The following is a 57,671-nucleotide window of genomic DNA, read 5'->3' as shown; positions in this document are numbered from 1 at the left end:
CCCGTAGCTTTCAGCGTCAGGTACGTCATAGTATCCATAGGGTTAGAAACCACTACTATTATAGCGTTTGGCGAATGTTGTAATACATTATCTGCTACTGATTTTACAATTCCTGCATTGATACCTATAAGTTCCTCCCTTGTCATTCCCGGTTTTCTTGGTATCCCCGATGTAATAACAACTACATCACTGCCCGCTGTTTTAGTATAATCGTTAGTACTGCCCGAAACTCTTGTGTTAAAACCTGTAGTAGTAGCACATTGCATGATATCCATAGCTTTACCTTCAGCAAAACCTTCTTTAATGTCCAATAAAACTACTTCACTTGCAATACCTCTGTATGATATTACGTCAGCACAGGTGGCTCCTACGTTACCGGCTCCTACAATTGTAACTTTCATATTAAAATGTCTTTTTAAGATTGGTTAATTTTTTAAAATAAATACTGTAAAGAAATATTTGTGTTTACAAATTTACCAAAAGCAAGTATAGATTGTATAGAAAAATTATTAAATTTATAAGAAACAGATGCTTCGCCTATATAATTTACCCTTGTTTTATATATTTCTTTCAGTCGGGTGTTAAGTACGCTCTGCAATGGCAGTATTTCCTCTATACTCCCCTTCTCTCCTCCCACTTTATATTTTACATCGCTGGTGTTGATTATAAAACCACCCATTACTTCAAACTTACCGAGTTCTTTAGAACCGTTTACCTGAAACTGCCAGGTATCTACCAGCCCGTTTATCTCGCTTATGCCCAGTGTACCATAATCAGTTTCTATATCCAGAAAATTAAATGAAACATCTTCTTTAGAATAAGCAGCCAATACGGCTAAATGTACTTTTTTGGCTTCCAGACTTTTAAAATACCGGCTGATATTGTGCTTGAGCCCAAAGCCATATACCTGATAATTGCTTTTTTTAAGTTTTACTTTTGTAGAATATTTTACCACTACTTCAGTACCATACCACAAAGCAACCGAACCCTGCAAATAAGGATAAGCCACGGTTTGCATATTAATACCCTGCGGTGTTTCGAGGCGCACTTCGCTATCGCCAAGTTGACCTGATAAGTACACTTGGTCTTTATTGCCCAAGGCGGTAGGCACAACAGCCGATGTACCTTCTTCTAACTGAAAAAAGGTAAAATCGCTGTTATAAATAGTAAACTCCCTGTCACGCTGTGGCGTAACAAATATATTGGTATGCAGCCCTATGGAAACATCCCACAACTCACGTTTTTGAGGCGAGGTTATCCAGCCGGATGATGACTGATATACTGCGGCATCTGTAGCTGGTGTTACATATTTATCGGAAAAAAAAAGGGCATCGTCAATAAGATGCCCCATTTGTTCTATAACCATTATATCAGATTGTGCAGTAACCTTGCCCGTGACAACGAACAAGCTTACAACAAGTAACCCTTTAAATAACGACTTATGCGTCAATATTCGCATAAGCTGCATTTTTCTCTATAAATTCTCTTCTTGGTGGTACTTCGTCACCCATGAGCATCGAAAATATTCTGTCAGCTTCTGCAAGACTGTCTATATTAACCTGACGCAGGGTTCTGTACTCAGGATCCATGGTAGTATCCCATAACTGCTCGGCATTCATCTCTCCAAGACCTTTATAGCGCTGTATGCCTGCACCGCCACCCATTCTTTCATTTATCATATCGCGCTGGTTATCTGTCCAGGCATACTCCTTTTTGTTTCCTTTCTTAACAAGGTATAAGGGAGGTGTGGCAATATATACGTGACCGCCCTCTATAAGCTCTTTCATAAAGCGGAAGAAGAATGTAAGTATAAGGGTAGAGATGTGGCTGCCATCAACATCGGCATCACACATAATAACTACTTTATGATAGCGCAGTTTTTCGAGATTAAGTGCCTTACTATCCTCAGCAGTACCTACAGTTACACCAAGTGCCGTAAATATATTACGTATCTCTTCGTTTTCAAAAACTTTATGGTGCATAGCTTTCTCCACATTAAGAATTTTACCTCTCAATGGCAGTATTGCCTGAAACGCCCTGTCACGCCCCTGCTTTGCCGTACCACCTGCCGAATCTCCCTCTACAAGGAATATTTCGCATTTTGCAGGGTCTTGTTCAGAACAATCCGATAGTTTACCGGGAAGTCCGCCGCCACCCATAACGGTTTTACGCTGCACCATTTCGCGTGCTTTTTTAGCAGCATGGCGCGCCTGTGCGGCAAGGATAACTTTTTGTACTATTATCTTGGCATCATTCGGGTTTTCTTCCAAATAATTCTCGAGCATTTCTGACACTGCCTGACTTACGGGGGCTACCACCTCACGGTTACCCAGCTTGGTTTTGGTTTGCCCTTCAAACTGTGGCTCCTGTACCTTAACTGATATAATAGCGGTAAGTCCTTCACGGAAATCATCGCCCGATATTTCAAACTTCAGTTTATCAAGTAAGCCTGAACTATCGGCATATTTTTTAAGGGTATTGGTAAGCCCTCTCCTGAATCCGGAAAGGTGCGTACCGCCCTCATGGGTATTAATATTATTTACATACGAAAAAATATTCTCGGTATAGCTTGTATTGTATATCAATGCCACCTCAACAGGTACATCGCCTTTATCAGTCTCCATGCTTATTACATGAGAGATGATAGGCTCTCGATTACCATCCAGAAAACGTACAAATTCTTTTAATCCTTCATCTGAATGGAATACTTCCGACAGGAATTCGCCTTTATCGTTTTTCTCTCTTTTATCGGTAAGCGTTATGGTGATACCTTTGTTAAGGAACGACAGCTCGCGCATACGGGCAGCCAGTGTATCGTATGAAAAATCGGTAGTTTGGGTAAATATCGAATTATCAGGATAAAACGTTTGTATAGTACCCCTTTTATCGGTAGTACCTATTTGTTTTACAGGATATAACGATTTTCCTTTTTCATATTCCTGCTCATATATTTTACCATCTCTGAAAACGGTAGAGCGCATGTGGTTGGACAGTGCATTTACTACTGATACCCCCACACCGTGCAAACCTCCTGATACTTTATAGGAATCTTTATCAAACTTACCTCCGGCACCTATCTTGGTCATTACAACCTCCAGTGCCGATACGCCTTCTTTTTTATGTAAATCTACCGGAATACCTCGACCGTTATCTTCAACGGTTACGGATCCATCTTCGTTTATGGCAACACCAATGGTATCGCAATAACCACCCATGGCTTCGTCAATAGAGTTATCTACAACTTCATACACTAAATGGTGCAAACCACGTACACCCACATCGCCAATGTACATAGAGGGACGCATCCTTACGTGCTCCATCCCTTCGAGGGCCTGAATACTGTCTGCCGAATAATTGTTCTTCTTTATTTCTTCACTTTCACTCATAAAAAACGGATCTTATCGAAATTTTAAGTTTAACGAACAAATATAAGAAAACACGAAAAATTATCAGGTACAAAGCCTCACTTTAGCACCTAAGTTATTAACAATTTATTAAAAATTGCTAAATGTTGAGGATTATCTAAAAGCGTATTAATTAACTTTATAAAAAACGCCCTGCTGATGCAGAGCGTTTTTTCAAACAAACAAATAAACAAACTAAATTCTAAAAAAATTTAAAGTTATACTTCGGCTTTTATAACATCAGCGGTTACTGCAATATCTGCTTTTATATGGGCTTCATTCGCTCTGCCGCTTGGGTCGGTATTAGCCTGCCATTTCGGTATCCATTTCCTTACGGTTTGTGCCGCGCTTAATTGCGGGAAATGTTTTGCAAATACCGACCTGTAAAAATAAGCCTCCTTTGTGGCAGGGGTATTGTACGGAAAACGTTCTTCGGCACTTTCAAACTCTGCATCACTAACCTGCTGCTCGCAATATGCAATAAGAGCGTCTATCCATTTATAGCCTACTCCATCAGAAAATTGTTCTTTTTGCCTCCACAAAACGTTCTCCGGCAGGTAAGGTTGCTCCGGTGTATCAAAAGCTTTTCGCAAAATATACTTTTCTATACCATTATAGCTTTTGGGTTGTTTTTCTTCGGGTTGTATGGTTATGGCAAGTTCTAAAAAGGCTTTATCTAAAAAAGGTACTCTTGCCTCCAGCCCATGTGCCATTGTTGATTTATCTGCCCTGAGCAAATCGGCAGTAAACAGTTTTTGAACCCTTTCAATGGTTTCTTTCTGAAAATCGGCAGGTGTTGGTGCATTACGGAAGTAGAGGTAACCCCCAAATATTTCATCTGCTCCCTCGCCCGACAGTACTACTTTGACGCCCTCTTCAGCTATTGCCTGCGATAAAAAATACATGGGTGTACTTGCTCGTATAGAAGTGACATCGTAGGTTTCTAAATGCCATATCAGTTTATCGAGTATTTCCACTCCTTCTTGTATGGTAAAAAATACTTCGTGATGTTCTGTTCCTAAAAATTCGGCTACATTGCGGGCAGCCACTACATCAGGTGCTTGGGCATCGAGCCCTATGGAAAACGAATGCAGTTGCTCTCCCTTCTCTTTCATGAGCTTTGCAGCGATAGATGTTATTAAGGAAGAGTCTAACCCGCCGGACAGTAATACTCCCAGTGGTACATCGCTCATCAGCCTTTTTGCTACAGCATCAGTAAGCACTTGCCTTATAGCTGTATAATCAACTTCTTCAACGGCTTTAGAGGCATCTTCCCACTGAGGGCGATAATACTTTACAAAACCCGTTTTAGGGGTATAGTAATGACCCGGAGGAAAGGTAGAGAAGGTTTGGCACTGGTCGGCAATAACTTTCATTTCTGATGCGAAATAAATCCTGCCTCTTTCATCCAGTCCATAATATAATGGTTTTACGCCAAGCGGATCGCGACCTGCTATATAATCATCGCCATTAATAACCACAAAGGCAAACATACCGTCGAGCTTATTGCAAAAATCGTAACCAAACTCTTCATACAAGTGTACAATAACCTCAGAGTCGGAATTTGTCCTGAACGTATGGTTTTTTAAAACGGTTTCGCGTAGCTGTTGGTGGTTGTATATCTCGCCGTTGTGTACCATCCAAACCTGCTTTGTGCCTTGTATGGGTTGCTTACCGCCATCAATATCAATAATAGATAAACGCTCGTGGCTCAGTATATGCCCTTTCTCTGTTATATGTAAATCACTTTCGTCAGGACCGCGATGCGACATCCTTTTAGAAAGTTGTTTTACTAATGCTTCATCTTTTCCTTTACCTATTATTGCTAAAATTCCACACATGCCTTTTATGCTTTTAGTTAATCTCGAAAACCTTTTGTTGTTTTCGATAAAGCAAAGATGGATATGAAGTTTCAATTTTAAAACATAAACACTATTTTAACTTACACTTTGAAGTTAAAATACACCATTATACTATTTTTAACAAATAACAAAAAGATTATTTATGTATTTGATTACAAATTATAATAATGAAAAGTAGATATTTATATTTACCTCCGAAATGGAATAAACACTATGAAGTCAAAAATACTGATATCGATAAAATTTGCGCTTTATATAGGAGGAATAATTGCTATATTTTTTATCATTGACCCATTATATAACGCTTACCATGATCTACAGAAAGAAAACGAAAGGTTAAAAGAATTAAACAGCTTTTATAAAAAATTAGACGAACCGGAATTCAGCGACTCTAAAAATCAATCTGCAATTCGTGAAAATATTGTCATATATGAATCTTTCAAAACTAATATTGAAAATGATATAGATTATTCAGACCGTATCCCTATTTTAATTTTGTTTTTAGCATTTTGGTATGGTATCCTTAATACCTTAGATTCCAAAATAGAAAAACTAAAAACAGTAACAAACGACAAGGGAGAGTTGCTCTAAGCGATGTATTCAATTACATACTGTGTTCCGTTTATTTCGAATGAATATCCTACTTCTACACCTATAATTTTAGCACCTAATGGCGATTGAGGCGATAGTGCAATTATGGTATGTCCGTCAATTGTTATTTTTGGTAAGGCAAGGCTCACAAACAAATACATCTCGTTAGCCTTTACTAAACTGCCTACGGCTATTTTTTTATGTGTGGTATCAGCGTCCTGTTTACTGAGAAAAGCCTTTTGAGTAAGTATCTCACTAAGCTTGGTATTCAGTTTTTCCTGTTCTAAGTGCATCATTGAGAGGGCTGTTTCGTGCTTATCGCCTGCCGAACCTTTGGCATCATTAGCGGCATCTTCGGTAAGGGCGGCTATCATATCGCGAAAAGCATCTTCCTTGTCCTGTACTTGTTGTTTATAATAGCTGATTATTTTTTGTTTTAGCTCCTGCATTGTGTAACTCTTATTTATATAAAAACCTACAAGATCAGGAAGACCTTGCAGGTTTTACTTTTTTAACAGTATTTGTGTGTTACTAAAAATTAAATTTATAGGATGCTCCCAACATAAACTGGAAGCCTTGCACGGGGTAGCTCGACCACTTTTCGTAATCTTGGCTGGCAATGTTATTCAGTTTCAAGAAACCTGTAAGGCGTTCGTTATACCTGTAACCTACATTAGTATTAATGTCAAAATAACTGTCTAATGTTATCACCTGAGTGTTATCTACTGTAGGATCAATATCCATCAATGAGATAAAATCTTTCCTTTCGCCTACAAAAAACAGGTTTGCGCCTGCATACCATTTTTCGGTAATATCTACATCAATATTAGCCGACACTTTCATATCCGGTAAGTTCCAAGCCTCCTCCATATCGGTATCATAGCTATAGTAGGTGGCGTTAATGCCTGCGCTCACTTTCTTAGAAAAATCAGCTTTCAGTTCTCCAAAAAAGCTAATGGTTTTTAATTTATTATAAATAACACCGAATGAATTTCCGTACTGATAGCCTTCAAGGTCATCTCCCGCAAAAGCAGATGTGCCATTGTTAATAAAGAAAGCCCTGTCATCCTCATTCATATACGAACCACGAACGTTATAGGCTACATTACTCGCCAGCTTTCCTTTTAAACCAACATATATATCATACTGCTGATCGGTTGGTGCCATAGCAAGCGTAGGCGAAACAAAAGGGTTTTGTGATACAAACTCTTCATACGAATTTTGTTTAAGTGTTCCCTCTGCTCCGGCATAGGCTATCATCAGGTCGCCCACTACTTTATAGGATGCCTTTACCTGCGGATATACAAAAAACTTACTCTCGCTCTCCTCGTTTACTTTACCCATACTGTAAAACAGCCCCGCACCTAAATTGACCGAAAAATCATCTCTTTGGAATAGTATGCTTGGTTGTGCGCCTATGTTAAAGTAGTTATACTTTTGCTCCTCAGCCACAATATTATTTTCAGCGAAAGTTGTACCTACATAGTCAACCACAAAATCCAGCTTTATTTTTTCACTAAGTACACTCACGTCAAATGAAGGTTTCAGGATAAACCTGTTTTCTGCCGAGTCGAAAGCATCCCAAAATCGTTTGTACTGTAATGACGCATCTTTAAAAATACTTTGCTCCATACTTACATTACCACCCACTTTCAGGGTATGATAGGTTTGCTGTTCATCAATACCGGTAATAACATCTTCAGTGAATGTTGTGTATTCTAACGGAAGCCCATACCAGTTATATACCTGGTTTTGATAACCCAAATCGGCATTCCAGCTATATGCTTGTTGCCTGTTGCCATACGTAAGGTCTATACCTGTATTATAATACTGGTCGTCGAGTACCACGCCGTCTATACCGCCCTGCGAAGAAAGGTGGCGCAGCATACCGCCCACATATTCATTACGGTTCAGGTTTTCGGTAACAAAAAGCTCTGCGTTTATCGTACCATAGTTACCTATGCCAAGTGTTGCATAATTGTTAAAGAGTTTTTCACGTTTAGGAGGCTCTACGCCTGCTGCTCTACCTTTTGAGGGGGTAAATGTTGACGCTACGGGAAAAGAAAATATGTTGTATTCTATATTTTCTTTTTGCGTGTTCTCCTCATCTTCTATAACGGGGGTTTCTTTTACCTTAAAAGCATCTGATATGGTAGGGGTATATGGTTTTACTACATTTACCACTTCCGTACCTATATTCTTGTCCTCCTTTTGTGCAAATGCGCCCTGAAAAGCACCCAATGCAACAATTACGGCTATTTTATATTCAAATTTTATCTTCATAGTCAATACTGTAAGATGGCTTGATTAAAATTAATTTTGGATAGATGAATTACGTTTTGCCTCTTCGGCTTTAATGGTGTCAAGCTCTTTTTGTGCTTCTTCTATCACATCAGGATAATCGGTAAAGTTTTTAATGATACTCTCCAGTATATAGGTAGCTTGAAAGCTGTCTTTCAAACCATAAAAATTCTTTGCCATTACGATAAGCCCCTTAGCTCCGAAATATTTGTATCCCGAATAGTCTTTAGACAGTTTTTGTACCGCCTCGTTTGAAGCCTCATACTTACCTTCTTTATTTTTAAAATAAGCATCATAATATAATGCCTCTGCTGCGAGTTCGCCTTTAGCTATTGTGAGCAACTTGGCATAAGCCGCTTTTGCTTTTGCCTCATCGTTGGTTTTAATTGCAGAGCGCGCAATGATAATTTGCGCATCGCTTTTTATCCTGTCCTCTATCTTACTATTTGCCATTACTTTATCGGCATATATTACAGCATTTGAGTAATCTTTCTGGTCGTAATAGCTCTTCATAAGGTTGGACTGTGCAAAGGTTACATTTTGCGGGAACTCTGCTTCTGTTTCCAGCCTTTTCAGTACCGGGATAGCTTTTGCATAATCGTTCTTTTTCAAATGTATTTGCGACAGCCTTGCCAATGCCTGCTCGATAAACTCGTTACGTGCTTTGGCTATCACAAACTCATAATGCGGTATCGAGTTATTTTCAAGCCCATCACTAAAATATGCCTGTGCCAAATAGAAATGCGCTTTTAATGACGATATTCCGTTCGGGAACTTGGCAATATAGCTGTTCAACGATGATATTGCCTGCTTGGTGTTATTTTGTAAATATTGCTTTTCGGCAGCCTCAAATGCGGTATTATCAAGGTCGGCATCACTTATATCTACAAAGTTGAGTGTTTTTACCCATGTTGCATATTCGTCGGTACGTCCGCTATCTACATAAATAAGCCTTGCTGTAGATACGGCTTCCATAGCCTCCGGCGTGTTCGGGAAATCGGCAACTACCTTTTTAAACTTGGCAAGCGCTTTATTGTCATCTTCTGCATTATAGTATATCAGTGCCTGACGCATTAAGGCTTTCGACACATACGAACTGGTTTTGTAGTCGCTTACCAATTTATCATACGTTTGCAGTGCTTTTGCTGTATTATTTTCAGTTACATAGGTATTACCCAACTCATACAACGCATCATCGGCATATTTAGACTGTGGGTAGGATTGCGTAAACCTGATAAGGTCTTCTATCTTCTTTTCATTTCTTGCTACAAAACCATAACTTATTGCTTTTTGGAACAGGGCATAATCAGCATCAATGCCTTTCATATCTATTGCCTTGTTGTAGGCTTCCATAGCCGGCCAGTATTTTCCTGACACAAACTGACTGTCGCCCAAACGCAGGTAGGCATCATTGAGCCTTACTTTGTCGTCCTTAGAAGAATCAATATACGACTGGAAATAGTTTGCTGCCTGCTCATATTCTTTTAATTTGAAATACGTATAAGCGAGGTTGTAGTTTATGTTTTTATACTCAGGTGTCGATTTTGCTTCGGCAAATTGTGCAAATTGTTTAAAGCTCAATAACGCTTCGCTAAACTGGTCGAGTACATACTCGGTTTCTCCTTTCCAAAATGTGGCACGTGCCGTAAAACGGGCATCACGCTGCTCGGCAATCGATTTTTTAAACAGAGCGTATGCTTCCTGATAATTACCATCGGTATAGAGTTCCATACCCCTGTAAAAGGCTACTTTTTGATAAGCAAGCCTGTTCTCCGGCGACTTGTTGTTTTCTAACAGCGTTAGGGCTTCCTTATAATTTTTTGAAGTGATGTATGAACTGATAAGCAGGTTTTGTACTTCCTGCTTAAATGGTGTTTGCGGATATTTACCCAAAAAGCTGTTTAGTACTTCCGGTACACTTTGGTACGGGTTACCTATCTCGTAGCTTAACTTGGCATAGTTAAGGTAAGCATCCTCCTGTATCTTGGCATCAAACTCCATTTCGGATGCATTTTTAAAAGCATTAAGTGCCTGTTGCTTTTTACCTGTTTTAAGGTAGCTTTCGCCTAAATGGTAGTAGGCATTTTGTGCTACGGCATCGTTACCGCTTACTATTTTGTTAAACTCGGCTATGGCATTTTCATAATCGCCTTGTTTATAATAAGCATATCCTAACTGGTAAAAATCGGTATTGTTCCACTTGCCTTTTTTGCCTTTATATTCTTTTAAATACGGTATGGCTTTGTCATACTCTTTTAAGTTAAAATAACTCTCCCCTATTATTTTATTAAGTTCCGATTTTTCGGCAGGGCTTGACTTTGCCAGTTGTGGCTCGCCAAGGGCTATTGCTTTTTTAAAATCGCCCAGCTTAAAGTTCATATCTGCCTGAAAATAGGACATTTTTTCTTTATACTGCTCTTGGTCTTCTACCTGCCCGAAGTATTGGTTGGCATCTTTATAGTTATCATTTTCGTAGGCTATAAAACCTAAGTAATACTTAGCCTGCGAGCCATATTCTTTAGAGTTGATAACTTTATTGAAGTATTTATCTGCCTGTTTTTTATCGCCTGCGTTAAAATAGCCATATCCTTTCTGGAAGTTATAACGCTCCCTGTCGGCATTACTCATATCGGCTTCGTTAACCTTATCAAACCATTTTAATGCCTGTGCATATTTGCCTTGGTCAAAATAATAACCGGCAACCTCTATATAGGCTTGGTTTTGCTTAGTACTGGTAGGATAATCTTCAACAAAATCTTCCATAAGCACATCGGCATTCAACTGATTAAGGCGAATGGCACAATTAGCTATATAGTAAGCACAGTCTGCCTGCACCTCCATATCTTTATTTTCTTTTTTCGTTTTCTCAAAAAGTATTTGTGCTGCCTGATACTGCTTGTCGTTGTATAGGCTAACCCCTCTCTCAAAGTCTTTAAGCTCGTGGGTATAAATGGTAGATTGTTGTGCCGATAGGTTGAAACTGTAAAGCGACACGGCAACCAGTAGTAGCCTGTTTAGTTTACGCATATTTCTTATTTTATTAGGATAGCCAAATATATCAATTCTTATTTGTATTTAACGGATGTTTTGCGGGTTTTAGTATTGCTTTAATAATTTAGGCTAAGAGATATTACCCTTATTGTAGGCTGTAAAATAAAATTTTGAATACAGCCGTTATCTTACTACTTTTACCAAACTAAATTAACCATACCTATGTCGCAGCCCGTACTATCGTTACAAGATGTTACCATATATCAGGATAATAATGCCATACTTACCAATGTAAGCCTTGAGGTAAATCACGGTGAGTTTATATACATTATCGGGAAAACCGGTACCGGGAAAAGCAGCTTTATGAAAACCTTGTATGGCGACCTTCCGTTAAAACAAGGGAAAGGTACTTTTGTAGATTATGATCTTGCCAAGCTAAGACAGCGTGATATACCCTACTTGCGCAGAAAAATAGGTATTGTGTTTCAGGATTTTAAACTACTGCCGGACAGGAATGTATTTGACAATTTACTTTTTGTACTGAAAGCTACCGGATGGAGCGAAAAGCGCGAAATGGAAGTAAAGATAAATGAGGTGCTGGATAAAGTGGGTATGAAAAATGCCGTACACAAAATGCCGCATCAGGTATCGGGTGGTGAGCAACAAAGGATAGCTGTAGCCCGAGCTTTGCTTAATGACCCTGAAGTTATACTTGCAGATGAACCCACGGGTAACCTTGACCCGCAAACCAGTGTGGAGGTAATGCAACTGCTAAGGGAAATAAACCAGAACGGTAAAACCATTATTATGGCTACGCATGATTATGCTTTGCTTATGAAATTCCCCTCTAAAACCCTGAAATGTGATAGTGGTACGCTATTCGAAGTAGTGCAGCGCACAGTGTAAGTTATACCCATATATGTTTAAAAACATCAGAGCATACATTACAGATAATCCTATCGGCACTATAATCCTGTTTGGTATTATTATAAGATTACTTTTGATAGCTTTATACTGGAATGTAACTATTTTTCCGGATTCGGATGAATATATACTACTTGCAAACCATCTTGTTGCGTTTGACATTACAGGATACAATGGTGTACGTACACCCGGCTATCCGCTTTTTTTATTTCTTGTTCATAATTATCTTCCTGCTGTAGTAATTTTACAGTTTGTAATCGGGATAATTACTTCTATATATGTTTATAAAACAATGGTGTTGCTCCATTTCAGGAGAGGTCCGGCATTAATTATAACACTTATATTAAGCAGTTTAATACACTCTCTCTTTTATGAAACGAGTATTCTTACAGAAACACTTACATTGTTTTTTATTACCGTTATATTTTATGTAACTATTAAACTATTTTTTCATGACAGGAAAAGTTGGAAACATATGTCAATACTGGGTTTACTGCTTGGTTATATTACATTTATAAAGCCTTTTTATATATTTCTTCCTTTCTTAATTTATGGTCTATACACTATAGTCAACTTCAAGTTTAGCAGCATTATAAATCGTATGGCTGTTATATTTATATTACCCGTAACCGCTGTTGCAATTTGTTTGTATATTAATTATATCAACGTAGGAAAATTTGTTACCACCTCGATATATGGTTTTTGTACTGCTCAAAATTGTGTTTATTATGCCGAAAAATCACCGGAAGAATATAGTACTATAAGTACCATTTATGTAAAACATCGTGAAGAAGCCATTAAAAACAATCAGGATGTAGCAATGACTATATGGTATGCTAAGGATGAAATGCATGAAAAAACAGGGCTTAACCTTATTGAGTTATCAGAGAGGCTAAATGATTACGGCAAGACTACAATCAAGCAAAATCCATTAGATTATGCCAAGCAGGTTTTGCTTTCATGGCGTGGATTTTGGGGTACTGCCATCTATTGGAATTATGATGACTTTAATTTTAAGTATGCCAACAAGGTATGTTTTGTGGTGTGGTATTTAGAAAGTTTTATAGTACAAATACTAAAAATACTTTTTGTATTGATTATTCCTTATCATTTACTGCTGTTTATAAAAAACAGAAAAATAACTGCCGAATTGATTATTGTTGTGCTTGTATTTGCAACCTCTGTAATGCAGGCTATGGTAACTTTCGGTACAAATTCACGTTTTAGTTATCCTTTTGAGTTTTTAATGGTAATTGGTTTATTGCTTACTTTTAGACCTGTTTTGGAAAAAATCATAAAAACATCATTAGTAAAAACATAGAGTAATGCTATCTATTCTTATACCTACTTATAATTATAATGTCTTGCCTCTGGTTACAGAACTGCACAGGCAAGCTGATAGTTTAGATATAGTATATGAAATAGTAGTAGTTGATGATTATTCCGAACAAAAATTCACAGAGGGTAACAGTACCATTGCTTCTTTAAACAACTGCCGATTTATAGAAAACGAAACAAATTTAGGGCGTACGCTTTCTCGAAAAAAGCTTGCCGATGAGGCAAAATACGCCATGCTTTTATTTTTGGATGCTGATGTTATTCCTGTAAATGCTGATTTTATAGAAAACTATATTCCATACATCAAGCAAAAATCGCCTGTAGTATTTGGGGGTTATAAATACATTAAGCAGGTTATTGAAAGGGATAAGGAATTACGATATAAATATGGTATTTGCAGAGAAGAGAAAACAGCAAATGAAAGAAGCAAAAACCCTTACGGCACTATTTTTTCCGGAAATTTACTCATAGAAAAAATGGTGTTTATAAACAGTAACTTTTCAGGGGGTAATAATCTTTACGGAATGGACATCTATTTTTGCTACCGACTCTATAAACATCAAGTTCCGGTAATACATATTGATAACCCTATTTACCATTTAGGGCTTGAAATAAATGATGTTTTCTTTAAAAAAACTATAGAGGCTGTAAAAAACAGAAAAGTTTTGTTTTCAGATATTGAAGATGCTAAAAATATAAACTCGCTGTTAAAGCACTACCAAAATTTGCAGAAATATCATTTAACAAAAATTGTGAAGTTCGGTTTTGCTATAATTGAGCCTCTGTTAAAAAAGATGATTCTAAAAAGAAATCCTAATCTTTTTTGTTTGGACATATACAGGTTAGGTTATATATGCAGCCTGAAATAAGCTTAACTCGGTTCGGGTAATTTTATTTACTATTTACAAGAGATTTAAATAGTTCATCCCATCTTTCCATAATAGGCTCTAATGCAAAAGTTTTTGCTTTCAGCTTTGCATTCTTACCCATCTCGACTCTAAGCTCCTCATCCTCAATCAGCTTTTCTACTGCCATTACAAAGGCTTTAATATCATTGTCTTCTATTAAAAAACCATCTTTCCCGTTGTTTATAATTCCTCTTGGCCCCACAGGGCAATCGAAAGCAACAGAAGGCACTCCACAAGCTGCTGACTCTATAAGCACCAAACCAAACCCCTCGTAACGCGAAGTCAATAAATTTATAGATGCTTCTGAGTAGGCAGTTTCAATATCTTTCTGGGGACTGCAAAATTTTACTGTTTCGGTTATATTAAGCCTTTCTGATAGCAACTTTAAGTCACACTCTCTATTAGTTTCTCCATATATTTTCAGTATCCAATCAGGATGTTTATCCGATATTAGCTTCCATGCTTCCAACATCCTGTCATATCCCTTCTCGTAAACGTGCCTACCTACCGCTATAGCTATTTTATTGCTTGCAGTACTAAAAGCATTAGGATTAAACCAGAGTGAATTGGGTATAACCTCTATATTATTAAGCTGCCATTCTTGCATCGCAGAGGTTGTTAATACCACAAATTTGTTATACTTGGCAACGCAATAGGACATCAATTTATATATGAAATACTTCCTGAAAAACCGCTTTATTACTCCCGTAGGTTTAACAAGAATATGCTTTGATACATGCATTTCATATACCAACGGATATTTTTTTCGGGTAATATATGGCAGTATAAAACTTTTTAACCCATTGTCGCACATTATTACGACATCAGGTTTTAATTTTTTGAGTGCGGAATTAAGTAGTTTTTTGTATGACCCGTAATAGAAGAGTGGAGAACGATTAGGTTCAATAGTTATAATCTCTATATCAGGATGAAAATCATAGTATATAGGCTCTTGGGCTTTTGCATTAGTAACTACTATAGCTATATCATACCCCTTGTGTGCCACAAGATAGTGAGTCTTTACAGCCAGTACGCGTTGTACGCCCCCCGCTCCGCTAATTGTATTTGTTATATAAACAAGTTTCATTTTTTTGATTCAAGAAAAGCATCAAAATCCCTTATATAGTCAGCTTCCTTAAAAACATCCGAAGCAATAACCAAGCATACTGCCCCTGACGAGAAGTTTTTAAGCTCTCGCCATAAACCCTGCGGTATCAGCAACCCTTTGTCAGGGCGGTTTAGCATAAAAAATTTTTCTTCCGCTCCGTCATTAATTATTACTTCAAAGCTACCGCTCAGTGCTATTAAAAATTCCTGCTGCTCTATGTGCGAATGCCCGCCCCGCTCTGCCCCGCCGGGAACGTCATATAGGTAATATACCCTTTTTATATCATAAGGAACTGTATTGCCTTCTATTACCGAAAGGTTGCCTCTGCGGTCTTCTATTTTAGGTAACGGCAGTACGGCAGCATTATTTATTGTGGTTTTCATGTATATCTAAAAAATCTTTTCGTCCGGCAATAGCAAATCGTATCGCCTGATGAACTTGGTTAATTTTAATTTTATGCTGTTTCAACTCAAATAGTATTTTCAAAAATACCCATAATAAATAGTTTTTATTAAAGAGTGCTGTAAAAAGTGCACCTTGAACATAATACTTTTCGCTCAGATTCATTTTTGTATGGGTTGTATCCTCTGTATGAGCTACCATAACTTTTGGCTCTGTAACTATCTTTAATTTATTTTTATACAACTCATTGATAAATACAGCCTCTTCGCCCATCTCAAATTTTGCACCTAATCCAAACCTCTCATCAAAACGAATATTATATTGGTCTATAACAGGCTTATTTATGACCATTTCGACCGACATGATGTTTAAACGATCGATAGGCTTTAAATCTGTTTTTCTGTACTCAGGATATTTTTTATACAACTTGCCCAATGCGGTTTCTGTCCTGAAACTTATTAAAGCAGCATCAGGTTCTGCATTAAAAGCATTAAGTATATTATCTTCAAAATCGGGTTTAAAAACAACATCATCATCTGCTACAACGCACAAGCTGCTCTTTACATTGTCCAGTGCAAGATTTCTGCTTTTAGAAAGTCCTTTTTCAAATACATTTATAACTTTTACAGAATTACAATACGACCGGATAATATTGTCGGGGGTAGTTTGGTTAATAACCAAAATATTGAAATCAGTATAATGTGCAAACGGAAACATCGGGATTAAAAAGTCGGTACTATTCCTGTTCATGGTGGCTACGAGTAGCGTTATGTCCGATTTTTTAAATTCGCCTTGCAAAATGTTCATATATTTACACAAATATAAAAATTTACCCGTTTCTGAATGAAAATACTTTTAGTTGGCGAATATAGCAGGCTGCACAACTCACTAAAAGAAGGGCTTATTGCGCTTGGGCATGAAGTAACCATTATCGGGTCTGGCGACGATTTTAAAAAGTATAATGTTGATTATACTGTTTTTCCTAAAATTTTTAAAAACAACGGTATTGCCCGATTCATAAAAAAAGGAGTTTACAGGATAACCGGAATCAACCTTGAAATGACCGAGCAGGGCATCCGATTTTATAAACTGCTCCCGAAACTGAAAGGTTATGACCACATACAGCTAATTAATTCAGATGCTTTGGAAACCCATCCAAAACTATCAATTTTCTTATATAAAAAATTACTGAAACAAAACACGCAAATGAGCCTTTTGGTATGTGGTGATGAAACACCAATAATCGATTATAACTTGAAAGGCGAACTCAAGTATTCGATACTATCGCCCTATTTGGAGGATAAAAAATTAAAAAGGCTATTTCAATACTCGCTGAAATACACTCAGCATAATTACAGAGAACTATTTGAATGGGTTAAAGCACAGGCTACTGTATTAATCACTTCTGATCTTGATTATGAATTGCCGATGAACCGTATGGGTTATACCACCCACTTTATACCGAACCCGATAAATATTGATAAAATTAAATACAACCAACCTGAAATACACGATAAAGTTGTTATATTTTTAGGTATTAATCGGTTGAGCTACATTAAAAAGGGCATTCGTTTTTTTGAAGAAGCATTAGAGGTTATTAAAGATAAATACAGCAACAAAGTCGAAATAATAATTACCGAAAATGTACCCTATGCCAAGTATATACAACTGTATGACCGCGCCCACATACTGCTGGATCAGGTATATGGTTACGACCAAGGGTATAATGCACTGGAGGCTATGGCTAAAGGCAAAGTAGTTTTTACCGGAGCAGAAACTGAGTTTACAGGCTATTACAACATTGCTAATCCTGTTGCTGTTAATGCCTTACCCAATACACAGGCTATAGTGAAAGAACTATCATATTTGATTGAAAATCAGACAGAAATTACCGCAATAAGCAAAAGAGCGCGTATTTTTATTGAAAATGAACATAATTATATTAAAATTGCACAAAAATATCTCGACACTTGGAAAAAGAGTACATGAAAAAACTTTCTATAATAATCCCTGCTTATAACGAGGCTGCCACCATACATCTTATTTTAAATAAAATAAAAGAGGTTACACTGCTAAATGACCTTAGTAAAGAAATAATTTTGGTAAACGATTGTTCTACCGATGCCACGGAAGAACGCATTTCTGAATATATTACTTTAAATCCCGAAATGGGAATAACATATATAAAACATAATAAAAACAAGGGGAAGGGAGCCGCGCTTAGCACCGGTATAAAAAATGCTACAGGTGATATTGTAGTTATTCAGGATGCCGACCTTGAATATGACCCGGAAGAATATAATATATTACTGAAACCTATACTTGGCGGTCATGCCGATGTGGTATATGGCTCACGATTTATGGGAGGGAATGCCCACCGTATCCTGTTCTTTTGGCACACTATAGGCAACCACTTCCTCACTTTTACATCAAATATGTTCACCAATTTGAACCTTACGGATATGGAAACCTGTTACAAAATGTTTCGGCGTGAAATTATACAAAATATACATCTGCGTGAAAACAGGTTTGGTTTTGAACCCGAAGTTACCGCCAAAATAAGCCGTATAAAAGGAATCCGAATATATGAGGTGGGTATATCTTACTACGGGCGCACCTATGCCGAAGGTAAAAAAATAAACTGGAAAGACGGCTTCAGAGCCTTATATTGCATTATGAAATATGGTCTTTTTAAATTATAATAAATAGCATTGCAACTGTCAGAAAAACACATATCCAAAATACTGCTCATTGCCATTGTGCTGGTAACCTTAGCTAAATTGAGCCTTATAGGAGAGGGTTTTATGACTTTTCCTGACGAAGCACGTTATATGCCATCAGGAAAGGTATTGGAAAACCTTGCCCATTTCGATATAAAGGAGGCTGCTGCCAACCTTAATAAAACACAGGGCAGACCGGGTGAAACACTCATTAAAACAATTCCGTCGGCACTGCAATATGCATCTGCCGAGCTTTTTAGTATGGAAACGTATGAGAGTGCTAATTCCTACCCGTTATTTCTTTTCAATTTTACTGTTTACTGCCTCATACTGTTGCAATTATACAATATAGCCAAACTGCTGCTGAAGGACAAGGTGCTTGCCTTATTTAGCGTACTGCTGTATTGTTGCTTGATTAACGGATATATTTATATACGGCATACCCTACCCTATGATTGCAGCCTGCTGGTAATGAGCTATGTGTTGCTGCAAGTCCTCAAAACAACCAAAAATAATACTTTCAGTACTAAAAAAATGTTGTTACTGGGCTCTATCGCTTTTTTCGGTTATGTGGTATATCCCGGCTATGTACTGTTATTCGGGCTTGTATTTATAATACTGATAACGAATAAACTTACTAAAAGTAACCTCCTACAGCGCATTAAATATGGAATGTTTTATACGGCAGGCAGTATTATTTGCCTATTGCTTTTCGAGCTTATTGCACGTATCGGCGATACCTCATACATACAAGATTCCATTACACTGTCAAAAACCATAACTCAAGGTAATTTTGAAGAAGGCTTTAGCTTCCTTTTTAAATATTTATACAATGTAGAATCTGTAAATGGTATCATAATCAGTATCGGGCTACTATTATTTGTCGGTATTTTGATTTACAATGTGTTCATAGGGAGAAAGGTTACAGACATTCACCTACTTTTTATTGTTACCGCAATATTATTTTTGTTATACGCAAGCAACGGTTATTTTTTCCATAAAATGATTTGGTACGGAAGGTTACTGCATCAGTTCTTTTTTGTGCTTACCATTATTACCGCCTATGCTTTTGGGTACATATCGCAAAATATCAGCTATAAAAAAATAGTGCCCAGCTCTATATCGGGAATTGCTATTGTAACTTTTATTATTAACCTCATCGAGTATAAAAGCTATGCTTATCCTAAAGATATTGTATGGGAAATTGAAAAGACAACATCTTATAATAACCTTAAGGAAGCATGCGAACATAGTGATGGCTGGAGTGTTATGGATTATATACATTCCAAACACCAACCTGTGACAACTGCCGATACTATTGTTTTAGTAAATGGTTGTTATTTCTATCCTCTGGAAGATATAGAATCTTATAATCCTTATATAACCAATAAAAACGAAAAACTTATTTTAGCTAAACCCTATTTTATAAATTTTAAGGCGTATCAGTACGAAGGATATACTATTAAAGCAAGACAAAATATCGATTCTTTACAACTAAAAATTAAAGTATATACCACTAAATAGAGAAAGCCTGCAATGCAGGCTTTCTTTTGCTATATTAATTTACTTAACTTATTGTTTTATAAACTTAATTGTTTCTACAGAATCGCCTGATGACAATTTAACTATATATACTCCTGCTGAAAGGGTAAGTATCGAAACATTAAAATTAGCTGCCTTTTCTGTTCCTGAATAAACCAATTTTCCAAAAATATCATAAACCTCAATCTGGATATTATTATTAATTACATTTCCATATGTAATCTCAAATGTACCATTATTTGGATTAGGATATAACTTGGTTTTTTCTGTTATTAAAGCTGTTTGATTTTCCTGTATTTTTCTTTCATCAGACAACACAGGTCTTGGAGAATCACACTCAATATTTATCTCATCATCAATTTTTAAATCTACATACCCATATTCATTAGGCTTAAAATCACTTCCCGGTAATACGCCAATTTCATTACGTGCTGTAAAATCGGCAGTACATTTATCCCTAAATGTTTGGTTTGAAATTGTAAGCTTATTATTGATATTGGCAAGGTTAAAATCGAACCTATAAAAATCCTGACCATCAATAACTGCATTTCCATTTGCCTCTTTCATTTCATAGGTAAATTCAACCGCATCTCCAGTTTCCATTTTTCCAGAACCAGATTTTCCTGCCCAAAATTCATTTCCCTGTATTATTTCTAAATTTTTAGATGTCAATTGTAAAATATCCTCCGCTTCGTTCCCGGTCAAACAATTATTTACAGATAACATTAATCCAATTGTTCCCGTAACATGGGGTGCTGCAGCTGATGTGCCTCCCCCTTCTTGATATTCTATCAAACCTTCGCTAACAAATGGATAAAATCGAAATAGCCTATATCCGGGTGCACATATATCTACCTCTTCGTTTGTTGTGTGCGCTGAATTAAAACCATAAGGTCCGTTGCCTTGATAGTTTGTAACTACCGACGGAGAAATCATATCAACTACAAAACGGGAAACTTCGCCCCAACCATCTAGTATTAACGTTTCTTCACCAAATTCGTACCTATGGTTGACTGAAAGTACTGAAATAACGTGATTATATGATGCCGGATAATATTTTAAACCATTAGGATAGACAGGATTATTATTACTATCGACTGCATAAGAATTATCATTACCTGATGCTCCTACTAAAATAACACCATAATCTTCAGCTATTTCATTAATTACATTTTGATTAGATTGTATAAATGAATTTGCTCCGCCCCTCCAACTCATATTAATAACTTTAACCCCATTAATTGCAAGAAGTAGTAAATTATTATAATTGCCATATGCGGTACCTAAAATTTCACAATCTGAACACACTCCTACCATTCCATGCATATTATTTCCCTGTGCTGCTGCTAATGCAGAAACAGTAGTTCCGTGACCATCAACTAGTGATGTAGAAGGATTTACAAAGCTAGTTTTGTATTTCAGATCAATATCAGTTGTGTCAATTTTAGCATCAGAAATTCCAAGAATAATATCTGTAGAACCCAGCGTATAATCCCATGCTTTAGGAGCATTGATATAATCTAAATTTGTAAGATCTGCTATCCCGGAATTGGAAAAAGGACTCGTTCCTCCATAATCATTGGTATAGGTAGCTGTCAATTCATAGTCAATATCTGTAATATCTTCCGCCCATAAATACGTGCCGGGAAATTCCTCAACAATCTTACTAATTAGATTTTTACTAAAACTTGATACAAGGAATATACTTAAATTATCTTCTCTTCTTGAAGCAGGAAAAGCCTGTGAAAATTCAAGAATTTGATACGTGGAGAAAAATTCTTTTTCTTTATTATCTTTTCCTGTATAAATATACAAACTCCCTTCTTTTTCAAAATTAGGTGCTTCAGAATAATGGGTCAGTTGAACATAAAAACTATATACTTTTTTTTCCTGACTATATGCCAGCGAAAAAAATAATCCGCAAATAATTATAAAAATATTTTTCATAATTATTGCTTGTTAAGTTCCGCTTTCAATTCCTGAACCTGCTTGTTCATTTCTATAGTATATAATGTAAGTTCTTCTATTTTTTGTAAAAGTAACTTGTTCATTTCTCCAAGCTCTATACCGTTTTCCTCAACTTCTTGAGCAGATGGGATATCAATAAGATGTCCTTTTTCAACTATATGCTGCTCTACCTCTTCAAGCGTTGGCAGTTTATAATCTTCCTCAAAAACATAATCCGCCCAAGTAGTATATACTTTTACCCTGTGGGCACGTATATTTCCGTTAACAGATAATTTATAAACATCTGCACCGTCAGTAAAAGATGAAGTGCCTATACCCAAGAAAGAATTTTCCTTAGGCATTACTAAAGTTATATTATTACTCCCATCATCAGTTACTGTAAAATTAACCTGCTGCGAACTATCGTATATATTCATATATGATCCAGCCGAATTATCTGCCCAAAATCTATATCTCGAACTGTAATTTCTGTCCTGAACTGTTAAAAAAACTGCACCGTTAGGTAATAAATTAGATTTGGGATAATCATAATATCCAAACGTTCTGCTACCTGCAATTTGATTTAATAATGCTCCACCTGCAATTACTCGGCATTTATTATTCATCTCATCCCATGAAGCAAATGTCGCAGTTTGGGTTGTTGTTGGATAGTTTCCCTGAAAAATCCCCAGATTACCTTTAATGTTACCAATAACATCTAAAACTTCTGTAGGAGAGTTAGTATTAACTCCCACGCTTCCTGTTGTACCATTAATAAAAAGTTGCCCTAATGTTGATTGAAAATTTAAACTGCGCCCTGATAATCTTACAATACGATTACCTGTTAAAATGCCATCACCAGTGTAAATAGTTTGAGCAGAAAGCGTAGCTGTACCGGCAAGCAACATAGCTGTAATGAAAGTTTTTTTCATGATAAATAATTTTTTAGTTAGATTAATATTAGTAACCTAATAAAAAACTATAAGTAACTCCCATCTTAATATAAAAACTCGATGTAATCCTAAATTAATCGGTCTAACGAAACAATTTTTTCCTGAAATAGCACCCAAGCACTAACAGGTAAATAAAGTAAGTAACAGCATGCCCCATAACTGCTCCTTCACTTCCGTAGAGTTGTATAAAATAATGACTGGAAAAATACAATATAATGTAAGATAATATATCTGTTATAATAAATGCCCGTGTCATTTTCTTGGCAAAAAATTCATACCCCAGTATAAGGGCGCATACCTTTAGGAAATCGCCTGCCAACTGCCATAAAAACAAATTGGTCATGGGCAGGAAATCTTCATCAAAAAGCAATCTTACTATAAAACCTTTAAGTACAAAAATAAGAATAAGCCCCAAACCAAATACAGGCACTATAGTTTTATAATAATCCAAAAAAACAACATGGGTTTCTTTATCTGTTTTTGCAGCCGACAGTTTAGGGAAAAAATAAACCGTTAGCAATGTTGATACAAACATCAGATAGAAAAAAGAGATACGCGTTATGGCTTCCCAAAAACCTGCTTCATCCTCACTATAATTGTCAATAAGATGTGTTCGAATGGATACTGCTACGAGAGGTCCTATTGCTGTTGTAACAAAGCTCATCAAACTATAGGATGACAAACTCTTTAAAATACCCTTGTCAAAATTTTTAACACTGAGAAAAGAAAAACCACCTAACTCTTTCTTTATCAAATAAAATGATAGTAAAAACATTAGAGAAGGAGAAATTATTAAACCGAGTAAAGCCCCGGGTACCCCAAACTGCCATATCAATACTGCCGAAAGAAGTACCCCTGTTACATTGCCCCAGATGTTTATCTTAATAACTTTTTTATACAGGCTTAAACCATTAAGGATACTTACAAAAATGAGGTTACCAATATACCAGGGCAATGCCAAAATTGTAATTCTAAAAATCCAGTCATATTCATGCTTTTCGCCAAAAAACAAAATATTCAAATAACCCGCAAAAAGTAAAAGTAATACACTCAAAACAATGATTGCGGTAAGCACACTGTAAAATACCGTTGTTATTACCCTTTTCTTTTTATTTTCGTCATTTTCATTTTCGGCAACATACTTAATAATACCATTTTCAAAACCCAGTGTCCCGAATATCTCTGCCTGTCGTATAAAATTCCTGAAATTACCCGTTAAAGCCAACCCGGCAGGACCTATAAAAACCGCTATCATTTTTGATGCTAACAGCCCTCCCGCAATTCTTATCAATACGCTTACGGTACTTAGTGAAGAAACCTTAAAGGTGGGATTATCGAGTATTGATTTTATAAACTTCAAGTGTAGTTATTTAAATTAAAACAGCATCCAAAAGATGATAGTTCGCAGTCTCTACCAGATAAAAATCCTGAGTTACCGTTCTTGCCCCAAAGCTTTCTTTCCAAAAAATAATGCCTTCATTCAGCTTCCTGCCCTGTTCCTCAGTAGATGGACCAAAATCAAAGTACCTCTTGTCTGAAAACGTTTCTGTGAGGTAATTATAAAGATAATCAAGACTGCCGAGAGCATTTTTATCTTCCTGCCCCGATACATATTGCGGATGCGCCACAGTATTGGTAATAAACATGGTTGTACCCGCAACTATCTTATCTTCATGATATACATTAAAATGCCTTATTTGATGAGGAAACTTTTGATGCAAGTAAGTTATCTCTGCTACCGTATGCACAGGTTTTGCGTTATGCTTATTTTTAAGATTCGGAACTAAGATTTCATCCCAGAAAAGTTCAAAATTAGATTCTTCTCTTATAGTCAAACCATTTTTAAGTCCTCGCCTTATAGCTTCTTTTCTTGATTTAGTAACAGGCAGCAAATTATTAGTATCAATTACCGAAAGTCCGTCCCTGCGTGTTAGTTTCGCATTAAGTAAAAACATAACATATTCCTGCTCTTGCGCCGGTAACTTATGGTAAATAGCCGGTACAGGCTTTATATGCAAAACATCAATTTGGTTATTTTTAAGAAACTGCAACAGCATGCTGTATATCCGGATAACTCCCGCCAATTTCATTTTACTATCATAAATCAACCCTCCATAGGTAAGCCCCTTATGCGAGTAAACAATATTACCCTCTTTATTTGCAGGAAACACCGCTACAAGCTTTTGTGCTTCAAATACCATTAACGAAAAATCCTCAAAGCGATTACTATGGTACTCCATATAATCGCGATGGAAAAGGAAAGTACCATTTTTAGAATTTTCTATAAAATCATTCCATAAATCGTAGTGCGAAATGTTATATTGTTCTATCCTGTACATACAAGCGGTGTAAACAAAAAAAGGTGTTTTTTAGTTTTCGTAAAAGTATAAAAATATTTAGCCCTTTTGGCAATACAATAATTAAACATATATGTTAAGTATATATTGTTTTTCTTTAAAAAATTTGGTATTACTAAATATTTGCTAATTTTAAAGAAAAAAAGAAAATTGCCGTGAAACAAAAAATACTTTATCCTCTTTTACTGCTCTTTGTGGTATATACAGGACATACTCAGGATATAGCACTGTATGAGCAATTTAACGGAAGGTACGATTTTACTTTCGTGGGTAATACACTAAATCCTGCCGAAAATAATCCTACGCCCGCTTGCGAAATTTTCACATCATCTTCGGCTGAATTAACGCTTAATCCTGACGATGAAGTTATTGCTGCCTATTTGTACTGGGCTGGCTCAGGAACGGGCGATTTTGATATAGAACTGAATGGAACTCCTCTTACTGCAGAGCGTGATTTCCCTTTAAGCGCATTAAACACCGATGGACAGACCAGAGCCTATTTCAGCGCCTTTGCCGATGTTACAGAGCAAGTACAAGCCACAGGAAATGGTACTTATACCGTTTCTGAACTCGACCTTACAACAGTAGTATCAAATCCGTTATACTGCAACATAAAAACCAACTTTGGCGGATGGGCTATAATTGTATTTTACTATAACCCCAACCTGCCGCTCAATCAGCTTAATTTATATGATGGTTTAGAGTATGTCCCCCCTTTTATAAATATTGTATTGCCCAGCCTTAATGTAATTGATAACGAAGGAGCTAAAATAGGATTTATAGCGTGGGAAGGAGACCAATCTCTTGCAGTTACCGAAACCCTCAGCATTAACGGTAACCCGCTTAGCAATGCTCTTAACCCCGTTAATAATGCTTTTAACGGAACTAATACCGTTACAGGTTCTAATACCTTATATAATATGGATCTTGATATATATGATATACAAAATAATATAGCGATAGGCGATGATACTGCCGAAATTACATTGCAGTCAGGTCAGGACTTTGTAATGGTAAATGCCATAGTTACCAAACTAAACAGCCAGCTCCCTGATGCTACTATTGAGATCGATAATATTACCCGCGAGTGTAACTCAGGTTCAGTAGTACTCGATTATACCGTTTATAATATAAACAGTACTGATTTCCTGCCTGAAGGTACACCCATAGCCTTTTATATCAACGGAAATTTTATAGCAGGAACCGCAACTGTGGGAGATATACCCATTGGCGGTAGTGAGAGCGGTAGTATAACTATAAACATTCCACCCGGAACACCTTTGGAGTATGAAATACTGGTAGTAGTAGATGATGTGGGCAACGGGACAGGCGGCATAGTAACCGAAACTGACGAAACCAATAACAGCCTTATTATTAACGAAACCCAGTATGTATCATCACCATTACAGCAACCCGGCAATTTAACAGAATGTGATACGGGTACGGGATTTGGAATTTTTGATTTTTCGGCTTACGAAGAGACGCTTAAAAATGAAGCTACGGATATCGTAACTTTTTACCTCTCGGAAACAGATGCCAATGTACCACAAAACCCAATAACCAACTTATCGGCTTTTGAAGCCACAGCAAACCCTCAGGAAATATTTATACGCCTCGAAAATGAACAGGGGTGTATTACCATAGGTTCATTCCTGCTGATAACAGACGATTGCCTTTACCCCGATGGTACTATTGCTATTAATGATATTATCAAGACTTGCAACTCGCGCGCCGTAAAAATATTATATACCATAAGTAACCTCGATGGTCAGGATATCCTGCCTGCCGGTACGCCTATAGCCATTTACAACAATGGCGTACTTATAGGCACAACAGTAACTACCCAAAATATAGCAATTGGCGCAAGTATAAACGGGAATATAAACGTTACCATATCCGGAACTTTATTAGATATCAACATTACCATTGCCATAGATGATACGGGTAACGGTACCGGTATAGTAACCGAAATTGACGAGACGAACAATACTAGTATTCCTGTTGTCGATACGCTTTGGGCATCGCCCGACATAACTATACCATTAGATGATATTACCGAGTGTGAAACTGATAATGGCACTACTATCGGCATCTTCGATTTTTCGGGTTATATTGCACTGTTGCAGGAAAACCCAACGGATACTGTAACCTTTCACACCTCTCAGGCAGACGCCGATTCAGGAGATAATGATATTACCAATCCTGAAAATTATACTTCTGACGGAACAAATCCGCAAACTATATATGTGAGACTTGAAAATGAAAATGGGTGTTATGATACTGCTACATTTAATCTCATTGTAATAGATTGCCTTTTTCCTGATGGAGTAATTGTAGTAAATGATATTGCTAAATCATGCGACTCTCGCAGTATTACAGTAAATTATACCGTGCTTAACCCAGACAGTTTTGATATACTCCCTGCAGGAACATCTATTGCTGTATATATAAACGGCGTACTGCTAACCACAACAGTTACAACCGGAGATATTGCCATAAACGGCAGCGAAACAAACACCATAGTACTCAATATACCTGATGATGTGCCACTGAATTTTGAAATTACATTTGTAATAGACGATACAGGCAATGGTAGCGGTACTGTGCAGGAAATAAATGAAACGAATAACTTTGATAATTATAATGATACGCTATGGGTATCGCCTGTATTACAACAACCCGCAGATTTAACGGAATGCGAAACAGATAATGGAACTAATATAGGTGTTTTTGATTTTTCAGGATATATTGAGTCGTTAAAGAACAATCCTACGGATATTGTGACTTTTCATACCACTCAGGCAGATGCCAATACAGGAAATAATGATATTACCAATCCTGAAAATTATACCTCAAATGCCAATCCGCAGACGATATATGTACGCCTGGAAGACGAAAATGGCTGTTTTACCACAGGGCAATTTAACCTTATTACAATCGACTGTCTGTTCCCTGATGGTACGGTTTCGCTGGGCGATATCGGAAAATCGTGTAATTCGAGAGTGATAACGGTTGCATATACCATTAATAACTTTAATGCTTTTGACGTACTCCCGTCAGGTACGCCCGTTTCTATTTATGTAAACGGACAATTTTTAGATTATACTGAAACATTACTCGATATAGCTATAGGCGGTACTGAAAGTGGCAGTATAACGCTTACTATTCCTGATAATATTCCGCTGGATTTCGAACTTTCATTTGTAGTGGATGATACAGGCGACGGTACGGGAATTGTGACCGAACTGGACGAAACTAATAATAGTACCCCCGTTGCCTTTTCGCTTATCGTATCGCCCGACATACCGCAACCTGACGATATAACAGCTTGTGATATAGGCTTTGGTACAGGAACATTCGATTTCTCGGAATATGAGGATTTACTTAAAACTACTCCTGACGATACCGTATATTTTTACCTTACAGCAGCAGATGCAAACCAAGACAGTAACCGTATTTATAACACTACTGCATTTACAACCGAGAGCAATCCGCAACAAGTTTTTGTGCGGGTAGATAACGGTTCTTGTTACAATATATCGTCATTCCTGCTTTATACCAAAAAATGCCCGCCTACAACGTATAATTACGTAACGCCAAATGATGATGGCTATAACGACTCCTTTTTTGTAGAGGGACTGCGTAATATATTTTTTAATTTTAAAATGAGCATATACAATCGTTGGGGTAGTTTGGTATGGACGGGCAACCACAGCACTAAAGACTGGGATGCCGTTGCTACTGTAGAAAAAGTAGGACCGGAAGGCAACACCGTACCTGTAGGTACTTACTATTTTGTACTGGAACTTAATGATCCCGACTATCCTGAACCTATTGTGGGCTGGGTATATGTAACTAAATAAAATAATCATGAGAGGTCAATTTAAAATTACAGGATATTTTTATGAAGTGGGAAATTTTAGTTTTAGAAAATATCTTAATATAAAAACACTGGATTGCACTCTCGAAAAACCTGACCTGATGGTAGTAATGATGAATCCGGGTTCATCTGCACCCTACCCGGACGACACTAAAAAAGAGTATAACACTGAAGTTAAAACAAAACCGGATATAACCCAAGATAGGATAATGAAGGTTATGAACGACTGTGGTTTTAGCTATACTCGTGTTTTAAACTTATCTGATTTAAGAGAAGTTTCCAGTAAATGCTTTTATAAAAAATTGAAAACTTTAGATTCTGAAAAAATTGCACATTCTATTTTTGATGAAACAAGAAGTAAAGATTTTGATAAGTTGTTTAATCGAAAAGCACCTGTCATTTTTGCTTGGGGTGTAAACAGAAAACTGAAAGAATTATCAGAAAAAGCTTTTCTAAAAATAGATAGTAAAAATTATTTCGGAGTAAAAAAATCAAATGAGAATTATGCATTCTATCATCCACTTATCAGAAAAAATAGTCTTAATTTAAATTGGACTGATGAAATAATTAAACAAATTAATACGAATAAAGAATAATATACTGGAAACTGAAACTGCTATAACTGAAAACTATAAATACTACTTCCTTTCCAGAGAAGGCAACGACCATTTGTAGTAAACCGCCAACAATCGTACCACTATAATAACCGCAGGGGTAAGCAAATAAACGAGGTTTTCGGGTATATTAAACTGCAATAAGGTAAAGAAAACAGCACCACCCAGTATGCAAATGGTGGCATAAATTTGCTTGCGGAAAATAACGGGTATTTCGTTACATAATATATCGCGTATTACTCCGCCAAAACATGCCGTCATCGTGCCCAGTGCTATACAAATAACCGGATGCAGGTTAACCTCAAGTCCTTTTTCCAATCCTATAAGGGTAAATACCCCAAGTCCTATAGTATCAAACAAAAACAGCGATGTACGCAGCCTGTCGAGCTTTTTACGGAATATAACCGCCAAGAAAAAACCTGCTGTAATAATATAAACATAGTTGAGGTCGCGCATCCAGCCCACAGGCGTTCGCCCTATGAGGGTATCACGCAGTGTGCCTCCTCCTACCGCTGTTACAAAAGCGATAACAAAAACTCCGAAAGGATCCATTTTTTTATTCATGGCGGTTAGCACACCCGATATGGCAAATGCCATTGTACCCAATATATCCAATAAATAAAACATTACATCTTTTGGGTATAATAGTTATAATCATTCAATACCGTTTCTATAAAAGCCGTTGGGTTTGCCGATATTGATTTTATTCCCGTTACATTCTCTACTTTATCCTGTAGTTTTTGTATCATAGCCCAGTCGGTAGTACGCAGGCTGGTTTCATACGTTTCTTTAATAATCCTTACATCGTTATCACTTAGTTTTATGACTAACGGATATACAGGTACATACCTGTCGTCAAGTTCACGCAGTATAGTATGGTTTATATTGATATTATTTTTGAGGCTTATAACAGCCGTACCGGCAGCCATATCGCCCAGCCTTTGTGTGTTTTTATTTGCCAGCATTACTATTACCGATATAAAGGAAAACGGCGGGGTAACCTCTATTATCCTGAGTATCCAACGCATAAGGTAGTCGCCAAAACCCGCTTGGTAGCCGTCTATCTTTATTACCTTTATTTTCATAATGCGTTTACCAAGGGTTTGCCCCTCCATAAGGCTTTCCATAGTTATGGCATAAAACATTATGGGTAAGAAAAATACAGTATATATTGTTCTTTCTGACCAAGGGTCGAGCCCCGCCGCAAAATCGTCTAAATTTGTAAGCGGAAAAACAATCCTGTAAATTATAATGGAATAGGCTATCCAGATAACCAGATCGAGCAGATATGCCAGTATGCGCTCGCCCAGCGAGGCCGCATTAAAATTTATATTCACATTTTGTGTAGTAGTTATGGATAGTTCTGACATATTTTATATTTTAGCTCCTAATTATGAGGGAAGTTGCTTTTATAAAACAAAATAAAGAAAAATGGCTTGAATTTGAGCAGGCTATTTTCGGTAAATCTAAAAAAAATCCTGATGAGTTAGCCAGCCTATACATCCATTTGGTTAACGACCTCTCGTATGCACAAAGCTATTATCCTAAGAGCAAAACAGTTACCTACCTAAATCACCTTGCTTCTATCACTTATCAAAAGATATATAAAACCAAGCGGGAGGAAACAAACAGATTGGTTTATTTTTTTAAAACCGAAGCCCCGCTCATTATTTATCAAAACAGGCGGTATATACTGTATGCTTTTATTCTTTTCTTTTTGTTTGTGGGCATCGGGGTAATCTCTGCAGCTAATGACGGAGCTTTCGTTCGCCTCATTATGGGGGACTACTATGTAAACATGACGCTGGAAAATATAGAGAATGGTAACCCGGTGGCTGTATACAAAAGCGGCAGTAACTGGGGCAGTGCATTTGGTATTACGCTCAACAATTTAAAAGTAGGTATAATGTCTTTTGTAATGGGCATATTTGCAGGGTTTGGCACAGGCTATGTGTTATTGCAAAACTGTATTATGCTGGGCTCCTTCCAATATTTTTTTTATGAACAGGGCGTGTTTTGGGAAAGTGTGCGCGGAATATGGATACATGGTGCTATGGAAATTTTTGCCATAGTTATAGAAGCCGCTGCCGGTTTTGTACTGGGCGCATCCATATTGTTCCCAAAGACTTACTCTCGGGTAGCTTCACTTAAGATAGGTTTTAAAAATGGTTTAAAAATAGTACTCAGCACCATGCCGTTTACCTTTGCTGCCGGTATGCTGGAGGGTTTTGTTACCCGCTATTCTCCGGATATGCCCCGTATACTTAATGTTTTCATTATACTGTTTACTTTGGCGCTTATATCTTGGTATTTCCTGATTTATCCCTTTGTTGTAAACAAAAAAATTAATAAAGCTAATGTTTCAACTCTATAAAAAACGAAACTTTAATAACCTTATCAACGATACCTTTATCTTTTTCAGAATAATGGGTAAAAGCTATTTTGGCAATTTTCTTAAAATTGCGGGCGGTTTCATTTTAGTCTTGCTTTTGCTGTTTTATCTGGTAGGATATGTTTTTTTTAAAAACATTTTCGGAGGAATACAAAGTTATGAACAACAACAAATGCTGTCTAAGTACTTTAATGATAATGTAGCTTATTTTGTTGTTGTAGGTATTATTTGTGCCTTGTTAATACTATTAATATCGGCTATTACTTATGCTTTTCCTGTTGTGTATTTAAAACTTATGGAGCATAGTAACGATACCCCGAAAACGGCTGACATTATAAAAGGATTGAAAAAGAGAGTTGGTAAGCTTATCTTGTTTTTACTACTCTCAATCATAACATTTGTACCTATAGGCATAGTACTTGGTGCTTTATGTGTGTTGCTTATGGTAATACTGATAGGTTTCCCTATAGCTGTAATCATATTCTCCGCGCTGAGCTGTTGGGTATCATTATCATTATATGATTACCTTAATAATGACACCGGGTATTTTACGGCAATGAAAAATGGCTACAACCTTATGTTTACAAACTTTTGGGCACATATAGGCACTACAGCTATATTTTATATTATTATATACATAGTGCAAATGGCTATCTCTTTAGTGTTTTATATAATAGGCGGAGCCGCAACAATGATGAGCATACAACCGGGCGATGAAGATGCTTTTTCAACATTAGGTACATTAATGCTGGTTAGTTTTATAATATCAATTTTAGTGAGTTACTTGCTCAACAATTTAATTATGATAAGCCAGGGCATTATTTATTACAGTAGCAGAGAGGTTAACGAAAATAATTCGCTGCAAGCGGATATCGATTTAATAGGAACAGACATTGAATAAAAAACTTATATATCTGCTACTTTTAGCAATGCCCATGCTGTATGCTGCTCCCGCAATACAAACCGATACTGTTACAGAGGCAGCAACCATAGCTCCTATAGCAGATACTGCAACGGTATATACTCAGCGTGAGTTTAGAGATAACTTTAAAGAGAGTTATACTGATAACGATTTCCAGTATGAAACCAAAACACAGGCAAAAAATGCATGGGATCGTTTTTGGGAAGCAGTGGGTAATTTTTTCAGAAACCTTTTCAATACAGGAGAAAAATCGGAAGGTTCAGGAATAGGTACTTTACTAACCTACTTAATTGCAGGTGCAATAGTAGTATTTGCAGTATATATGATAGTGCGTGCCATACTGAATAAAGAAAGTGTGTGGATATTTGGAAAATCGCGCAAAAATATTGTTGTACAAAATATTGACGGAGAAGACATACACCAAATGGATTTTCCTGCAATGATAGAAGAAACCATACAACAAGCCAACTACAGACTTGCCATACGCTATTATTACTTATGGTTGCTTAAAGAGCTTTCGGAACGCGAAATTATACAATGGCATTATGATAAGACCAACTCTGATTATGCCTACGAAATAAAAAAAGAAAGCCTTAAAAAGCAATTTGAGTACCTGTCTTATGTTTACGATTACAGTTGGTATGGCGAATTTCCGATAAACGAAACGGCTTTTACAAAAGTGCGTAAAGCATTTCGTGAAACCTTAAATACGCTATAAAGATGAACAGGCAACTTACCATTTATATCGTGTTACTGGTGCTCCTGATAGGCGCAATAATAGCTATTGACTCTGCTAAACCAAAACCTATAAACTGGACACCTACCTATAACATAAACGATAAAATTCCGCTGGGGTTATATGTTTTTGATAAAGAGATAGATGCATTGTTTGAAGGACAGGAAGTAGAAAAATTCAATGTAACGCCCTATGAGTTTTTTGATACCGCTTATGATTATGAAACTAATGAATATACTGCAAAGGGTACATTTATATCCATCAGTGAGGATAATGAAATTGATGAAGAATCGTTGACAGAGCTAATGTATTATGCCGAGCATGGTAACAGCGTTTTAATGAGTATGAAATCGTTTCCCGTAACCTTGCTGGATACTCTAAAAGTAGAAATAGAAAAAAGTTATTACCTTACCGACTCTATCAAAGTTTATACAGAACGTGTGAGCCCTGAGCCTACAAAGTATTATTTTGATGAAGGAGCGGGCTTTACCTATTTTTCGAGTATTGATACCCTTAGTACCACTATTTTGGGCTATCAGGAATATTTTGACAAAAAACAAGCTAATTACATCCGTGTGCCTTATGGCAACGGTAGCTTCCTGCTACATACCCAACCTGCGGCATTTAGTAACTTCCACTTACTAAAAGATAACCATTATGAGTATGCACAAAGTGTACTATCCTATGTACCGAAGGAAAATATATTTTGGAGTACCGGCTATAATGAGCGTCTTTCAGGTTCAAGTTTGCGGTATATGCTACAACAACCCGGATTCAAATCGGCATATTACATGGGGCTGCTTGCCATATTGATATTTATGATTTTTAATGCTAAACGCAGGCAGCGCATCATACCCGAAATACCCCCGGTTAAAAACACAACCATAGATTTTGCAAAAACCATAGGAAACCTTTACTATCAGGAGGGCAGCCACCATACTATAATCGAAAAAAAAATCATCTATTTTCTCGAAAAAATTCGTACCGAGTATATGATTGACACCTATACGCTGGATGAAACTTTTATAGAAAAGCTACACCTGAAAACAGGGAAACCCGTTGAGGATATTGAAAAAACAGTACATTTAATAAAAAAATACAGGCATCAGTTTGAAAGTAGCGAAGCTGATGTAATAGCCATTAATAAAGCCATCGAAAAACTACGATTATGACAGAATTTGAAAACACAAATCCGGAAGGGCAAAATCCTGAATATATAAATGCTGAATCAACCGGCCCTGCAACCGCCGGACAGGAAAGCGACAACCTCAACTTTCAATCAAGATTAGACCTCGAAGCTTTGAAAAACAGCATCTCGGCTATAAAGCAGGAAATTAACTCGGTTATAGTAGGGCAGCATAAAATGATAGATCAGCTTTTGGTAGCCATACTTGCCAATGGGCATGTACTGCTGGAAGGTGTGCCGGGAGTGGCAAAAACCATCACGGCAAAGCTGCTTTCTAAAACATTATCGCTCGATTTCAGCAGAATACAGTTTACGCCTGATCTTATGCCTTCGGATATATTGGGTACATCAGTATTTGACTTATCTAAATCTACTTTCGATTTTAAAAAAGGGCCTATATTCTCAAACTTTATATTAATTGATGAGATTAACCGTGCCCCTGCCAAAACACAGGCAGCACTATTTGAAGTAATGGAAGAACGTCAAATAACTGTTGAGGGTGCTACCTACCAAATGGAAGCTCCGTTTTTAACCATTGCTACCCAAAACCCGATAGAGCAGGAAGGTACTTATCGCCTGCCCGAGGCACAGCTTGACCGTTTCTTATTTAAAATTACTATCGATTATCCTAACCTCGAAGAGGAAGTGGCAATACTGCAAAGAGAAAACGCATTGCAGGACAAAAACAAACTTCAAAATATAAAAACGGTGCTTTCGCAGCAGGATATAATAAAATACCAAACACTGGTAAAGCAAATTGTTATAGAGCCGCAGTTACTTGAATATATTGCCAAAATTGTAACCAATACGCGCGAAAATGCCTTTTTATACTTGGGTGCATCACCTCGTGCCTCAATAGCGATACTCAATGCTGCAAAAGGCTATGCCGCCCTGAGAGGCAGAGATTTTGTAACACCCGAAGATATTAAAGATGCCACCATACCCGTATTACAACACCGTGTTGTAGTAGCGCCGGAGCGCGAAATGGAAGGACTTACAAGCCCCGAAATAATAAAGCAGATAATTGATATTGTAGAAATACCCCGTTAATGAATTTTTTTAAGAGCTTATATCTCAATAATTTCTTTTTCTATGTGGTTTCGGGCATTATAGCAGGCTTTATCATGTCTTATTTTTTTCCTGTGTTATATAATGCCATGTGGATGCTGGTATATATTTTTATAGGTTTTATAGTAATCGATATAATATTACTTTTTGCCAGCAAACAAAAAATTGAAGCCACAAGAGAAACTGTTGAAAAATTTTCTAACGGCGATGATAACAGCGTTACAATAAAAGTAGAAAGCAATTATTCTTTTGCAATAAACATAAAAGTTATTGATGAAATACCGATACAATTCCAAATACGCAATTTCAGTATAAAACGAAAAATAAAACCGGGAGATAATGATAATTTTCAGTATAACCTGCGCCCTGTAACGCGTGGTGAATATTACTTTGGCAGACTTAACGTATATGTGTCCTCTCCCCTGCTTTTAGTTTCCCGCAGGTTTATTTTTGGTGATGGGCAAATGGTTCCTACCTATCCCTCATACATCCAGCTTCGCAAATATGACCTTATTGCTTTTTCGAACCAATTGTTTCAATACGGACTAAAAAAAATTCGAAGACTGGGGCATACTATGGAGTTTGAGCAAATTAAAGAATATGTATCCGGCGACGATATACGTACTATAAACTGGAAGGCTACCGCCAAGAAAAACCAGTTGATGGTAAACCAATTTCAGGACGAAAAATCGCAAAGTGTATATATGGCTATCGATAAAGGGCGGGTTATGAAAATGCCTTTTGAAGGGCTTAGCTTGCTGGACTATGCCATAAACTCCACTTTGGTACTTAGTAACGTTATCTTAAAAAAACAGGACAAAGCAGGAATGTTTGCTTTTTCCAAACGGGTAGAAAATCGTGTGGCAGCCGAAAGGCGCACCTCGCAAATGCAGCGCATACTGGAAAACCTGTACAATATTAAAACCGACTTTTTTGAAAGTGATTACGGCAGGCTGTATGCCGATATTAAAAAAAATATTACGCAAAGAAGCCTGATATTATTATATACTAATTTTGAAACACTGGACGGGCTTAACCGCCAGTTACCCTACCTGAAAGGCATAGCCAAAAGCCATTTGCTGGTAGTCGTGTTTTTTGAAAATACCGAACTGGAAACCCTCATCAATAAAAAAGCTGAGAACATACAGGAAATATACGACCAGGTGATTGCTGAAAAATTTGCTTTTGAAAAAAGGCTTATCGTAAATGAACTAATGAAATACGGTATTTACTCGGTACTAACCAAACCCGAAAACTTAACGATAGACAGTATTAACAAATATCTCGAAATTAAAGCACGAGGCATATTATAATCATAATTTGTTACAGCTTAGCCTCATTTACGCATGAAACAAATAACCAGCATACAAAACCCTTTTATAAAGCAACTTGTACAGTTACAGGAAAAAGCAAGGGCTCGCAAACAGTCGGGTACTTTTTTAATAGAAGGACAACGCGAAATTATGCTTGCCACCAAAGGCGGATATGAGATAGAAACCATACTTTTTGTACCGGAGTTGCTTACCGAACATCAGGTAGGGCAACTGGCAGGTCGTGAAGCCAATTATATACAAATTACTAAAGAAGTATATCAAAAGCTTGCCTACCGAGATACTACCGAAGGTGTTATTGCCGTAGCAAAATCGAAAGAATTGAGCCTTGACACATTACAACTGGGCGAAAACCCGCTTGTGGTAGTAGCCGAAGCTCCCGAAAAACCCGGTAATATAGGCGCATTGCTGCGTACTGCCGATGCTGCCGGTGTAGATGCTGTTATTATTGCCAACTCAAAAGGCGATTTATACAGCCCCAATATAATACGCTCCAGCGTGGGGTGCTTGTTTACCAATAATATTGCGACAGGCACTACAGATGAAGTAATTAGCTACCTGAATGCCAATACTATAAATATTTATTGCGCTACACTGCAAAATGCAACATCCTATCATTTACAAGATTATACCCTGCCCACCGCACTGGTAGTGGGTACAGAAGCTACGGGGTTAACACAACAATGGCGTGATGCCGCCAAGCAAAACATTATTATACCCATGAGTGGTGAAATCGACTCTATGAATGTATCGGTAGCGGCAGCTATACTTATTTTTGAAGCAAAACGACAAAGAGGCTTTTAATATGAACACAGTATCCATCTCAAAAGATTTTAAACAAAGAGCTGCAAAGGCTGTACTGTCTATTGTATTTTTTGTATTTACCTATATGGCTTTAATAGCATTAGCAGTCGGGCTAACCATTGCCTGCGGTTACGGTGGTATTATGCTTATTGCGGTAAGCCCGTCACTCATTACATTACTACTTGGAGCGGGGATTATGAGTATAGGGCTGATTGTACTTTTCTTCTTATTGAAATTTATAATCAAATCCAACAAAGCAGACCGCTCAGGACTTATTGAAATAACCCGTGAGGAAGAACCGGAACTGTTTTCATTTATAGAAGAGATAGTAAATGAAGTAGGCACAAAATTCCCTAAGCATGTGTACCTCTCGGCAGATGTAAATGCTTCGGTGTTCTACAATTCCGGTTTCTGGAGCATGTTCCTTCCCGTAGGAAAAAACCTTATGATAGGCATCGGGCTTATGAATACCATTACCGTAGATGAGCTAAAAGGCATACTGGCGCATGAGTTCGGTCATTTTTCACAACGCAGTATGAAGGTGGGCAGCTATGTGCATAATGTAAATCACGTTATTCACAACATGCTTTATGACAACGAGTCTTTTCAAAAAGCCGTTAACCGTTGGGCAAGCATCAGCAGTTATATTACCATCTTTGTAGTATTGGGAGTACGAGTTATCATGGGCATACAATGGGTCTTAAAGCAGGTATATCAGGTAGTAAACCTTAATTACCTTGCCCTTTCCAGAGAAATGGAGTTCCATGCCGATGAAGTAGCAGCCAATGTTGCCGGGTCTCAACCACTTGTCACTTCACTATTACGTGCAGGTCTTGCCGGTAATGCTTATACCAACGTTTTGAACTTTTATGGAACTAAAGTACGGGAGAATCATAAACCTGCTAATATATTTCCGCAACATCAGTTTGCTATGGAATGTATTGCACGCAATTTTAACCTTACATTCCGTAATGATTTACCGCTTGTTACCCTTGCCGATACTAAAAGGTTGAAGAAATCAAAACTGGAATTTGACGATCAGTGGTCATCACACCCCAGCGATGAAGACAGAATTAACCGCCTAACCAGTCTTGGTATTGAAACGTCAGACAGCAATACGGCAAATGCGCTCACAATCTTTAAAAACAAAGAACGGATACAGGAAACAGTAACAGAGATTTTATTCTCAAATGTATTTTATTCAGGTAATACCACTGTGCATACTGCTGAGCATTTCAGAGAAGAATTTATCGAAGGAATATCAAAAAATACGCTGAATAAAAAATACAACAGCTTTTATGATGAATTGCCTTTGGGCAATATTGATTTTGATACTCTTACAATTGAAGAACATATTAAAGAAGAAAACCTCTTTGATACCAATACTTTAAGTACCGTACACGATTATATAGGGCTGGAAAATGACATTGCCGTGCTTAACCAGATAGCTGCAGGAGGTACCAGCGTGAAGACCTTTGATTATGATGGTAATCGCTATAAGGCAAAAGAAACTAAAGCACTCCTTGAAAAACTGCAAATAAGGCTGCATGATGTAAAAAATACCATTGCAAAGAAAGAAACAAAAGCTTTGGGCTATTACTATAGGCTGGCTATAACACAGGGAAAGGGATCTGACTATAAGGAAAAATATAATGCATACCACCAGATGCAGAAAAAAGCAGAGGAATACAATGAAATCGTAAACCTTATGTACACCTCAACCACATTTCTGAATGAAACGCTTGAATTTCCTGTAATCAACGTTAAAATGAATAGCCTCTATAGTACTGAAAAGGCTTTTAAAGATACCCTGAAAGAAATACAAAACCTGTATTATTACAAAGAGGTTAACCCGGAAATACAGGATGCATTTACTAAATATCTCTCTCAGGAATGGACTTATTTTGCCGGTGAAATGTATAATGAAGCTGCCCTGGGCATCTTGTTCAACAGTTTGAACCAAACAAATGTTGCCTTAGGTGAAATGCTTTTTGCTACCAAAAAAGATTTCCTTGATTTCCAGGCAGGCTTAAGCATGAACTTAGTAAATTAAACAGGTAAATACCCCAAGATTAAATTTATTTGTTTAACTTAAGCCAATAAAAAACACAAAATGAGGCTTTACATTTTATTACTGATGTTTACCTGTTTGGGCGTATCGGCGCAAAATGAGTATATGTCATGGGAAGACCTGAGCATAAACAAAAAGATACCTCTTACCATATCCAAAAAAGATTTTGATAAAAAATATGAGGGGAAGTATGAGGTTATACCAACCGAGCCGCAAGAAACCTGCAGTGCAGATAAAAGTAATGTTGTAATAATTGATTACAAAGGAGTACATTTTGAAGTTGTGGGCGATACCCTGCAATTCAGAAGTATAGATTTCAGCCAAAGGCGTAATATGTATATACAGTTTCGAGATGATGACTGGTTTGACCACACTACAACCCTGAAATATTTTAAAAAGGCATACCCTATTATAGGAGATATGTCCGAAGAATATATCGATGAAAACGGGGAGGTAGCCGAAATACTTACTTTTTTTCCCGAAGATAAAAATGCACCCTATGAATGGCGGCTCTATTTTACAAATGGAAAGCTGGAATTTATGGAATGTTTCCTTTACTGCCCTTAATCATCTGTTAACTTGTTTTGATATGAGCCTATAAATCAATAAATTTGCATTTTTCAATATACTTATGAAAGTCAAAGATATAGAACGAATTTCTAAAGCGTTGAGCGACCCAAATCGCTTAAAAATATTGCAGGAGGTAAAACGTCACAACTGGATGCAATGCTCTGATATATGCGAGATTATAAACCTTGCACAACCCTCCATATCCCACCATATTAAACAGTTAACCGATTCAGAACTCCTTATTTCTGAAAAAGAAGGGCGGAATATCAAATATACCATAAACCAGGAAGTCGTTACTGAATATATTGATTTTCTGAATTCACTGAAAAGTTAAAATATATTTAAACATATAAATGTATTAATTTATTTTATTGTAATATTGCACAGTAATTCAAACAGCAATTACGCTTTAAAACATTTATAAATTTAAATATATCTATTAAATGGAATCAAAATTAAAAGGCAAAGTAGCTATTGTAACAGGAGCTTCAAAAGGTATAGGCAGTGCAATTGCCAAAAGTCTTGCTGCGGCAGGTGCAGCAGTAGCAGTAAATTATGCCAGCAGTAAAGAGGGGGCTGATAAAATTGTAAGCCAGATTATTGCCGATGGCGGTAAGGCATTTGCCGTTCAGGGCAGCGTAGCCAATCAGGCAGATGTAACCCGTATTTTTGAAGAAACGAAAAAAACATTAGGTGGTGTTGATATCTTGGTAAACAATGCCGGTGTATATAAGTTTTTACCTCTTGAAGATATTACTGCAGAAGAACTGTATGCCCAGTTCGACATCAATGTACTCGGCACACTCTTAGCCTCTAAAGAAGCATTAAAATATTTCCCTGAAACCGGCGGGAACATTATCAATATTGGTTCGGTAATAAGCACTGCGCCATCAGCAAACAGCAGCATATATGCCGGAACAAAAGGTGCTATAGACACTATTACAGGAGCACTTGCAGTAGAGCTTGCCCCGAAAAACATTCGTGTAAATGTTATTGCTCCGGGCTTGGTACAAACCGAAGGTACAGAAACAGCAGGTATTACAGGCAGCGAATTTGAAGCCGGTATTGTAAGTAATACTCCGCTGGCGCGCGCAGGACAGCCTGACGACATTGCCCGAGTAGCTGTTTTCCTTGCTTCAGAAGACTCGGCATGGATAACCGGAGAGCGAGTAACGGTATCGGGAGGACTACGTTAATTACATTTTTTTATACACAAAAAAGCGGACAGGTACATACCCGTCCGCTTTTTTATTTTACCATAATAATAACGGTAGGTACTATTGTTAATGATAAATCTTTTGCTTACTTTTAAGCTATTGAACCATGAATATGACAGCGATAGATCTTGAGCAGGAAAACAAGGCAATAGCCAAAGAATATAAGGAATTACTCCGCATCAGTTACCAAACACTCAGCATAGAAGACAAAAAGCTTATAAGAAAAGCTTTTGATGTTGCCGTTGATGCGCACAAAGACCAACGCAGAAAATCGGGAGAAGCCTACATCTTCCACCCTATTGCCGTGGCAAAAATTGTAGCCTCGGAAATCGGGCTCGGAGCTACCTCCATAGCCTCTGCCCTCCTGCATGATGTAGTGGAAGATACCAATGTTACCCTGGAGGATATTGAGCAAATATTTAATCCTAAAATTGCCAAAATTGTAGAAGGGTTAACTAAAATTGCCAAAGTAAAAACGGATCAGGAAATATCAATGCAGGCAGAGAATTTCCGGAAAATGCTGCTTACGCTTAATGATGACGTACGGGTTATCCTGATAAAAATAGCCGACAGGTTGCACAATATGCAAACGATGGAGTCTATGGCTGAATATAAACAAGCCAAAATAGCATCGGAAACATTATACATCTATGCACCGCTGGCACATCGACTGGGGCTTTATAACATAAAAAACCAGCTCGAAGACCTTGGGCTTAAATATACCGAGCCTGCTGTATATGAGAGTATATTAAGCAAAATGCAGGAGAGCAAAGAACAGCAGGATGCCTATATTAAATCTATTTCGGATGTACTTACTACCTCTCTTGACAATGAGGGGATAGAATATGTTATAAAAGGTCGCCCAAAATCCATTTACTCCATACGCCGTAAAATGCTTAATCAAGGAATTAGCTTTGACGAGGTATATGATAAATTTGCATTACGCATTATCTATAAAGCCAAACCACAAGAAGAAAAATTTCTTGCATGGAAAATATATTCCATAGTTACCGACCATTACCGCCCCAGCCCCAGCAGGCTGAGAGACTGGATATCATCACCAAAATCTACCGGATATGAAGCGCTCCATATAACCGTTATGGGACCCAAAGGGCGCTGGGTAGAAATACAGGTACGCAGTGAGCGTATGGACGAAATAGCCGAAAAAGGCTATGCGGCACACTACAAATACAAACAAGGCAATACCGAAGAACACGGGCTGGAAACATGGCTCAATTTACTGAAAGAAGCCTTAGAGAATACATCAGGCAATGCGGTAGATTTTGTAGAAGATTTTAAGCTAAACCTGTATTCCAAAGAAATTTATGTATTTACGCCCAAAGGCGAAATTAAATCATTACCCAAAGGAGCCACCTCACTCGATTTTGCTTTTAGCATCCACTCAGAGGTTGGAGTACACACCCGAGGAACCCGCGTTAACGGAAAACTGGTACCGCTTAATCATGTGCTTAACAGTGGCGACCAGGTAGAAGTTATTACATCACCCAACCAAAAACCCAATCCGCACTGGCTGGAGTACGTAAGCACATCGCGGGCACGCAATAAAATTAAAAATGTACTCAACGAAAGCACCAAGAAAATAGCCGAAGAAGGTAAAGAGTTGCTCACGCGAAAGCTCCGCCATTTAAAGGTTACACTTAACGAAACTACAGTAAATGAGCTGGTAAATTATTTTAAACTAAAAACCAGCCTCGACCTTTTTTATCGTGTGGGTGTAGGTACTATAGACAATCAGCAGCTTAAAGATTTTGCAGCGATGAAGGGCAACACGCTGATGAATTTCTTTAAAAACAGAATTAAACGTACGCCAAGTGTTCCGCAGGATCAGATACAAAGAGAAGAAATCAGCCGTAATTATGATTTGCTGGTTTTTGGTAAAAATGAGGATAAACTGGACTATAAACTGGCAAACTGTTGTAACCCGATACCCGGCGATAATGTTTTTGGGTTTATTACTATAAACGAAGGCATCAAGGTACATAAAAAAGACTGCCCAAATGCCATAAGGCTGCAATCTAACTATGCCTATCGTATTATAACGGCGAAGTGGATTGATTCATCGCAGGAAGAATTTAAGGCTACCCTTAAAATTACCGGCATGGATACTTTGGGGCTTACCAATGAGCTTACCAAAGTAATATCGAACATTATGAATGTGAATATTCAGAGTATTTCGCTAAGCGGGAATGCAGGAGTATTTAACGGGCAACTTACTGTAGTGGTACAAAATAACACTATACTGAAAAAACTGATAGACAATATCAAGAAGATAGATGGTATTGATAAAGTAACCCGAGTTTCGAACAATTAATATAAAAGTTTCTCTTCAAAAAATTTAGATTATCTTTGCACTTTGATACCTATTATAATGGATAACAATAAAAATCAGGATATTGTAAAAAATGTCTTCACCAAATTTCTGGAAGATAAAGGGCACAGGAAAACGCCCGAGCGTTATGCTATCCTTCAGGAAATATACAACAGCACCGAACATTTTGATATCGAGTCGTTGTATATAAAAATGAAGAACAAAAACTACCGTGTGAGCCGTGCAACGCTGTACAACACGATAGAATTACTGCTGGAATGCGGCTTGGTAAGAAGGCATCAGTTTGGGCAAAACCAGTCACACTATGAAAAATCATACTTTGACAAGCAACACGACCATATTATAATGACGGATACCGGTGAGGTTATCGAGTTTTGCGACCCAAGAATACAGTCTATCAAAAAAACAATAGAAGAAATTTTTGGTATCGAGATACACAACCACTCGCTATACCTTTACGGAAATAAAAAACAACCTGCCACCGAAAATTAAAAAACTGTGGCTGATTATAATAATGCCAAACCAACCCTGCAAAGGATTGGTTTTTGTTTTTAGAACGAAACAATAACTACATATAAACAAACAACTATACAGGAATGACAGTAGATTTACTACTTGGACTACAATGGGGCGACGAAGGCAAAGGGAAAATTGTTGACGTGCTTACCGCCAAATATGATATTATTGCCCGTTTTCAGGGAGGACCTAACGCAGGACATACGCTTGAATTTGATGGTATAAAACACGTACTGCGCACTATACCATCGGGTATTTTTCACGAAAAATCAATAAACATAATCGGTAACGGGGTTGTTATAGACCCTGTGGTTTTCCAAAAAGAACTGGAAGGACTTGAAAAGTTTAATATCGACATTCAGTCGAGATTATTTATTTCAAGAAAAGCACACCTTATATTACCCACCCACCGCTTATTGGATGCAGCTTCGGAAGCCTCAAAAGGAAAAGCCAAAATAGGCTCTACCCTAAAAGGTATCGGCCCTACATATATGGACAAGACAGGCAGAAACGGTATTCGTGTAGGCGATATTGAACTGGCTGATTTTGAAGAACGCTACAGAGCATTGGCTGACAAACATCAATCGATGATTGCCTTTTATGATGTAGATTTACAATATAACCTTGAAGAACTTGAAGAAGAGTTTTTTACAGCTATAAAAGCTTTAAAAGAACTTACTTTTATAGACAGCGAAGAATACCTGAACAATGCCATGAAATCGGGTAAATCGATACTTGCCGAAGGTGCGCAGGGTTCGCTGTTGGATATTGACTTTGGCACCTACCCGTTTGTAACCTCATCCAATACCACAGCCGCAGGCGCCTGTACCGGGTTGGGTATTGCTCCAAACAGGGTAAAAGACGTGTTCGGTATCTTTAAAGCCTATACCACCCGTGTGGGCAGCGGCCCCTTCCCTACCGAGCTTTTTGACGAAACAGGGGCAACTATGGCAAAAGTGGGTAACGAGTTTGGCTCGGTTACAGGACGTGCAAGACGTTGCGGATGGCTTGACCTTGTAGCACTAAAATATGCAGTACAGGTTAACGGTGTTACACAACTATACATGATGAAGGGCGATGTACTTAGTGGCTTTGATACACTTAAAGTATGTACTGCTTATGAATATAAAGGCGAAAAAATAAACCACTTGCCATACAACATAGAGCCGGAAAATGTAACACCGGTATATGTAGAGAAAAAAGGCTGGGCTGCCGACCTTACAGGAATGAATACGTATAACGAACTTCCTGCTGAGTTTAAAGAATATGTTGAATTTATTGAAAAAGAACTGGAGGTACCCATAAAAGTAATATCGGTTGGACCGGACAGGAAGCAAACTATAATCAAATAACAATAAAAACGCTTTGGAACTCCAAAGCGTTTTTTTATACAATTTTTTGAATACTGTTTTCGTTTAGTATAAGCCATGAGTAACACAACCCATTGTAATGTATTTTACGTAAATTTGCAGCAAATTTTTATACTTTGAAAAAACTCCTGATATATATAGGAATACTGTTTATAGCCTGCACTTCCATAAAGGCAAATGCACAAGAGAAAATAAAACTTATAGATACTGAGCACTTAGACGGTAATGAGAATGAGATACCGGGAGCTATAGTTTTTACAGGCGATGTACAGTTTGAGCATAACGGGGCTACTATATGGTGCAATAAAGCCTATCTTTTTGAGAAAGAAAATTATGCCAAACTTTTTGGCGATGTTCGCATCATTCAGGGCGATACCATACACATGAATAGTGAGTATGCCGAGTATAACGGTAATAAAAATTTTGCCTTTGCCAGTGGCAAGGTTATGATGAAATCGCCCGATACGCGCCTCACTACTGATACTTTGTATTTTGACAGAACGGCACAGCAAGCATATTATAATTCCTATGGCACTATAGTAAACGAAAACAATACACTGAAAAGTAAATCAGGCAGGTATTACATCAACCAGAAAAAATATCAGTTTCTTACCGCAGTAACGCTTACTAACCCAAAATATGTATTAAAGTCCAATCATTTAGACTATTATACCAATTCGGGGCATGCGTATGTTTTTGGTCCTACCACCATTACCAGTAAGGAAAATTATATCTATACTGAAAAAGGTATGTATGACACCAAAAAGAATTTAGCCCGACTGCTTACCAATTCTTATATAAAGTATGACACCCAACTTATTGAAGGCGACAGCATCTATTATGACCGAAACAGAGAGTTTTCGTCAGCTACCAACAATGTAAAAGTTACCGATACCGTAAACAAGTATATCGTAAGAGGGCATTATTCCGAAGTATATAAACAAAAAGACTCGTTGTTCATAACCAAACACGCCGTAGCGGTAACACTGGTAGAAACCGATTCGCTTTACACCCACGCCAAAAGAATAGTAATAACAGGTAAAGAGGGACAACGCGTAGTGCGCGGCTATAATAATGCCCGCTTTTATAAAATTGATATGAGTGGTAAGTGCGACTCTATTCATTCCGATGAAAAAAAGGGACTTACACAACTGATAGGTCGCCCTGTGGTATGGAATGGCGACAGCCAAATGACGGGTGATGTTATACACCTTATTTCTGACAGTAAAACGGAACAGATAGACTCGCTTAAAGTGCTTAACAATGCTTTTATTATTCAAAAGGATACTTTAGGCACAGGGTACAATCAGGTAAAAGGGCAAAACCTGTACGGAAAATTTAAGGATAACAAGCTTTATGAAGTTGACTTAATTAAAAATACCGAAAAGATATTCTATATGTACGATAAAGAAAATCTTGTAGGCATTGATAAAGGCGTGAGCAGTAAAATACACATGAAACTCAAGGACAATCAAATAACATCCATACGATCTATTAAAAAACCCGAAAGCCAGTCCTACCCCGACTCGGAATTTCCTGAAAATGTAAGGAAGCTAAGAGGCTTTATATGGCGGGGCGATGAACAGATAAAGAGTAAAGAAGACATATTTCCGCCGGAAGAAAAAGAGCTTCATGAGCAGATAGTAAATAAAAGTAAAAAAGAAAAGGAGAAAGAAGACAAGCCTATGGAGATAATGCAGGAAACGCTGGACTATGACAAGAACAACCCCAAGCCGAAGCCTGAATTACAACCAAAAATAAGTTCTCAGGAATAATAATTTAAAATTCCAATTGCATCACATAACACCCGATGTAATATTGCATAACAATGATTAACGATTTTTATAAATACCAGGCGCAAACTTCGCCCCATCCGCTGGGCATGGAGGTTTCGCATGCCGAAGGCTCATACATATATGATACTAACAACAAAGCCTATCTGGATTTTGTAGCCGGAGTTTCGGCAGCAAGTCTGGGGCACAAACACCCGCGTGTAAACCAAGCGATAAAAGACCAGCTTGATAAATATTCGCACGTAATGGTATATGGCGAATATGCACAGCATCCTGCTACTGAATTTTGCAGATTATTAGCCGAACATTTGCCTCCGCAACTAAGTAAAACCTACTTAACCAATTCAGGCACAGAAGCTACTGAAGGCGCTTTGAAACTCGCCCGAAGGGTAACAGGGCGCAGCCAGCTTATATCATGTTATAATGCCTATCATGGTAACACTATGGGTAGCATGAGCGTTATGGGTTTTGAGGAACGTAAGCAGGTATTCCGACCATTGATACCCGATGTCGATTTCATCACATTTAATAATGAAGAAGACCTGCAAAAGATAACGGAGAAAACAGCAGGCATTATACTGGAAACCATACAGGGCGGTGCAGGTTTCATACAACCGCAAAACGATTTCCTGAAAAAAGTAAGACAGCGTTGCAACGAAACAGGCACTGTAATGATACTGGACGAAATACAGCCGGGCTTTGGGCGTACAGGAAAACTGTTTGGTTTTGAGAACTATGATATAGTGCCCGATGTAATTGTAATGGGCAAAGGTATGGGTGGCGGAATGCCCGTAGGGGCATTTACAGCATCGGCAGCAATGATGGATTTACTGAGTCATGATCCTAAACTGGGGCACATTACCACCTTTGGCGGGCACCCTGTTATCGCAGCGGCCTGCCTTGCCACACTACAGGAAATTACCGAAACTGCCATAATGGCGCAGGCATTGGAGAAGGAAAAATTATTCCGTAAACTACTGGTGCATCCGCTTATTAAAGAAGTGCGCGGCATGGGGCTTATGCTTGCCGCTATGACCGAAAGCCCTGCCATTACTGACAGGGTGATACTTCGCTGCCAGGAAAAAGGGCTGATATTGTTTTGGCTGCTTTTTGAAGGTTGCGCCATCAGGATAACACCGCCACTTACTATATCAGAAGACGAAATTACCGAAGGATGTGGCATTATTATTGAAGTTATGAATGAAATTCTTGATGAACAAGGCAGTATTTAACACGTAAAATTGTTAATTAAATTGTTCAAAAGAATACTAAATAAATTCTTTTAGAGCGAAACATTAAGTAACTTTAAAAAGGATAATTTTAAACAAAAGGAGTATGCATTTGAGCCACGAAGAAGAAGATCACAGTTTATCCTTAGCAAAGTTCGAATCGATGTTGAAAACCAACAAAGTTTTGTTCTTTGATTCCGAAGAGTTTGAAGATATCATCCTTCATTACCTCGACACCGGAAAAATAAATTTAGCTAAGAAGGCCTTAAAACTTGGGCTGGAACAACATCCCGGCGCAACAGGCTTAAAATTAGTACAAGTAGAGCTTTTAGTTTTTGACGACAAGCTCGAAATGGCAGAGCGGCTTTTAAACGATCTCTATGCCATAGAACCCACCAATGAAGAAATTTATATCCAAAAAGCAAATATACACTCTAAACGCGACCAGCATGACAAAGCGGTTGAATACCTGAATGTAGCTTTGCAATATACTGACGACTATGCCGATGTTTATTCACTAATAGGTATGGAGTACCTGTTTATGGATAATCTCGAAATGGCAAAAGAAAGTTTTATTAAATGCCTTGATGAGGATACCGAAGACCACTCCGCATTATATAATGTGGTGTACTGCTTCGACTTTTTAGATCAAAACCAGGAGGCTGTAAAGTTCCTTAACGGATTTATAGACCGAAACCCATATAGTGAAGTAGCATGGCATCAATTGGGCAGGCAACACTATACCCTAAAAGAATATGAGCTGGCATTGCGTGCTTTTGATTATGCCACATTAATTGATGATAGTTTTCTGGGTGCATTTCTTGAAAAAGCAAAAACACTGGAACGACTTAAAAAATATCAGGAAGCTATAGAGTGCTATGGTATAACAATGGAGCTTGATGATCCTACTTCTTTTGCATTACTGCGTGTGGGTAAGTGTTATGAGCGCATGGGCAACCATAAAAAAGCTTTGGAATTTTATGAAAAAACAGTTCATGAAGATCCATTGCTGGACAAAGCCTGGATAGCCATTACTGATTTTTACATTCGTCGTAAAGGCTTTCAAAAAGCCCTGTACTATGTAAACAAAGCATTAGGTATAGACAATGAGAATAAACTGTACTGGAAACGATATGCGGTTATAAATAAAGAGCTTAATTTCCATGAAGAGGCAGAGGTAGGCTATCGTAAAGCAGTAGAATATGGCGACTATCATCTGGATACCTGGTTATTTTGGATAGATACATTACAACTTTTGGGAGAAAGGGACTCGGCTATTATGACGTTGTTGCAGGCAACGGAGTATTTCCCTGAGGAGTATCAAATTGAGTACCGCCTTGCCGGATTATATTTTATGGGACATGAAAACGAAAAAGGTGTTTTCCACCTGAGCAACGGTTTAAGGCTTAATTATAAAAATCATGTATTGCTTGAAGAGTTTTTCCCATCGGTATGGGCTTCCAAAATAGTACAGAACGTTTTAGCAGAATATAGAGTAAAATAGCTTTTTTAACATTTAGCTAACCCGGTAAATAATAGAAACACTATTTTTACCGGGTTTTTTATTACCTTTTAACTATGAAGAGAATATATTATATACCACTTTTACTATTGTTTTTTGCAATAGCAAATGCACAGCAGAGAGAAAAAAAATCTGTTAAACCGAAAACCATAATATGTGATTTTCATGATCTTGGATTTAAAGAGCGTGTTATAAACCATCAGGATCCTAACCAAATTTATTACCTTACCGAGGTACATGTCGAACCAGAATTCCCTGGCAGTGCAACTGCTTTTATTGATAAAATAACTCCTGTTACTACTAAATCAGATAATTGTAATCAAGTTAGTAAAGAAAGAATAATTATTTATTTTGTTGTCGAAAAAGATGGTACATTGACTTCTTTTAATTTAATTCGTGATTCGGAATGTAAACTTGGAGAAAAAGTTTTGGAAACTGCAAAGCAAGTCAATCAAAAATGGAAACCTGGCTTGTGGAATGAAAAACCTGTTAGAACCGGTTATGCTGTTGCCGTAACTATAAACACACCATGAAACAAAAGAAAAAGATTTTCGGGCTAATAGGTCGCAATATTGAGTATTCTTTTTCGGCAAAGTACTTCAATAAAAAATTCAGTAAAAAAAAGCTGGAAAATTACTCCTATAAAAATTTTGATATTGAAGATATAAGCGAGTTTAAAGATATAATATCAGATATCAAAAACCTGAAAGGGCTAAACGTCACCATTCCCTACAAAGAAGCAGTAATACCACTGCTGGACAGTGTATCTAAAAACGCACAAGTAATAGGTGCTGTAAATACTATTGTAATAGGCAAAAAAAAGCTGAAAGGCTATAATACAGATCATTATGGTTTTCGCAAAGCCCTAAAACCGCTATTGCAACCTCACCATCAAAAAGCATTAATATTGGGTACGGGAGGAGCATCCAAAGCAGTGGCTTTTGCCCTCAGAAAATTAAAAATAGAATATGATTTTGTATCCCGAAGGAGTACTGATGTAGTTTTTGGGTATGATGATATTGATGCAACTATTTTTGAGGAGTACCAAATTATTGTTAATACTACTCCGTTGGGTACATTTCCTAATGTAACAGAATGCCCCGATATAGATTATACCCTTTTTACTGAAAATCACATTGCTTTTGATTTAGTTTATAATCCTGAAGAAACTGCTTTTTTGAGAAAAGCTAAAGAAAATGGTGCACAAATAAAAAATGGCGAGCAAATGCTTGTATATCAGGCAGAAAAGGCATGGGAGATATGGAATAAAAAATAATTTGGAAGTTATACTTTTAACAATTTACTGCTTTTTACATTAAAAAAATGTGAAATTCTATGTAAATTAATCTTTTCCTTTGAATTTTAAGTTGCCTTTACTATCTTTCGACATTAAAGCAGTATAAACCTTAAGCATTTACAAAATGTTAGAAGAAAAGAATGATAACCTGCAAAACGCAGATGGAGACTTGATTACAGGAGCCGGCGATACCTTCGAGAACGGCTATTCGCCCGCTAATAAAGTTGTGGATAACAGCGATGTGCCTGACGATATAGAGGATATTAAAAAAATTCATGAAACCGAAGGGCAGTTACCTTTTGCTCCCGAAGAAGTATTGAATGCAGGAAAAGAAGCAGACGAAGTAAAAGAAGAGGTTAAAAAAGTTGCTGAGAATGAAGCAGAGGCAATACAGCAACCTGAGCAGGAAGCACCTAAAGAGCGCACTGCTATAGACGATATTGAGGACAGTAATGCCGAAGAGGGTGAAGATGATTCAACATCAGGCAGGCATGAACTTCCTGAACTGAATTATGAATCGCTCTCGATGGAAGAGCTTACCGCTGAGCTGGAAAAATTTGCCACAGCCGAAAAAGTAATGTCGGTTAAAGACCATATAGAAGATATTAAAAAAGAGTTTTACGCTAAGTATAACGATTATATAGAAGAGAAAAAAGAAGAGTACAGCCATGATAATGATGGCGATGCTTCGGGGTTTGACTTTAACTTTCCGCTAAAAAGTAAATTTGATGAAATTTACTACCAATACAAAGACAGGAAAAACAGCCACTTTAAAAAAGTACAAAACGACCTTAAAGGTAACTTAGAAAACAGACTTGCTATTATTGAGGAACTGAAAAACCTTGTTGAGAGCGATGAAAGTATGAAAGATGCTATTAAGCACGTAAACGAGCTGCGCGAAAGGTGGAAAAATGCAGGAGCAATTCCGAGAGATAAATACAACCACGTTTGGAATAACTTCCATTTCCACATGGAGCGTTTTTACGATCATTTGCATTTGGACAGAGAAACCAGAGATATGGACTTCAAACATAATCTGGAACAAAAAGAAAAGATTGTTGCACGCGTTGAAGAGTTACTGCAAGAAGAGGATATTGTTAAGGCTTTCCGCGAGTTGCAGTCTTTACACAAAATGTGGAAAGAGGAAATAGGACCTGTATCGCGTGAACACCGTGAAGAAATATGGAACCGTTTCAGCGATTTAACCAAGCAGCTTCATGATAAGCGTGAAGCCTATAACGCTACCATAAGAGAGCGAGAAGAAGAGAACCTGAAAAGGAAAAAAGAGATTATAGCTCAAATAGACGCTATTGCTCAAGAGCCTGTAAGCAGTCATAGCGGTTGGCAGGGGCAAATCCAAAAAATTGAAGCATTACGCAATCAATTCTTTAATGCCGGAAAAGTGCCTATTGAAGTAAATGAGGCTACTTGGGGAGCTTTTAAAGCAGCTGTAAGAAACTTTAACAGCGTTAAAAATAATTTTTATAAAGAAATAAAAAGAGATCAGCAGGAAAACCTGAATAAAAAGCAGGCTCTTGTAGAAAAAGCACAGTCGCTGAAAGATAGTGATGATTTTGCAGAAACTACCCCTGTAATGAAGCAAATACAGGACGACTGGAAAAAAATTGGTCATGTACCAAGGAAATATTCCGACTCGTTATGGAAAGAGTTTAAAGCGGCATGTAACCACTATTTTGATAAGCTGCATGCACACCGCAACGAAGCGAATAAAGAAGAGCTCGAAGCCTTTGAAAAGAAAAAAGAATATCTTGAGTCTTTAAAAGATTTTGAACTTACAGGCGATCATAAAACAGATCTTGATGCCATTAAACAGCATATAGACAACTGGAAGACGATAGGGCGCGTACCACAGGCAAGAAGGCATATTGAAGGTAAATTCAACAAAATACTGGATGCGCTTTTTGATAAACTCAGCCTTTCTAAAAAGGAAACCGAAATGGTAAAATTCAGCAACCGTTTAGAGCACCTTGCAGAAAATGAAGACAGCCGCAAACTGGAAAACGAACAGATTTTTATAATGCGTAAGATTGATGAAGTGCAAAGCGAGATATTGCAGTTAGAAAATAATATTCAGTTTATATCCAACGCTAAAGCAGATAATCCTTTTGTAAAAGAGGTTCATAAAAATATCGAACGTCATAAAGAAGAACTTAAAACCTGGAAAGAAAAATTAAAACAAATAAGAAGTTTCAATCAAGGAAATCAGGAATAAATAAAAAAACGGCTTTAAAAGCCGTTTTTTTATTTACAATTTTTTAGCTTCATTCCAAAAAACATCCATTTCGGCAAGAGTCATATCAGCAAGGGGCTTACCCAATTCGCCCGCTTTACTTTCCAAATACTGAAAACGTTTTATAAACTTCTTGTTAGTACGTTCCAGCGCATCCTCAGGGTTAATATTTAAAAATCGGGCATAGTTAATCATAGAAAAGAGCACATCGCCAAACTCAGCTTCAATTTTTTCCTGATTACCCTCTCTTACTTCATCCTGAAACTCCTGTAACTCTTCCTGCACTTTATCCCACACCTGGTGCGGTTCTTCCCAATCGAAGCCTACACCTTTAGCTTTATCCTGTATCCGGCTGGCTTTAACCAGCGCAGGCAGGCTTTTGGGCACACCTTCCAATACTGATTTTTTACCTTCTTTCAGCTTTAGTTTTTCCCAGTTTTGCTTTACCTGCTCTTCATTTTCTACCTGTACATCACCATATATATGCGGGTGGCGGTGTATCAATTTTTCGCAAATTTCGTTAGCCACATCAGCAATGTCAAAATCGTCTGTTTCGCTGCCTATTTTGGCATAAAAAACAATGTGCAATAATATATCACCCAGCTCCTTTTTCACCTCCTGCAAATCATTATCAAGTATCGCATCGCCCAGTTCATAGGTCTCCTCAATCGTCAGGTGGCGCAGGGTTTGCAAGGTTTGCTTCTTGTCCCAAGGGCATTTTTCCCTCAAGTCGTCCATTATCTCCAATAACCTGTTAAAAGCGTCAAGTTGCTGCTGTCGTGTGTTCATTCGTTTTTTTGTAAAAATAAAAAATCCTGCCAGTTAAAAGTACAGGCAGGATAATTATTATTAGCAAGATATTGTTTTTTTATTCTTCAGTTTTCGGAGCTTCATCATCAGCCGGAGCATTATTTTCATTTGCCCCGTCAGCTTTTAACGATTCTTTAGATATAAGCTCTTTTGCCTGTAGCATATTATACCAGTTTAGTATCTTTTTAATATCAGAAGCATATACCCTGTCTTCATCAAACTCGGGCATTACCTCACGGAAATACTCAGTCAGCGTTTCATTATCTTCTTTGTGGGATATGGCAGGACCTTCATCTTCTTTTTCGGCTATGGCACTAAAAACCTCTGATAAACGCTTTTCGCCATCATAGGTATAAACGGATATTTCGGATAAAAGGCTCACATTACTGCGCAATCCTACTGTTATTTTTTTTCCGTCTATTAATGACTCTGCAACAAAACCCGTACGTGTTTGTACTTTCAAGGCATATAGTCCCGGCTTTCCGGAAATAGCTAATATTTTTTCTATACTCATTATGCGATTTTTTTAAAGGGTGACAAATATCTAATGTTTGAACTTAAAAACAAAAATTATCTGCCTTTTTTGGCAGCAAATTTCATTTTATAATCCGGTTTTGTTTTACCCTCCATTATATTTTGAAGTTTCTTTTGTATCAAACGTTTTTTTAATGATGATATTTTATCAGTAAACAGTATGCCCTCTATATGGTCATACTCATGCTGTATTACTCTGGCTATCAAACCGTCATAAACATCGGTGTGTTTATTAAAGTCTTCATCATAATATTCTATAGTAATTTTTTCCTGACGATATACATCTTCCCTGATTTCAGGTATGCTGAGGCAACCTTCGTTAAAGCCCCACTCCTCGCCTTCTTCTTTCAGTATAACAGGATTTATAAATGTTTTCGAAAAGTTTGCCAATAATTCTCTTTCCTCTTCACTAAGTTCCTTATCATCACTAAAAGCTTCGGTATCAACTATAAATAATCTTACCGGCATCCCTACCTGCGGAGCCGCAAGCCCCACACCATAAGCATTATACATTGTTTCATACATATCGGCTATAAGCTTTTTCAGCTCAGGATAGTCTTTAGGTATCTCTTCACACTTTTTGCGTAATACAGGGTCGCCATATCCAACTATAGGTAATATCATTTTTTTACTTTTTATTATTTCGGTTAAAAGCACCGCCCTCAAACATTTATCAAATATCGTGCGCAAAAATAGTAAATTAAAAATAATTCGCTTCAGGATGCTCGATACCAAATGCTAATTTTTTGTGAGAATTACAGGTTATAAACAATAATGACCTGCCATTTACTACCTTTGTGCAACCGGGGAAAAAGAATGATACAAAAATTAAAACTATTTACTGACAGCACTAATTTTACCAAAGCCCTCATCGTTACATTTGCGGCAGTAATGCCCGTTATCATACTTTCACAATTCGGATTGTTCCAAATGGGATTTGCAGTAGCTATAGGAGCCGTGCTCATCTATCCGTCTGATATTCCCAGTAATCTACCACACCGCATACGCGGACTTTTAACTGCTTCGCTTATTGTTGTATCGTGCACACTGGTGGTTAACTTGCTACAAGACTTGCCTTTCCTGTTTTACCCTATCATCGTATTATTGGTATTCTTCCTCTCTATGATATCGGTTTACGGACAGAGGGCTACTATGGTTTCCTTTTCGGGTTTACTCGCACTCACTCTTGCCAGCGGGCATTTACATCAAGGCTGGGATATACTGGTTCATTGCGGACTGGTATGGGCGGGCGGACTTATTTATACCTTGACATCGCTTACTTTTAATTATCTGAACCCGTATCGCTATACCGAGTTGCAAATGGTAGAATGTTTAAAGCTTACAAGCAAATATATGAAGCAACGGGGGCATCTTTGGGATATTGATACCGACAGGGAAAAAATTATTGAAAAACAGCTTTTTTTGCAGGTTGAGCTGAACACTATACACGAAAGCCTCAGAGAGGTACTGCTTCGCAAAGGGTCTAATGCGGGTAACTCTAACCGTAGCCGTAAGATGCTGTTGATTTTTATATCACTGGTAGAAGTGTTGGAACTTGCACTTTCCACATCGTTTGACCATAGTAAACTGCATGAAAAATTCAGTAAGCATCCCAAAGTTATCAGTACTTACCAAAATTTAGCCTATAACCTTGCCGCTGCATTAAAAAACATTTCAAAAAGTCTGGAAAATAAAAGACCTTATGTTTCTTCGCATCAATTACTGCATGACCTGGAGGCTTTTGAAAAAGCAATACGTAATTATGAAAATGAGCAGGGAGAGAAAACTATTGCTGAAGATGTATATCTGCTGACGAATATGCTACATTATGCTGAAAAGCAGGTTGAAAAAATAAAAGTA

General features: G+C 37.4%; 49 protein-coding genes (2 of these 49 cut by a window edge). 30 read left to right on the top strand and 19 right to left on the bottom strand.

Features of this window, described 5'->3' with window-relative positions:
- From mdh to asnB, 4 genes are all read right to left on the bottom strand, one after another.
- Positions 1 to 401, bottom strand: the 5' portion of a protein-coding gene (gene mdh / locus E0W68_RS11905) for a malate dehydrogenase (RefSeq protein ID WP_135219661.1). Its footprint begins 535 nt before the window's first position; 401 of the gene's 936 nt are visible here — the first part of the coding sequence; it begins with the start codon at positions 399 to 401; its stop codon lies beyond the left edge, outside the window.
- Positions 402 to 433: 32 nt separating this feature from the next.
- Positions 434 to 1,459: a DUF6588 family protein gene (locus tag E0W68_RS11900; RefSeq protein ID WP_135219660.1), complete on the bottom strand. Its 1,026-nt coding sequence runs from the start codon at positions 1,457 to 1,459 to the stop codon at positions 434 to 436.
- Positions 1,440 to 3,386, bottom strand: a complete 1,947-nt coding sequence (gene gyrB, locus E0W68_RS11895; protein ID WP_135219659.1) for a DNA topoisomerase (ATP-hydrolyzing) subunit B — start codon at positions 3,384 to 3,386, stop codon at positions 1,440 to 1,442. Before gyrB ends, E0W68_RS11900 begins: the two co-directional genes overlap by 20 nt.
- A gap of 236 nt (positions 3,387 to 3,622) precedes the next feature.
- Entirely contained in the window at positions 3,623 to 5,245 is a 1,623-nt protein-coding gene (asnB, locus tag E0W68_RS11890) for an asparagine synthase B (protein ID WP_135219658.1), read from the bottom strand.
- A 234-nt stretch (positions 5,246 to 5,479) separates the two neighbouring features.
- On the opposite strand from asnB, the gene E0W68_RS11885 reads away from it, so the two are divergent.
- Positions 5,480 to 5,857 carry a hypothetical protein gene (locus E0W68_RS11885; RefSeq protein WP_135219657.1) on the top strand — a complete coding sequence of 126 codons (378 nt, stop codon included), beginning with the start codon at positions 5,480 to 5,482 and terminating at the stop codon, positions 5,855 to 5,857.
- On the opposite strand, the gene E0W68_RS11880 is transcribed toward E0W68_RS11885, so the two are convergent.
- The 3 genes from E0W68_RS11880 to E0W68_RS11870 all read right to left on the bottom strand — a co-directional run bounded on the left by E0W68_RS11880 (position 5,854) and on the right by E0W68_RS11870 (position 11,185).
- Positions 5,854 to 6,306: a hypothetical protein gene (locus E0W68_RS11880; protein ID WP_135219656.1), complete on the bottom strand. Its 453-nt coding sequence runs from the start codon at positions 6,304 to 6,306 to the stop codon at positions 5,854 to 5,856. The two genes, E0W68_RS11885 and E0W68_RS11880, sit on opposite strands and share 4 nt — an antisense overlap.
- A gap of 82 nt (positions 6,307 to 6,388) precedes the next feature.
- Positions 6,389 to 8,140, bottom strand: coding sequence for a porin family protein (locus tag E0W68_RS11875; RefSeq protein ID WP_135219655.1), 1,752 nt, complete (start codon positions 8,138 to 8,140; stop codon positions 6,389 to 6,391).
- A gap of 30 nt (positions 8,141 to 8,170) precedes the next feature.
- The gene (locus tag E0W68_RS11870) at positions 8,171 to 11,185 is read right to left on the bottom strand and encodes a tetratricopeptide repeat protein (protein WP_135219654.1); all 3,015 of its coding nucleotides are present in this window, start codon (positions 11,183 to 11,185) and stop codon (positions 8,171 to 8,173) included.
- 186 nt (positions 11,186 to 11,371) lie between these two features.
- Here E0W68_RS11870 and E0W68_RS11865 point away from each other — a divergent pair, with 186 nt between their 5' ends.
- The 3 genes from E0W68_RS11865 to E0W68_RS11855 are packed head-to-tail and all read left to right on the top strand — an operon-like array spanning position 11,372 to position 14,280.
- Complete coding sequence (locus E0W68_RS11865) at positions 11,372 to 12,055, top strand: cell division ATP-binding protein FtsE (protein WP_135219653.1); 684 nt, start codon at positions 11,372 to 11,374, stop codon at positions 12,053 to 12,055.
- Positions 12,056 to 12,068: 13 nt separating this feature from the next.
- Positions 12,069 to 13,394: a glycosyltransferase family 39 protein gene (locus tag E0W68_RS11860; RefSeq protein WP_135219652.1), complete on the top strand. Its 1,326-nt coding sequence runs from the start codon at positions 12,069 to 12,071 to the stop codon at positions 13,392 to 13,394.
- Between the two features lie 4 nt (positions 13,395 to 13,398).
- Complete coding sequence (locus tag E0W68_RS11855; RefSeq protein ID WP_135219651.1) at positions 13,399 to 14,280, top strand: glycosyltransferase family 2 protein; 882 nt, start codon at positions 13,399 to 13,401, stop codon at positions 14,278 to 14,280.
- A gap of 22 nt (positions 14,281 to 14,302) precedes the next feature.
- Here E0W68_RS11855 and E0W68_RS11850 read toward each other — a convergent pair whose 3' ends face one another.
- Genes E0W68_RS11850 through E0W68_RS11840 form a run of 3 tightly spaced genes read right to left on the bottom strand, consistent with a single transcriptional unit; the run spans position 14,303 to position 16,636 of the window.
- On the bottom strand, positions 14,303 to 15,406 hold the full coding sequence (locus E0W68_RS11850; protein WP_135219650.1) for a glycosyltransferase family 4 protein: 1,104 nt from the start codon (positions 15,404 to 15,406) through the stop codon (positions 14,303 to 14,305).
- Complete coding sequence (locus E0W68_RS11845) at positions 15,403 to 15,810, bottom strand: sugar 3,4-ketoisomerase (RefSeq protein ID WP_135219649.1); 408 nt, start codon at positions 15,808 to 15,810, stop codon at positions 15,403 to 15,405. The genes E0W68_RS11850 and E0W68_RS11845 overlap by 4 nt, the downstream gene beginning before the upstream one ends.
- Entirely contained in the window at positions 15,791 to 16,636 is an 846-nt protein-coding gene (locus tag E0W68_RS11840; protein WP_135219648.1) for a glycosyltransferase family A protein, read from the bottom strand. Before E0W68_RS11840 ends, E0W68_RS11845 begins: the two co-directional genes overlap by 20 nt.
- 36 nt (positions 16,637 to 16,672) lie before the next feature.
- Here E0W68_RS11840 and E0W68_RS11835 point away from each other — a divergent pair, with 36 nt between their 5' ends.
- The 3 genes from E0W68_RS11835 to E0W68_RS11825 are packed head-to-tail and all read left to right on the top strand — an operon-like array spanning position 16,673 to position 20,073.
- Positions 16,673 to 17,818, top strand: a complete 1,146-nt coding sequence (locus tag E0W68_RS11835; protein ID WP_135219647.1) for a glycosyltransferase family protein — start codon at positions 16,673 to 16,675, stop codon at positions 17,816 to 17,818.
- Positions 17,815 to 18,531: a glycosyltransferase family 2 protein gene (locus E0W68_RS11830; protein WP_135219646.1), complete on the top strand. Its 717-nt coding sequence runs from the start codon at positions 17,815 to 17,817 to the stop codon at positions 18,529 to 18,531. Before E0W68_RS11835 ends, E0W68_RS11830 begins: the two co-directional genes overlap by 4 nt.
- 9 nt (positions 18,532 to 18,540) lie before the next feature.
- Positions 18,541 to 20,073: a hypothetical protein gene (locus tag E0W68_RS11825; protein WP_135219645.1), complete on the top strand. Its 1,533-nt coding sequence runs from the start codon at positions 18,541 to 18,543 to the stop codon at positions 20,071 to 20,073.
- Positions 20,074 to 20,121: 48 nt separating this feature from the next.
- On the opposite strand, the gene E0W68_RS11820 is transcribed toward E0W68_RS11825, so the two are convergent.
- From E0W68_RS11820 to E0W68_RS11805, 4 genes are all read right to left on the bottom strand, one after another.
- Positions 20,122 to 22,038 (bottom strand): S8 family peptidase, encoded by a 1,917-nt coding sequence (locus tag E0W68_RS11820; RefSeq protein ID WP_135219644.1) that lies wholly within the window; start codon positions 22,036 to 22,038, stop codon positions 20,122 to 20,124.
- 2 nt (positions 22,039 to 22,040) lie between these two features.
- On the bottom strand, positions 22,041 to 22,970 hold the full coding sequence (locus E0W68_RS11815) for a hypothetical protein (RefSeq protein WP_135219643.1): 930 nt from the start codon (positions 22,968 to 22,970) through the stop codon (positions 22,041 to 22,043).
- Positions 22,971 to 23,073: 103 nt separating this feature from the next.
- Positions 23,074 to 24,351 (bottom strand): O-antigen translocase, encoded by a 1,278-nt coding sequence (locus tag E0W68_RS11810; protein WP_135219642.1) that lies wholly within the window; start codon positions 24,349 to 24,351, stop codon positions 23,074 to 23,076.
- 10 nt (positions 24,352 to 24,361) lie between these two features.
- Positions 24,362 to 25,330, bottom strand: coding sequence for a GNAT family N-acetyltransferase (locus E0W68_RS11805; protein WP_135219641.1), 969 nt, complete (start codon positions 25,328 to 25,330; stop codon positions 24,362 to 24,364).
- A 173-nt stretch (positions 25,331 to 25,503) separates the two neighbouring features.
- Between E0W68_RS11805 and E0W68_RS11800 the strand changes: the two genes are divergently transcribed.
- Positions 25,504 to 29,211 (top strand): T9SS type B sorting domain-containing protein, encoded by a 3,708-nt coding sequence (locus E0W68_RS11800; protein WP_135219640.1) that lies wholly within the window; start codon positions 25,504 to 25,506, stop codon positions 29,209 to 29,211.
- Between the two features lie 7 nt (positions 29,212 to 29,218).
- Positions 29,219 to 29,824, top strand: coding sequence for a DUF1643 domain-containing protein (locus E0W68_RS11795; protein WP_135219639.1), 606 nt, complete (start codon positions 29,219 to 29,221; stop codon positions 29,822 to 29,824).
- A 42-nt stretch (positions 29,825 to 29,866) separates the two neighbouring features.
- Here E0W68_RS11795 and E0W68_RS11790 read toward each other — a convergent pair whose 3' ends face one another.
- Both E0W68_RS11790 and E0W68_RS11785 read right to left on the bottom strand, forming a co-directional pair.
- Positions 29,867 to 30,469 carry a trimeric intracellular cation channel family protein gene (locus tag E0W68_RS11790; protein ID WP_135219638.1) on the bottom strand — a complete coding sequence of 201 codons (603 nt, stop codon included), beginning with the start codon at positions 30,467 to 30,469 and terminating at the stop codon, positions 29,867 to 29,869.
- Positions 30,469 to 31,212 (bottom strand): RDD family protein, encoded by a 744-nt coding sequence (locus E0W68_RS11785; RefSeq protein WP_135219637.1) that lies wholly within the window; start codon positions 31,210 to 31,212, stop codon positions 30,469 to 30,471. Before E0W68_RS11785 ends, E0W68_RS11790 begins: the two co-directional genes overlap by 1 nt.
- 23 nt (positions 31,213 to 31,235) lie before the next feature.
- Here E0W68_RS11785 and E0W68_RS11780 point away from each other — a divergent pair, with 23 nt between their 5' ends.
- From E0W68_RS11780 to E0W68_RS11685, 20 genes are all read left to right on the top strand, one after another.
- Entirely contained in the window at positions 31,236 to 32,216 is a 981-nt protein-coding gene (locus E0W68_RS11780; protein WP_135219636.1) for a stage II sporulation protein M, read from the top strand.
- On the top strand, positions 32,200 to 33,135 hold the full coding sequence (locus E0W68_RS11775) for a hypothetical protein (RefSeq protein WP_135219635.1): 936 nt from the start codon (positions 32,200 to 32,202) through the stop codon (positions 33,133 to 33,135). Before E0W68_RS11780 ends, E0W68_RS11775 begins: the two co-directional genes overlap by 17 nt.
- Positions 33,128 to 33,874: a DUF4129 domain-containing protein gene (locus E0W68_RS11770; protein ID WP_135219634.1), complete on the top strand. Its 747-nt coding sequence runs from the start codon at positions 33,128 to 33,130 to the stop codon at positions 33,872 to 33,874. Before E0W68_RS11775 ends, E0W68_RS11770 begins: the two co-directional genes overlap by 8 nt.
- A gap of 2 nt (positions 33,875 to 33,876) precedes the next feature.
- Positions 33,877 to 35,064, top strand: a complete 1,188-nt coding sequence (locus E0W68_RS11765; protein ID WP_135219633.1) for a DUF4350 domain-containing protein — start codon at positions 33,877 to 33,879, stop codon at positions 35,062 to 35,064.
- The gene (locus tag E0W68_RS11760; RefSeq protein ID WP_135219632.1) at positions 35,061 to 36,128 is read left to right on the top strand and encodes an AAA family ATPase; all 1,068 of its coding nucleotides are present in this window, start codon (positions 35,061 to 35,063) and stop codon (positions 36,126 to 36,128) included. The genes E0W68_RS11765 and E0W68_RS11760 overlap by 4 nt, the downstream gene beginning before the upstream one ends.
- Positions 36,128 to 37,459, top strand: a complete 1,332-nt coding sequence (locus E0W68_RS11755; RefSeq protein ID WP_135219631.1) for a DUF58 domain-containing protein — start codon at positions 36,128 to 36,130, stop codon at positions 37,457 to 37,459. Before E0W68_RS11760 ends, E0W68_RS11755 begins: the two co-directional genes overlap by 1 nt.
- Positions 37,460 to 37,492: 33 nt before the next feature.
- Complete coding sequence (locus E0W68_RS11750) at positions 37,493 to 38,281, top strand: TrmH family RNA methyltransferase (RefSeq protein ID WP_135219630.1); 789 nt, start codon at positions 37,493 to 37,495, stop codon at positions 38,279 to 38,281.
- Position 38,282: 1 nt separating this feature from the next.
- The gene (locus E0W68_RS11745; protein WP_135219629.1) at positions 38,283 to 40,334 is read left to right on the top strand and encodes a M48 family metalloprotease; all 2,052 of its coding nucleotides are present in this window, start codon (positions 38,283 to 38,285) and stop codon (positions 40,332 to 40,334) included.
- A gap of 60 nt (positions 40,335 to 40,394) precedes the next feature.
- Positions 40,395 to 40,919 (top strand): hypothetical protein, encoded by a 525-nt coding sequence (locus E0W68_RS11740; protein ID WP_135219628.1) that lies wholly within the window; start codon positions 40,395 to 40,397, stop codon positions 40,917 to 40,919.
- 64 nt (positions 40,920 to 40,983) lie between these two features.
- The gene (locus tag E0W68_RS11735) at positions 40,984 to 41,256 is read left to right on the top strand and encodes an ArsR/SmtB family transcription factor (protein ID WP_135219627.1); all 273 of its coding nucleotides are present in this window, start codon (positions 40,984 to 40,986) and stop codon (positions 41,254 to 41,256) included.
- Between the two features lie 109 nt (positions 41,257 to 41,365).
- Positions 41,366 to 42,118, top strand: a complete 753-nt coding sequence (locus E0W68_RS11730) for an SDR family NAD(P)-dependent oxidoreductase (RefSeq protein ID WP_135219626.1) — start codon at positions 41,366 to 41,368, stop codon at positions 42,116 to 42,118.
- Between the two features lie 133 nt (positions 42,119 to 42,251).
- Positions 42,252 to 44,471, top strand: coding sequence for a RelA/SpoT family protein (locus E0W68_RS11725; RefSeq protein WP_135219671.1), 2,220 nt, complete (start codon positions 42,252 to 42,254; stop codon positions 44,469 to 44,471).
- Positions 44,472 to 44,528: 57 nt separating this feature from the next.
- On the top strand, positions 44,529 to 44,981 hold the full coding sequence (locus tag E0W68_RS11720) for a Fur family transcriptional regulator (RefSeq protein ID WP_135219625.1): 453 nt from the start codon (positions 44,529 to 44,531) through the stop codon (positions 44,979 to 44,981).
- A 104-nt stretch (positions 44,982 to 45,085) separates the two neighbouring features.
- A complete protein-coding gene (locus tag E0W68_RS11715) occupies positions 45,086 to 46,357 on the top strand; it encodes an adenylosuccinate synthase (RefSeq protein WP_135219624.1) in 1,272 nt (423 codons plus the stop codon).
- Positions 46,358 to 46,491: 134 nt separating this feature from the next.
- Positions 46,492 to 48,150 carry an OstA-like protein gene (locus E0W68_RS11710; protein WP_135219623.1) on the top strand — a complete coding sequence of 553 codons (1,659 nt, stop codon included), beginning with the start codon at positions 46,492 to 46,494 and terminating at the stop codon, positions 48,148 to 48,150.
- A 53-nt stretch (positions 48,151 to 48,203) separates the two neighbouring features.
- On the top strand, positions 48,204 to 49,400 hold the full coding sequence (locus tag E0W68_RS11705; RefSeq protein WP_135219622.1) for an aspartate aminotransferase family protein: 1,197 nt from the start codon (positions 48,204 to 48,206) through the stop codon (positions 49,398 to 49,400).
- Positions 49,401 to 49,503: 103 nt separating this feature from the next.
- A complete protein-coding gene (locus E0W68_RS11700) occupies positions 49,504 to 50,901 on the top strand; it encodes a tetratricopeptide repeat protein (RefSeq protein WP_135219621.1) in 1,398 nt (465 codons plus the stop codon).
- 74 nt (positions 50,902 to 50,975) lie between these two features.
- Positions 50,976 to 51,452: an energy transducer TonB gene (locus tag E0W68_RS11695; RefSeq protein ID WP_135219620.1), complete on the top strand. Its 477-nt coding sequence runs from the start codon at positions 50,976 to 50,978 to the stop codon at positions 51,450 to 51,452.
- Complete coding sequence (locus E0W68_RS11690) at positions 51,449 to 52,195, top strand: shikimate dehydrogenase family protein (protein WP_135219619.1); 747 nt, start codon at positions 51,449 to 51,451, stop codon at positions 52,193 to 52,195. Before E0W68_RS11695 ends, E0W68_RS11690 begins: the two co-directional genes overlap by 4 nt.
- Positions 52,196 to 52,340: 145 nt before the next feature.
- The gene (locus E0W68_RS11685; RefSeq protein ID WP_135219618.1) at positions 52,341 to 54,449 is read left to right on the top strand and encodes a DUF349 domain-containing protein; all 2,109 of its coding nucleotides are present in this window, start codon (positions 52,341 to 52,343) and stop codon (positions 54,447 to 54,449) included.
- 33 nt (positions 54,450 to 54,482) lie between these two features.
- Here the strand turns inward: E0W68_RS11685 and mazG are convergent, their stop codons facing one another.
- The 3 genes from mazG to def form a co-directional block, all read right to left on the bottom strand.
- Positions 54,483 to 55,256: a nucleoside triphosphate pyrophosphohydrolase gene (gene mazG / locus E0W68_RS11680; protein ID WP_135219617.1), complete on the bottom strand. Its 774-nt coding sequence runs from the start codon at positions 55,254 to 55,256 to the stop codon at positions 54,483 to 54,485.
- 79 nt (positions 55,257 to 55,335) lie between these two features.
- The gene (locus E0W68_RS11675; RefSeq protein ID WP_135219616.1) at positions 55,336 to 55,791 is read right to left on the bottom strand and encodes a DUF5606 family protein; all 456 of its coding nucleotides are present in this window, start codon (positions 55,789 to 55,791) and stop codon (positions 55,336 to 55,338) included.
- A gap of 56 nt (positions 55,792 to 55,847) precedes the next feature.
- Positions 55,848 to 56,435, bottom strand: a complete 588-nt coding sequence (gene def / locus E0W68_RS11670) for a peptide deformylase (RefSeq protein ID WP_135219615.1) — start codon at positions 56,433 to 56,435, stop codon at positions 55,848 to 55,850.
- A gap of 192 nt (positions 56,436 to 56,627) precedes the next feature.
- Here def and E0W68_RS11665 point away from each other — a divergent pair, with 192 nt between their 5' ends.
- On the top strand, positions 56,628 to 57,671 hold the 5' end (the start) of the coding sequence (locus tag E0W68_RS11665; protein WP_135219614.1) for an FUSC family protein. It continues 1,176 nt past the right edge of the window; the window shows 1,044 of its 2,220 coding nt (coding positions 1–1,044); it begins with the start codon at positions 56,628 to 56,630; the stop codon falls past the right edge of the window.

Origin of the sequence: Flavobacterium salilacus subsp. salilacus (assembly GCF_004634195.1) — a bacterium.
Classification (GTDB): Bacteria; Bacteroidota; Bacteroidia; order Flavobacteriales; family Flavobacteriaceae; genus Flavobacterium; species Flavobacterium salilacus.
This window is presented reverse-complemented; position numbering and strand designations above follow the sequence as displayed.

Excerpts from the sequence above, each read along its gene's own strand:
- E0W68_RS11840 (WP_135219648.1), bottom strand. The coding sequence starts at position 16,636 with ATGAACATTTTGCAAGGCGAATTTAAAAAATCGGACATAACGCTACTC.
- E0W68_RS11885 (WP_135219657.1), top strand. The coding sequence starts at position 5,480 with ATGAAGTCAAAAATACTGATATCGATAAAATTTGCGCTTTATATAGGA.
- E0W68_RS11790 (WP_135219638.1), bottom strand. The coding sequence starts at position 30,469 with ATGTTTTATTTATTGGATATATTGGGTACAATGGCATTTGCCATATCG.
- E0W68_RS11860 (WP_135219652.1), top strand. The coding sequence starts at position 12,069 with ATGTTTAAAAACATCAGAGCATACATTACAGATAATCCTATCGGCACT.
- E0W68_RS11685 (WP_135219618.1), top strand. The coding sequence starts at position 52,341 with ATGTTAGAAGAAAAGAATGATAACCTGCAAAACGCAGATGGAGACTTG.
- E0W68_RS11815 (WP_135219643.1), bottom strand. The coding sequence starts at position 22,970 with ATGAAAAAAACTTTCATTACAGCTATGTTGCTTGCCGGTACAGCTACG.
- E0W68_RS11735 (WP_135219627.1), top strand. The coding sequence starts at position 40,984 with ATGAAAGTCAAAGATATAGAACGAATTTCTAAAGCGTTGAGCGACCCA.
- E0W68_RS11740 (WP_135219628.1), top strand. The coding sequence starts at position 40,395 with ATGAGGCTTTACATTTTATTACTGATGTTTACCTGTTTGGGCGTATCG.
- E0W68_RS11780 (WP_135219636.1), top strand. The coding sequence starts at position 31,236 with ATGAGGGAAGTTGCTTTTATAAAACAAAATAAAGAAAAATGGCTTGAA.
- E0W68_RS11675 (WP_135219616.1), bottom strand. The coding sequence starts at position 55,791 with ATGAGTATAGAAAAAATATTAGCTATTTCCGGAAAGCCGGGACTATAT.
- E0W68_RS11690 (WP_135219619.1), top strand. The coding sequence starts at position 51,449 with ATGAAACAAAAGAAAAAGATTTTCGGGCTAATAGGTCGCAATATTGAG.
- E0W68_RS11705 (WP_135219622.1), top strand. The coding sequence starts at position 48,204 with ATGATTAACGATTTTTATAAATACCAGGCGCAAACTTCGCCCCATCCG.
- E0W68_RS11785 (WP_135219637.1), bottom strand. The coding sequence starts at position 31,212 with ATGTCAGAACTATCCATAACTACTACACAAAATGTGAATATAAATTTT.
- E0W68_RS11845 (WP_135219649.1), bottom strand. The coding sequence starts at position 15,810 with ATGAAAACCACAATAAATAATGCTGCCGTACTGCCGTTACCTAAAATA.
- gyrB (WP_135219659.1), bottom strand. The coding sequence starts at position 3,386 with ATGAGTGAAAGTGAAGAAATAAAGAAGAACAATTATTCGGCAGACAGT.
- E0W68_RS11730 (WP_135219626.1), top strand. The coding sequence starts at position 41,366 with ATGGAATCAAAATTAAAAGGCAAAGTAGCTATTGTAACAGGAGCTTCA.
- E0W68_RS11900 (WP_135219660.1), bottom strand. The coding sequence starts at position 1,459 with ATGCGAATATTGACGCATAAGTCGTTATTTAAAGGGTTACTTGTTGTA.
- E0W68_RS11805 (WP_135219641.1), bottom strand. The coding sequence starts at position 25,330 with ATGTACAGGATAGAACAATATAACATTTCGCACTACGATTTATGGAAT.
- asnB (WP_135219658.1), bottom strand. The coding sequence starts at position 5,245 with ATGTGTGGAATTTTAGCAATAATAGGTAAAGGAAAAGATGAAGCATTA.
- E0W68_RS11745 (WP_135219629.1), top strand. The coding sequence starts at position 38,283 with ATGAACACAGTATCCATCTCAAAAGATTTTAAACAAAGAGCTGCAAAG.
- E0W68_RS11715 (WP_135219624.1), top strand. The coding sequence starts at position 45,086 with ATGACAGTAGATTTACTACTTGGACTACAATGGGGCGACGAAGGCAAA.
- E0W68_RS11855 (WP_135219651.1), top strand. The coding sequence starts at position 13,399 with ATGCTATCTATTCTTATACCTACTTATAATTATAATGTCTTGCCTCTG.
- def (WP_135219615.1), bottom strand. The coding sequence starts at position 56,435 with ATGATATTACCTATAGTTGGATATGGCGACCCTGTATTACGCAAAAAG.
- E0W68_RS11765 (WP_135219633.1), top strand. The coding sequence starts at position 33,877 with ATGAACAGGCAACTTACCATTTATATCGTGTTACTGGTGCTCCTGATA.
- E0W68_RS11795 (WP_135219639.1), top strand. The coding sequence starts at position 29,219 with ATGAGAGGTCAATTTAAAATTACAGGATATTTTTATGAAGTGGGAAAT.
- E0W68_RS11775 (WP_135219635.1), top strand. The coding sequence starts at position 32,200 with ATGTTTCAACTCTATAAAAAACGAAACTTTAATAACCTTATCAACGAT.
- E0W68_RS11720 (WP_135219625.1), top strand. The coding sequence starts at position 44,529 with ATGGATAACAATAAAAATCAGGATATTGTAAAAAATGTCTTCACCAAA.
- E0W68_RS11820 (WP_135219644.1), bottom strand. The coding sequence starts at position 22,038 with ATGAAAAATATTTTTATAATTATTTGCGGATTATTTTTTTCGCTGGCA.
- E0W68_RS11870 (WP_135219654.1), bottom strand. The coding sequence starts at position 11,185 with ATGCGTAAACTAAACAGGCTACTACTGGTTGCCGTGTCGCTTTACAGT.
- E0W68_RS11760 (WP_135219632.1), top strand. The coding sequence starts at position 35,061 with ATGACAGAATTTGAAAACACAAATCCGGAAGGGCAAAATCCTGAATAT.
- E0W68_RS11865 (WP_135219653.1), top strand. The coding sequence starts at position 11,372 with ATGTCGCAGCCCGTACTATCGTTACAAGATGTTACCATATATCAGGAT.
- E0W68_RS11835 (WP_135219647.1), top strand. The coding sequence starts at position 16,673 with ATGAAAATACTTTTAGTTGGCGAATATAGCAGGCTGCACAACTCACTA.
- E0W68_RS11875 (WP_135219655.1), bottom strand. The coding sequence starts at position 8,140 with ATGAAGATAAAATTTGAATATAAAATAGCCGTAATTGTTGCATTGGGT.
- mazG (WP_135219617.1), bottom strand. The coding sequence starts at position 55,256 with ATGAACACACGACAGCAGCAACTTGACGCTTTTAACAGGTTATTGGAG.
- E0W68_RS11695 (WP_135219620.1), top strand. The coding sequence starts at position 50,976 with ATGAAGAGAATATATTATATACCACTTTTACTATTGTTTTTTGCAATA.
- E0W68_RS11750 (WP_135219630.1), top strand. The coding sequence starts at position 37,493 with ATGAAACAAATAACCAGCATACAAAACCCTTTTATAAAGCAACTTGTA.
- E0W68_RS11830 (WP_135219646.1), top strand. The coding sequence starts at position 17,815 with ATGAAAAAACTTTCTATAATAATCCCTGCTTATAACGAGGCTGCCACC.
- E0W68_RS11700 (WP_135219621.1), top strand. The coding sequence starts at position 49,504 with ATGCATTTGAGCCACGAAGAAGAAGATCACAGTTTATCCTTAGCAAAG.
- E0W68_RS11755 (WP_135219631.1), top strand. The coding sequence starts at position 36,128 with ATGAATTTTTTTAAGAGCTTATATCTCAATAATTTCTTTTTCTATGTG.
- E0W68_RS11850 (WP_135219650.1), bottom strand. The coding sequence starts at position 15,406 with ATGAAACTTGTTTATATAACAAATACAATTAGCGGAGCGGGGGGCGTA.
- E0W68_RS11880 (WP_135219656.1), bottom strand. The coding sequence starts at position 6,306 with ATGCAGGAGCTAAAACAAAAAATAATCAGCTATTATAAACAACAAGTA.
- E0W68_RS11725 (WP_135219671.1), top strand. The coding sequence starts at position 42,252 with ATGACAGCGATAGATCTTGAGCAGGAAAACAAGGCAATAGCCAAAGAA.